This is a genomic window from Corynebacterium stationis, from assembly GCF_001941345.1.
Lineage (GTDB): Bacteria > Actinomycetota > Actinomycetes > Mycobacteriales > Mycobacteriaceae > Corynebacterium > Corynebacterium stationis.
In genome coordinates, this window is the sequence record NZ_CP009251.1 from 1,895,596 (window position 1) to 1,952,552 (window position 56,957).

General features: G+C 55.3%; 55 protein-coding genes and 1 tRNA gene (1 of these 56 running past the window's edge). 26 read left to right on the forward strand and 30 right to left on the reverse strand.

Features of this window, described 5'->3' with window-relative positions:
- The 4 genes from CSTAT_RS08810 to CSTAT_RS08825 all read right to left on the reverse strand — a co-directional run.
- Nucleotides 1-153: the 5' portion of a Bax inhibitor-1/YccA family protein gene (locus CSTAT_RS08810; RefSeq protein WP_066795160.1), read on the reverse strand. 657 nt of this gene lie to the left of the window's left edge; the window shows 153 of its 810 coding nt (coding positions 1-153); its start codon is at nt 151-153; the stop codon falls past the left edge of the window.
- A gap of 247 nt (nt 154-400) precedes the next feature.
- Nucleotides 401-473: transfer RNA gene (locus CSTAT_RS08815), tRNA-Leu, on the reverse strand.
- Nucleotides 474-569: 96 nt separating this feature from the next.
- Nucleotides 570-1,532, reverse strand: a complete 963-nt coding sequence (locus CSTAT_RS08820; RefSeq protein WP_066795199.1) for a Ppx/GppA phosphatase family protein — start codon at nt 1,530-1,532, stop codon at nt 570-572.
- A gap of 17 nt (nt 1,533-1,549) precedes the next feature.
- Complete coding sequence (locus tag CSTAT_RS08825; protein ID WP_075723135.1) at nt 1,550-2,095, reverse strand: DUF501 domain-containing protein; 546 nt, start codon at nt 2,093-2,095, stop codon at nt 1,550-1,552.
- 186 nt (nt 2,096-2,281) lie between these two features.
- Here CSTAT_RS08825 and CSTAT_RS08830 point away from each other — a divergent pair, with 186 nt between their 5' ends.
- Nucleotides 2,282-3,937, forward strand: coding sequence for an HNH endonuclease signature motif containing protein (locus CSTAT_RS08830; RefSeq protein WP_075723136.1), 1,656 nt, complete (start codon nt 2,282-2,284; stop codon nt 3,935-3,937).
- Between the two features lie 201 nt (nt 3,938-4,138).
- Here the strand turns inward: CSTAT_RS08830 and CSTAT_RS08835 are convergent, their stop codons facing one another.
- The 3 genes from CSTAT_RS08835 to CSTAT_RS08845 all read right to left on the reverse strand — a co-directional run bounded on the left by CSTAT_RS08835 (nt 4,139) and on the right by CSTAT_RS08845 (nt 7,376).
- Nucleotides 4,139-4,894: a septum formation initiator family protein gene (locus CSTAT_RS08835; protein WP_075723137.1), complete on the reverse strand. Its 756-nt coding sequence runs from the start codon at nt 4,892-4,894 to the stop codon at nt 4,139-4,141.
- A gap of 219 nt (nt 4,895-5,113) precedes the next feature.
- Nucleotides 5,114-6,391, reverse strand: coding sequence for a phosphopyruvate hydratase (gene eno / locus CSTAT_RS08840; protein ID WP_066795210.1), 1,278 nt, complete (start codon nt 6,389-6,391; stop codon nt 5,114-5,116).
- A gap of 172 nt (nt 6,392-6,563) precedes the next feature.
- On the reverse strand, nt 6,564-7,376 hold the full coding sequence (locus tag CSTAT_RS08845) for a lytic transglycosylase domain-containing protein (protein ID WP_075723138.1): 813 nt from the start codon (nt 7,374-7,376) through the stop codon (nt 6,564-6,566).
- 216 nt (nt 7,377-7,592) lie between these two features.
- Here CSTAT_RS08845 and CSTAT_RS08850 point away from each other — a divergent pair, with 216 nt between their 5' ends.
- Entirely contained in the window at nt 7,593-8,048 is a 456-nt protein-coding gene (locus CSTAT_RS08850) for a hypothetical protein (RefSeq protein WP_075723139.1), read from the forward strand.
- Between the two features lie 9 nt (nt 8,049-8,057).
- Here the strand turns inward: CSTAT_RS08850 and CSTAT_RS08855 are convergent, their stop codons facing one another.
- The 4 genes from CSTAT_RS08855 to CSTAT_RS08875 form a co-directional block, all read right to left on the reverse strand.
- Complete coding sequence (locus CSTAT_RS08855; RefSeq protein ID WP_075723140.1) at nt 8,058-8,711, reverse strand: MazG nucleotide pyrophosphohydrolase domain-containing protein; 654 nt, start codon at nt 8,709-8,711, stop codon at nt 8,058-8,060.
- 15 nt (nt 8,712-8,726) lie between these two features.
- The gene (gene mfd, locus CSTAT_RS08860; protein WP_075723883.1) at nt 8,727-12,398 is read right to left on the reverse strand and encodes a transcription-repair coupling factor; all 3,672 of its coding nucleotides are present in this window, start codon (nt 12,396-12,398) and stop codon (nt 8,727-8,729) included.
- 29 nt (nt 12,399-12,427) lie between these two features.
- Nucleotides 12,428-13,075 (reverse strand): TetR/AcrR family transcriptional regulator, encoded by a 648-nt coding sequence (locus tag CSTAT_RS08865; RefSeq protein WP_066795219.1) that lies wholly within the window; start codon nt 13,073-13,075, stop codon nt 12,428-12,430.
- A gap of 275 nt (nt 13,076-13,350) precedes the next feature.
- The gene (locus tag CSTAT_RS08875) at nt 13,351-14,130 is read right to left on the reverse strand and encodes a trimeric intracellular cation channel family protein (RefSeq protein WP_066795222.1); all 780 of its coding nucleotides are present in this window, start codon (nt 14,128-14,130) and stop codon (nt 13,351-13,353) included.
- Nucleotides 14,131-14,294: 164 nt separating this feature from the next.
- On the opposite strand from CSTAT_RS08875, the gene aztD reads away from it, so the two are divergent.
- The 9 genes from aztD (at nt 14,295) to CSTAT_RS08920 (ending at nt 23,243) form a co-directional block, all read left to right on the forward strand.
- Nucleotides 14,295-15,566, forward strand: a complete 1,272-nt coding sequence (gene aztD / locus CSTAT_RS08880; protein WP_075723141.1) for a zinc metallochaperone AztD — start codon at nt 14,295-14,297, stop codon at nt 15,564-15,566.
- 35 nt (nt 15,567-15,601) lie between these two features.
- A complete protein-coding gene (locus tag CSTAT_RS08885) occupies nt 15,602-16,912 on the forward strand; it encodes an MFS transporter (RefSeq protein WP_075723142.1) in 1,311 nt (436 codons plus the stop codon).
- Between the two features lie 64 nt (nt 16,913-16,976).
- The gene (gene glmU / locus CSTAT_RS08890) at nt 16,977-18,485 is read left to right on the forward strand and encodes a bifunctional UDP-N-acetylglucosamine diphosphorylase/glucosamine-1-phosphate N-acetyltransferase GlmU (RefSeq protein WP_419186519.1); all 1,509 of its coding nucleotides are present in this window, start codon (nt 16,977-16,979) and stop codon (nt 18,483-18,485) included.
- A gap of 139 nt (nt 18,486-18,624) precedes the next feature.
- Complete coding sequence (locus tag CSTAT_RS08895) at nt 18,625-19,599, forward strand: ribose-phosphate diphosphokinase (protein WP_066795235.1); 975 nt, start codon at nt 18,625-18,627, stop codon at nt 19,597-19,599.
- 69 nt (nt 19,600-19,668) lie between these two features.
- Nucleotides 19,669-20,445, forward strand: a complete 777-nt coding sequence (locus CSTAT_RS08900) for a DNA alkylation repair protein (RefSeq protein ID WP_083640784.1) — start codon at nt 19,669-19,671, stop codon at nt 20,443-20,445.
- A 79-nt stretch (nt 20,446-20,524) separates the two neighbouring features.
- Nucleotides 20,525-20,740, forward strand: coding sequence for a hypothetical protein (locus CSTAT_RS08905; RefSeq protein ID WP_066795239.1), 216 nt, complete (start codon nt 20,525-20,527; stop codon nt 20,738-20,740).
- 275 nt (nt 20,741-21,015) lie between these two features.
- On the forward strand, nt 21,016-21,654 hold the full coding sequence (locus CSTAT_RS08910; protein ID WP_075723144.1) for a 50S ribosomal protein L25/general stress protein Ctc: 639 nt from the start codon (nt 21,016-21,018) through the stop codon (nt 21,652-21,654).
- A 113-nt stretch (nt 21,655-21,767) separates the two neighbouring features.
- On the forward strand, nt 21,768-22,301 hold the full coding sequence (gene pth, locus CSTAT_RS08915) for an aminoacyl-tRNA hydrolase (protein WP_075723145.1): 534 nt from the start codon (nt 21,768-21,770) through the stop codon (nt 22,299-22,301).
- Between the two features lie 48 nt (nt 22,302-22,349).
- Nucleotides 22,350-23,243, forward strand: coding sequence for a fumarylacetoacetate hydrolase family protein (locus CSTAT_RS08920; protein WP_075723146.1), 894 nt, complete (start codon nt 22,350-22,352; stop codon nt 23,241-23,243).
- On the opposite strand, the gene CSTAT_RS08925 is transcribed toward CSTAT_RS08920, so the two are convergent.
- The 4 genes from CSTAT_RS08925 to CSTAT_RS08940 form a co-directional block, all read right to left on the reverse strand.
- A complete protein-coding gene (locus CSTAT_RS08925; RefSeq protein WP_075723147.1) occupies nt 23,244-24,125 on the reverse strand; it encodes a hypothetical protein in 882 nt (293 codons plus the stop codon).
- Nucleotides 24,106-24,567, reverse strand: a complete 462-nt coding sequence (locus CSTAT_RS08930; RefSeq protein ID WP_211272998.1) for a hypothetical protein — start codon at nt 24,565-24,567, stop codon at nt 24,106-24,108. The genes CSTAT_RS08925 and CSTAT_RS08930 overlap by 20 nt, the downstream gene beginning before the upstream one ends.
- Before the next feature lie 141 nt (nt 24,568-24,708).
- Nucleotides 24,709-26,160, reverse strand: coding sequence for a glyceraldehyde-3-phosphate dehydrogenase (locus CSTAT_RS08935; protein WP_075723149.1), 1,452 nt, complete (start codon nt 26,158-26,160; stop codon nt 24,709-24,711).
- Nucleotides 26,161-26,244: 84 nt separating this feature from the next.
- The gene (locus CSTAT_RS08940) at nt 26,245-27,255 is read right to left on the reverse strand and encodes a nitronate monooxygenase (RefSeq protein ID WP_075723150.1); all 1,011 of its coding nucleotides are present in this window, start codon (nt 27,253-27,255) and stop codon (nt 26,245-26,247) included.
- A gap of 64 nt (nt 27,256-27,319) precedes the next feature.
- Here CSTAT_RS08940 and pth (CSTAT_RS08945) point away from each other — a divergent pair, with 64 nt between their 5' ends.
- From pth (CSTAT_RS08945) to CSTAT_RS08955, 3 genes are read left to right on the forward strand one after another with little or no spacing between them, the layout of a single operon-like run.
- Nucleotides 27,320-27,976: an aminoacyl-tRNA hydrolase gene (gene pth / locus CSTAT_RS08945; RefSeq protein ID WP_075723151.1), complete on the forward strand. Its 657-nt coding sequence runs from the start codon at nt 27,320-27,322 to the stop codon at nt 27,974-27,976.
- Nucleotides 27,977-28,022: 46 nt separating this feature from the next.
- Entirely contained in the window at nt 28,023-28,847 is an 825-nt protein-coding gene (locus CSTAT_RS08950) for an SDR family NAD(P)-dependent oxidoreductase (protein WP_075723152.1), read from the forward strand.
- 6 nt (nt 28,848-28,853) lie between these two features.
- A complete protein-coding gene (locus CSTAT_RS08955; protein ID WP_075723153.1) occupies nt 28,854-30,485 on the forward strand; it encodes a peptide chain release factor 3 in 1,632 nt (543 codons plus the stop codon).
- Here CSTAT_RS08955 and CSTAT_RS08960 read toward each other — a convergent pair.
- Nucleotides 30,482-30,721 carry a hypothetical protein gene (locus tag CSTAT_RS08960; protein WP_075723154.1) on the reverse strand — a complete coding sequence of 80 codons (240 nt, stop codon included), beginning with the start codon at nt 30,719-30,721 and terminating at the stop codon, nt 30,482-30,484. The genes CSTAT_RS08955 and CSTAT_RS08960 overlap by 4 nt on opposite strands.
- 335 nt (nt 30,722-31,056) lie before the next feature.
- On the opposite strand from CSTAT_RS08960, the gene CSTAT_RS13610 reads away from it, so the two are divergent.
- Nucleotides 31,057-31,224 (forward strand): hypothetical protein, encoded by a 168-nt coding sequence (locus CSTAT_RS13610; RefSeq protein ID WP_169833260.1) that lies wholly within the window; start codon nt 31,057-31,059, stop codon nt 31,222-31,224.
- A gap of 81 nt (nt 31,225-31,305) precedes the next feature.
- Here CSTAT_RS13610 and CSTAT_RS08965 read toward each other — a convergent pair whose 3' ends face one another.
- Complete coding sequence (locus CSTAT_RS08965) at nt 31,306-32,232, reverse strand: patatin-like phospholipase family protein (protein ID WP_075723155.1); 927 nt, start codon at nt 32,230-32,232, stop codon at nt 31,306-31,308.
- Between the two features lie 69 nt (nt 32,233-32,301).
- On the opposite strand from CSTAT_RS08965, the gene CSTAT_RS08970 reads away from it, so the two are divergent.
- Genes CSTAT_RS08970 through CSTAT_RS08980 form a run of 3 tightly spaced genes read left to right on the forward strand, consistent with a single transcriptional unit; the run spans nt 32,302 to nt 33,689 of the window.
- The gene (locus CSTAT_RS08970; RefSeq protein WP_075723156.1) at nt 32,302-32,721 is read left to right on the forward strand and encodes a hypothetical protein; all 420 of its coding nucleotides are present in this window, start codon (nt 32,302-32,304) and stop codon (nt 32,719-32,721) included.
- 15 nt (nt 32,722-32,736) lie between these two features.
- Nucleotides 32,737-33,108: a hypothetical protein gene (locus tag CSTAT_RS08975; protein WP_075723157.1), complete on the forward strand. Its 372-nt coding sequence runs from the start codon at nt 32,737-32,739 to the stop codon at nt 33,106-33,108.
- A gap of 29 nt (nt 33,109-33,137) precedes the next feature.
- Entirely contained in the window at nt 33,138-33,689 is a 552-nt protein-coding gene (locus CSTAT_RS08980; protein WP_075723158.1) for a gamma carbonic anhydrase family protein, read from the forward strand.
- 13 nt (nt 33,690-33,702) lie between these two features.
- Here CSTAT_RS08980 and CSTAT_RS08985 read toward each other — a convergent pair whose 3' ends face one another.
- Nucleotides 33,703-34,359: a hypothetical protein gene (locus CSTAT_RS08985; protein WP_075723159.1), complete on the reverse strand. Its 657-nt coding sequence runs from the start codon at nt 34,357-34,359 to the stop codon at nt 33,703-33,705.
- A 191-nt stretch (nt 34,360-34,550) separates the two neighbouring features.
- Between CSTAT_RS08985 and CSTAT_RS08990 the strand changes: the two genes are divergently transcribed.
- The 5 genes from CSTAT_RS08990 (at nt 34,551) to CSTAT_RS09010 (ending at nt 41,396) form a co-directional block, all read left to right on the forward strand.
- Nucleotides 34,551-36,920 (forward strand): MMPL family transporter, encoded by a 2,370-nt coding sequence (locus CSTAT_RS08990; RefSeq protein WP_075723160.1) that lies wholly within the window; start codon nt 34,551-34,553, stop codon nt 36,918-36,920.
- Nucleotides 36,921-36,971: 51 nt separating this feature from the next.
- A complete protein-coding gene (locus tag CSTAT_RS08995; protein ID WP_075723161.1) occupies nt 36,972-37,577 on the forward strand; it encodes a TetR/AcrR family transcriptional regulator in 606 nt (201 codons plus the stop codon).
- A gap of 122 nt (nt 37,578-37,699) precedes the next feature.
- Complete coding sequence (locus tag CSTAT_RS09000) at nt 37,700-38,941, forward strand: NAD-dependent epimerase/dehydratase family protein (protein ID WP_075723162.1); 1,242 nt, start codon at nt 37,700-37,702, stop codon at nt 38,939-38,941.
- A 5-nt stretch (nt 38,942-38,946) separates the two neighbouring features.
- Nucleotides 38,947-40,071 (forward strand): glycosyltransferase family 4 protein, encoded by a 1,125-nt coding sequence (locus CSTAT_RS09005; RefSeq protein WP_075723163.1) that lies wholly within the window; start codon nt 38,947-38,949, stop codon nt 40,069-40,071.
- Nucleotides 40,072-40,091: 20 nt separating this feature from the next.
- Complete coding sequence (locus CSTAT_RS09010) at nt 40,092-41,396, forward strand: DUF6882 domain-containing protein (RefSeq protein WP_075723164.1); 1,305 nt, start codon at nt 40,092-40,094, stop codon at nt 41,394-41,396.
- Here CSTAT_RS09010 and CSTAT_RS09015 read toward each other — a convergent pair.
- Nucleotides 41,393-42,094 carry a DUF1648 domain-containing protein gene (locus CSTAT_RS09015; protein ID WP_075723165.1) on the reverse strand — a complete coding sequence of 234 codons (702 nt, stop codon included), beginning with the start codon at nt 42,092-42,094 and terminating at the stop codon, nt 41,393-41,395. The genes CSTAT_RS09010 and CSTAT_RS09015 overlap by 4 nt on opposite strands.
- Before the next feature lie 13 nt (nt 42,095-42,107).
- The gene (locus CSTAT_RS09020) at nt 42,108-43,154 is read right to left on the reverse strand and encodes a 3-hydroxyisobutyryl-CoA hydrolase (protein ID WP_075723166.1); all 1,047 of its coding nucleotides are present in this window, start codon (nt 43,152-43,154) and stop codon (nt 42,108-42,110) included.
- A gap of 36 nt (nt 43,155-43,190) precedes the next feature.
- Between CSTAT_RS09020 and CSTAT_RS09025 the strand changes: the two genes are divergently transcribed.
- Nucleotides 43,191-44,027: a Cof-type HAD-IIB family hydrolase gene (locus CSTAT_RS09025; RefSeq protein ID WP_075723167.1), complete on the forward strand. Its 837-nt coding sequence runs from the start codon at nt 43,191-43,193 to the stop codon at nt 44,025-44,027.
- A gap of 92 nt (nt 44,028-44,119) precedes the next feature.
- Here the strand turns inward: CSTAT_RS09025 and CSTAT_RS09030 are convergent, their stop codons facing one another.
- Together CSTAT_RS09030 and CSTAT_RS09035 are read right to left on the reverse strand one after the other, a co-directional pair.
- Entirely contained in the window at nt 44,120-44,443 is a 324-nt protein-coding gene (locus CSTAT_RS09030) for a putative quinol monooxygenase (RefSeq protein WP_066797781.1), read from the reverse strand.
- 191 nt (nt 44,444-44,634) lie between these two features.
- Nucleotides 44,635-44,868, reverse strand: a complete 234-nt coding sequence (locus CSTAT_RS09035; protein WP_156845111.1) for a hypothetical protein — start codon at nt 44,866-44,868, stop codon at nt 44,635-44,637.
- 152 nt (nt 44,869-45,020) lie between these two features.
- Between CSTAT_RS09035 and CSTAT_RS09040 the strand changes: the two genes are divergently transcribed.
- Nucleotides 45,021-45,710 (forward strand): FecCD family ABC transporter permease, encoded by a 690-nt coding sequence (locus CSTAT_RS09040; RefSeq protein WP_473206066.1) that lies wholly within the window; start codon nt 45,021-45,023, stop codon nt 45,708-45,710.
- A 4-nt stretch (nt 45,711-45,714) separates the two neighbouring features.
- Entirely contained in the window at nt 45,715-45,852 is a 138-nt protein-coding gene (locus tag CSTAT_RS13495) for a hypothetical protein (protein ID WP_156845112.1), read from the forward strand.
- Between the two features lie 29 nt (nt 45,853-45,881).
- On the opposite strand, the gene CSTAT_RS09045 is transcribed toward CSTAT_RS13495, so the two are convergent.
- From CSTAT_RS09045 to metG, 8 genes are all read right to left on the reverse strand, one after another.
- Complete coding sequence (locus CSTAT_RS09045) at nt 45,882-46,424, reverse strand: hypothetical protein (protein WP_244892824.1); 543 nt, start codon at nt 46,422-46,424, stop codon at nt 45,882-45,884.
- Between the two features lie 185 nt (nt 46,425-46,609).
- On the reverse strand, nt 46,610-48,493 hold the full coding sequence (locus CSTAT_RS09050; protein ID WP_075723170.1) for an ABC-F family ATP-binding cassette domain-containing protein: 1,884 nt from the start codon (nt 48,491-48,493) through the stop codon (nt 46,610-46,612).
- Nucleotides 48,494-48,523: 30 nt separating this feature from the next.
- Nucleotides 48,524-49,498 carry a 4-(cytidine 5'-diphospho)-2-C-methyl-D-erythritol kinase gene (locus tag CSTAT_RS09055; protein ID WP_066797784.1) on the reverse strand — a complete coding sequence of 325 codons (975 nt, stop codon included), beginning with the start codon at nt 49,496-49,498 and terminating at the stop codon, nt 48,524-48,526.
- Between the two features lie 52 nt (nt 49,499-49,550).
- Nucleotides 49,551-50,444, reverse strand: coding sequence for a 16S rRNA (adenine(1518)-N(6)/adenine(1519)-N(6))-dimethyltransferase RsmA (gene rsmA / locus CSTAT_RS09060; protein WP_066795317.1), 894 nt, complete (start codon nt 50,442-50,444; stop codon nt 49,551-49,553).
- Between the two features lie 33 nt (nt 50,445-50,477).
- The gene (locus tag CSTAT_RS09065; protein ID WP_075723171.1) at nt 50,478-51,644 is read right to left on the reverse strand and encodes a resuscitation-promoting factor; all 1,167 of its coding nucleotides are present in this window, start codon (nt 51,642-51,644) and stop codon (nt 50,478-50,480) included.
- 290 nt (nt 51,645-51,934) lie between these two features.
- Nucleotides 51,935-52,768: a TatD family hydrolase gene (locus tag CSTAT_RS09070; RefSeq protein WP_075723172.1), complete on the reverse strand. Its 834-nt coding sequence runs from the start codon at nt 52,766-52,768 to the stop codon at nt 51,935-51,937.
- An 84-nt stretch (nt 52,769-52,852) separates the two neighbouring features.
- Entirely contained in the window at nt 52,853-54,130 is a 1,278-nt protein-coding gene (locus tag CSTAT_RS09075; protein ID WP_244892825.1) for an MFS transporter, read from the reverse strand.
- 925 nt (nt 54,131-55,055) lie between these two features.
- Entirely contained in the window at nt 55,056-56,900 is a 1,845-nt protein-coding gene (gene metG, locus CSTAT_RS09080; RefSeq protein ID WP_066795330.1) for a methionine--tRNA ligase, read from the reverse strand.
- Nucleotides 56,901-56,957 lie beyond the last annotated feature (57 nt).

Consider the following 56,957-nt stretch of genomic DNA (forward strand, 5'->3'; position numbering starts at 1 on the left):
CTTGGTGACTACGTCATCAACGGTCATTGGTCGGGTCGCTTTTGCCGCCTTACCCGAATACTCGGAGTTATAAGGTTGACCGTAGCCATAGTCAGCCTGTCCACGTGTGCTGTTATTAGACAGCGAATTCATTACCGGGTTGCTAGAGCGCAAGGGAATCCCGATCCTTTCTAGAGAAATTATCTTCTTCCTTATTCATTGAGTTCAACGAACACAGCGCTCAAGAAGTTCCCATGTCACCAAAATTTACGCGCACTTTATTTACGCGCACGGATAGATAAGGGGCCGTTGGCTTTGCCTGGTAGGACGTATGCCCTGGGCGGTGGGCGTATACCCACCGCCTGCATCGACGAGCGAATGCGAAAAAGCCAGGCTAGAAAGTCTCTAACCTGGCCAATTGTGCCCCCAGTCGGACTCGAACCGACACTGGATTGATTTTAAGTCAACTGCCTCTGCCATTGGGCTATGGGGGCGTGCATAAAGCAGCACGTAGGCTACGCGCCGAAAGCACTGCTTTAGTTTATAAAACACTTTGAAGAAAAGGAAACTCGGGGTCCCTTAATGCTGTTTTAAGAGTACATCTCCGCGACAATTGTGGCGGTCAGACCATCCAGAATGTCCTTTTCGCTGATATAGAACGAACGCACAGAGCTGTTGCGCTCAATCATCTGCATGATACCTTCCACGGCTACTGAACCGCCACCGATAACATCAGCGCGGCCTGGGTGAATAACAGGATTTAGCGCACGGGTCTCTGCTGACTCGGCGATGAGCTGCTTGGTCAGGACGCGGAGGGCATCGAAACGCAGCTCCGAACCGTGGATGAGCTCAGCGTCGTAGCTTTCCAAGCCCTGTGCCAAAGCAGACAGCGTGGTAAAGGTGCCTGCGCAACCGACAAAAGTTACAGCCTCACTGATAGGAACAATCTTTTCTACCTCAGACATGCGCTCTGCGACGTAGTCCGAAGCAATCTCCACCTCAGTCTCCGTCGGCGGATCCGAAGGCATCATGCGCTCAGTGATGCGCACGCAGCCCATGCGAGCTGAGTGCGAACCGATAATCTCACCGTCAGCGCTACCCACAATAAATTCTGTCGAACCGCCCCCGAGGTCAATGACGCAATATGGGCTGCGGTCCTTGGAAAGATCCCGCACCGCACCTTGGAAAGACAGCAATGCTTCTTCTTCCCCGGAAATAACTTCTGCGCGCGCGCCGGGCTGGATTTCCCCCAGCAACTCTTCAGTCATTTTGAAGAATTCCTCGGCGTTGCCCACATCGCGAGTCGCCGAAGTAGCAACCATGCGGACACGTGTAACGCCCTCAAATTTCATCTGCTGCACGTACTTTGCAAGAGCGACGCGAGTGCGCTCAATTGCCTCCGGCTGGAATTCGCCATGAGCATCTACGCCTTGCCCAAGGCGAACAATCTCCATTGAACGGTGGACGTCCCGAACGCTGCCACCGGGGCGCACATCGGAGATAAGTAGGCGGATAGAATTTGTGCCACAATCAATGGCTGCTACACGAGTCATTTTAAAAGCTCCCCACCTTAGGCGTTAGAAAAATCAAACTGGTCCAGGTCGATCCCTAGCTCCTTAGTCGTTGGCCAATCCTGTGGGATGGCAGACCCGCGAAGCTTACCATGATCAGCAGCCATGGCCACTGCCTCTGTGCCAAAGCGGAAGTGCTCTGGCCCCTCTGCCAAGGCATAGGCAATCAAGACGTGCAGGCACTTCACACGGTCTGGCATGCCGCCGCCGGAGAAATCAGTGCCAAGATTTTCCATCGCGTTGCGCTCTTTCAAAAAGTGCTCATGCGCATTGCGGTAGTCTGCCTGCAACTGCTCGTCTTCTTCCAGACGAGCTTCCATCCACTTCATAACGTGAGCCACTTCAAGGCGCGAGGCCTCAGCGGTCAGGCGCGGGTCGGTCAAGTAATACAGCGTTGGAAAAGGTGTTCCATCCGGCAATTTTGGAACAGTTTTAATCACTGCCGGCTGGCCATCAGGCGTGCGGTAAGAAATATCAACAACACCGCGGGGTTCACGGCCGAGCTGTTCGGTAACAATGGAGAGATCTGCGTCAGATACGGTCATGCCGTCATTATTCCATGTACTTCAATTGGGAACTAACTAAAAGGTTTTCAATGGACACTTTAGCGTGCATATTCAAAACTTCGACGTTCGAATAACAGTTCGATAACAAGGGTTGCGAAGGCGTGTGGGCGAGCTAAGATAGGTAGCAGAAGTTTAGAACACTTTAAAATGGAGAGGGGGCTAGCCATGAAGAATGCAACAATCGCATCGAACATAAAGGATGCCGTAAATCTTGTGATTGAAGGCGTCGATAAGCTGTGTGCAGCATTTGAACACATCGAAGATGTTGATTTCTACAGGATTCACACGGATTTCGAACGCTTTGAAGAATCACTCCACCGCAAGACTTTGCTCGATGCAGCATTCGCTTTCATGGCTGAGCGAGACGACGCTGGTCGTCTCGTGGGCTCTTCCCGCTCTACTGACTATCTCACTAAGTGTCTCGGACTTACCCACGCGGAAGCTGCCATGCGTCTTACTGCGGGTAATAGTCTTTACGGCAAGATCACCCCGGATCCAGTTCCAGATCCGGAGCCCGTTGAACAAGAGCCAATTGCCGAACCTGATGAAGGCTTAAGCGAAGAGGAAAAAGAGCGGCAACGCCAAGAAGCGGAAGAGGAAGCGCAACGCAAAAAGAAAGAGGCTGAGGACGCAGCTCGACGTGAGCACGAAAAGGCCAAAGAGGAAGCTGAACGCCGCGCTGAGCGTGAACGCAAAGCCCAAGAAGAACGACGCCGAAAGATGGCTGAAGAGGCAGCGAGCGCAGAGATTGCCAAAATTATTGAGCAAGAGCTTCGCAATTTAAACAAGTACGCCCAGCCAGGACCTCAGGAGCTCCGCGCAAAGGCTATGGAAGAGTCAAAGAAGCGGTCCCCTGAAGACTTACGCAAGTGGCTTCGCAAGCGGGTCACCAATGCGAACGCCGCGGGAAACATGCCTAATGGCAAGAAAGACCCTTTTGCTGCCACCCGTAAACGCAATCTCTGGATGAGTGAGCCGGATGCCGACGGAACGGTGCAGTTATCGATCCGCACCGATGCTCTCGGCGCAGCCTTGCTGGCTAAAGTACTCCTTCCTGCACAGCGCCCCGGCGGTCCAGAGCTTCCTCCGGAGGAGGACAACCGTACGTTTGGGCAGCGCCGACACGACCAACTGATGGAAGTATGCTCGCAGTACGTTGAAGGCAAGGACCCGAAGTCTGGACTTGGTTCCATCGTTGTGTCTGCGACACTAGATGACCTTGAAGCCCTCTCCCCCGAATCAGAGTTTATGACTGACACAGGACATAAACTCACCGTCTGGGATTTGGTGAGACTCTCACAAGGAGCCAGCGACTACCTGGCGATTCTCGACCCAGAGGATTTCCAACCGCTAGCACTAGGAAGAACAAAGAGAACTGCATCATTTGCGCAGAAACTCGCACTTTTGGCCGCGGAACTTTGTTGTTCAGCCCCGGGATGCAATAGACCGATGGCAGAAACCGATGTTCACCACCTAGTGGCATGGCAGCATGGAGGAGCAACCGATATCCGGAACCTCACGCTGCTGTGCAGAAGACACCACGTGGATAACAACGATAATCATGACTTCCGCAATGGCATGGGGCACTCGGAACGGGATCCCTATACCGGGCGGGTGGGTAAACGAATGCCCGGCGAAGATGGCCTAATATTCAACGAATCTGCAACAGCGGAAGAATCTGCAGCGGCTCAGTTTAGACGGCGAGCTGCCCAGCGAGGTACCCAAGAAGCAGACGAGGGTCCGCCGCCGACAGCGAGCGAGGCAGAGGGCGCATTGTTCGATATTGATACAAAGCGCGGGCCGGTAAGACGGGCTTCGTAGGTACCTGGTTAGTTAAACGCATTCAAGGCGAGGGAAAGCGGGCTTCCGCTTTCCTGTTTTGCCGATCTTCCTAGCTTGCTGACTCACAGAAGGTTTGTCCCCGGAGTTTTTGCCTTCCGGAGGGCGCCCTTTTTGGCGGCTACTGCTTGGCTGCTGCTGGTCGGGAGCTGCTGTTTGGCACGAATTTGTGGTGGGAAGGGACTATTGGCCGGAAGGGACTTCGCCCGGCGGCATTTCTCCGACTGGGTCCGGAGCGTCTGGTTCTTCTTCAACGACGTTGCCTACCGGTGCGTCACCTTCTTGGTTGCCGTCGCCGGCTGGGGAACCTTCTTCTGGGGAGCCACCGTTGGAGTCATCGCCTTCTGTAGCGCCATCAGTCGAGGTGCCGTCAGCGGGAGCGCCACCGGCAGGAGTTTCTTCTGCCGGGGTTTGTTCACCCGGAGAGTAATTTGTGGCCACTGGGTCTGGGGCTTCGGCAATAGAGTCCCACAGAACTTCGTGCCAGTTGCGGCTTTCGGCTTCGGCTTGTTCGTCGGTGGTCACGCTGTCGCCGGAGGTGATTTCGGGATCCAAGATGCGGAAAGCGACCTCGCCCTCCTCAACAACACCGAGGCGACGCCGTGCCTCTTGTTCAATGTAGGCATCGCTTTTGTACTTATCGATCTCGGTGAGCAGGCGCTCTTTCTCGTCCTGCTTGGCCATGATCGACTCATCCAGGCGGATGATCTCAGTTCGGCCCTGGTAGTAGTTGCGCAGGGGCACGGCGATGACAGCAAGAATAAGCAGCGCGACCAGAACCAAGACGCCGAAGCCGACCAGGTCGAGGCGGTTGCGGGTGCGTCCAGTCCCCGCAGGGCTGGTCTTGGACTTGGAAGTAGCTTTGCGGTCAGCAGCACGCGAAGCCACCGGTACGGTGGTCCGGGATTTCTTGGGTTTCTGCTGTTTCTCGCTAGCCATAGATTTCTCATCCTAGCGCCGCGAAGGCGCGAACTCACGTGGCACGCGTGACAGAAGTGAAATACTCATAAAATTGCCAGGTTAAAAGTCGCGGCGATCCGCCGCAACGATGGTTCGAGTTCGTCGACAAAGCTAATCCCATGAACAAACCCCAGTGCGAAAAATGGCACTGGGGTTTTAAAAACCTAGTGGGCTCGGTGCCCGTAAGGTTTACTTCGTTTACTTCTGGAAGCGAGGAAATGCAGAACGGCCGGCGTAGACGGCGGCATCGGCAAGCTCTTGCTCAATGCGAATGAGCTGGTTGTACTTTGCAACGCGCTCGGAGCGAGCTGGTGCACCGGTCTTGATCTGGCCACAGCCAAGTGCGACTGCCAGGTCAGCGATGGTGGTGTCCTCGGTTTCACCGGAGCGGTGGGACATCATGGTGCGGAAACCGTTGCGGTGCGCCAGGTCGACGGCGTCGAATGTTTCGGACAGGGTGCCGATCTGATTGACCTTGACCAGAAGTGCGTTGGCGGCCTTCTCGTCGATACCACGCTGCAGGCGGGTTGGGTTGGTAGCAAAGAGGTCGTCGCCGACGATCTGTACCTTGTCGCCTACCTCAGCGATAAGCGTGGTGTAGCCTGCCCAGTCATCCTCATCCAGTGGGTCCTCGATAGAGACGATTGGGTACTGCTCGATGAGCTCGGCGTAGACCTTGGTCATTTCCTCAGCGGTGTGCTCGCCGCCCTCGAAGTGGTACTTACCGTCCTTGTAGAACTCGGAGGAAGCAACGTCAAGAGCCAAAGCGATGTCTTCGCCGAGCTTGTAGCCAGACTTTTCAACGGCTTCAACGATGAGGTCAAGTGCTGCCTTGGTGGAGTCTACGGAAGGAGCGAAACCGCCCTCATCACCAAGACCGGTGGACAGGCCCTTGTCCTTGATGACGGACTTGAGGCTGTGGTAGACCTCAGCGCCGACCTGCAATGCTTCCGAGAAGGTTTCCGCGCCGATTGGGGCGATCATAAATTCCTGCACGTCCACGCCGGAGTCAGCGTGCGCGCCGCCGTTGAGGATGTTCATCATTGGAACTGGCAGAATGTGTGCGTTTGGGCCGCCAATGTAGCGGTACAGAGGCAGACCAGCAGACTGCGCAGCAGCCTTGGCCGCAGCGATGGAAACGCCGAGGATGGCATTCGCGCCTAGGCGGGACTTGTTTTCGGTGCCGTCCAGGGCAATCATTGCCTGGTCGATGAGACGCTGGTCATCAGCCTCGAAGCCAACGAGCTCATCAGCGATTTCTTCGTTGACGTTTTCAACTGCCTTGAGCACGCCCTTGCCCTGGTAGCGGTCACCACCGTCGCGCAGCTCGTGTGCCTCGTGGACACCGGTGGAAGCGCCCGAAGGAACACCTGCGGTGCCGTGCGCACCGTCTTCCAGAAAGACTTCTGCCTCTACGGTTGGGTTACCGCGGGAGTCCATGATCTCTCGCGCAAATACGTGCAAAATATCGGCCATATCCGATTTCACTCCTAGTTCCACTAGTTTTCAATATGCGGTGCGCAGCTTACCGTCACGCACGCTACAGCCTACCGGGTTAAGTGGCAGGCCTCATCGCACCTTGCAAGTAATTCTTCCAGAACGGTGCATATAATGACAGATTCGGGGAAAATTTACGGATATTTCGTGGCTAGTTCGCCGGCTGGCCTATGGCATAGGAATTAGCTGCGCGCGCCACACGTGAGACGTAATCGTTGGAATAGTTATAGGAATAAATCGCGTCCAACCAGTCCTGTTCAGCGGAAAGGTCGCGGCCGTGGGAGCACAGGAGGTTGGCGGCCGAGAGTGCAGCATCATCAATTTGCTGCGGGTTGGGGTAATTATCACCGTCGGCGTCGCGGCCGTGGCGCGCCCAGGATTCAGGAATAAATTGCATCGGACCTACGGCGCGGTCAAATTCGGTGTCGTTATCAAATTCGCCGCCGTCGGTGTCGAGGATCTTTGCTGTGTTATTGGTTCCGTCCAGTGGAATACCGATAATCGGCGGGTCGGCGTAGCCATTTTCATCCAGCTTCGAAGGCTTGAAGAAGTTGCCACTGTAGGTACCGTGACGAGTTTCCACCCAGCCAATTCCGGCGAGCGTATTCCATCGCAGATTGCACTCAGGCCAGGATTGCTTGGCGATGAGCTCCGCGTTTCCATAGGCACGCAGAGCCTGGGGGTCGATGCCGGTTTGTTCCGCTAAATCGGCAGCCCAATAGGTCAAACGGTCAGCGGTGCGGCCGGGCGCGTTGACGTCTATTTCCGCTACCTCGGCGGGCGCGGTGGGCGGAACATCTTCTGGCACTGGCTGCAAGGTCCGCGAAGGTGAGACTCCGCGGTTTGAAAAGCTGTCAAAAAGCGCGGTGCCAATCAAGATCACTAAGGCTCCAACGAGGATAACTGCGATCACTACGCCGCAGCCACACCCTCTCACCAGGGTTCGTTGAGTCTTGTCAGTCACCCCGGGAATTCTACCTAGTTGTCGAAGCGGGCCATAATGCCCCACCACACCCTATGACCTTCACAGCGCTCCCTCAGATAGAACCCAGCTGGAAGTTATGACATTTTCATTAACTTTTATCACTTTGATAGATTTCTTTCACAGTGTGGGTTAGGCTCAGTACCGTTATTTGTGGCGCTTCGCCACACCTTTCACTGGTGATTAAAGGGGTTAAAAATGAAAATTCGTCGCATTCTTGCATCGACGGCACTGGCGGGCGTCTTAGGACTTGGCGCGATGACTGGTGCATCTGCTTTGGATCTGGGCAATATCGGTGCCGCTGACAAGGTGGCAACCGGGCTGATCAACAACGCGAAGTGCTCCGATGTTCGCGGCGCGCTCGATACCCTGAACGCCACCAACGGCGGACGCATCTACAACAAGGAAACCACCCGCAATGAGCTGGTGCAGAACCTGCGTCAGGCCAGCGGCACCAAGGGCAACCCCACCGATCTGACCACCCTGGCGGTCACCAAGTACACAGGCCAGGTTGCAGATAAGGCGCTCGAGTGTGGCATCGTCAAGCCAAATCCTGCGACGCCTTTTGGCTCCAGCGAGCTCAACACCGTGCTCAATGATTTTGGCCCACAGCTGTTTGATCTCTCCAGCGAAGCCCTCAAGCCAAAGGCTTAAGACCTAGGCTCATTTACGGGTGTTCTTCTCAGCTTGCGTTAGCGCAGCGTGCGCAAGCTCGGCGCGCTTGCCTTCTTGCCACAGGCGGTCTTGGGTTTCTATGTCGACAACGAACACGGTGCCATCGAATAGATAGGGCGCGCGGCTGCGCAGCTTGTCGATGAAAGCTTGCGCCACGTCGTTGATGCCAAAGGCTCCGCGCCGGCTGGCGATTTCGGCGTGGAATAGGACTTGCAGGAAAACATCGGCAAGCTCTGCTTTCACCGTGGCATCATCTGCGCCGCTAGAAACCGCTTCGGCGAATTCGGCGGCCTCTTCTTTCAGGTATGGAAGCAAGGTCTCATGGGTGTGCGAGCGCTCCCACTCCCCCAGAGAATAGGCGCGGTGCATGACGCGCTGCGCTTGGTAGACGGCATCCTCGCGCGAAGGTACCGCGTAGACCTGCGCGCCGGCGTCGATGCGCTCGCGAACCTCGGGAAGGTCTTCATCAAAGGCGACGTAGAGCTCGTCCGACTCGCTATCCGATGCATCAAGGATTGCGCTGATATTCCACTGCACCTTGACGGGGACCTCGGGGTGGAAAGTGACCGGTCCTGATAATTTGCCCACCCACTCCATCGGAATCAAAGTAGGCCAGCGTTCATCGAGTAATAATACGGTCATGAACTCGCATTCTATCTAGTTGCTTACAGAGATAATATTCTTCCCGCCCTTGGCACCAGACTTGGTGGTCACCGAGGTTTGGCGTTTGCCGCCGGTGACATCCACCTCAGATAGATCGAACATCTGCGACAAGAAATCTGCCATCCACTGCAACAATTCCACATCGCGCAGCTTCGGCGCGGTCACATTCCGACCTGCCTTCGGGAACGATACCTGAATAGCCTTCGCTGCCGCGCGGTAGTTGGAACCTGGGAACAGGCGTTTGAGGCGAACCTGCTTGGAATCCGGCAGGTCGACTGGGTGGATCTTGATCCGGGTGCCCTGCACCGTGATGTCCGTAACGCCTGCGGCGCGGGCCTGGTGGCGCAGCCGCGCAACGGCGAGCAGCCGTGCGACTTCTTCGGGCACTGGACCGTAGCGGTCCTCCATCTCTTCCACTGCCAAGCGCAGGTCCTTTTCGTCCTGGCTGGCAGCGAGCTTGCGGTAGACCTCCAGGCGCAGGCGCTCTGAATTGATGTAGGACTCTGGGATGTGGGCATCGACAGGCAGGTCGATGCGGATTTCCTTCGGCCCATTATCTGTCGCCTTAGGCATCTCGCCGCGCGCGAGGGCCTTGAAGGCATCCACTGCCTCAGAAACCAGACGCACGTAGAGGTCAAAGCCAACGCCCGCGATGTGGCCGGATTGCTGCGCGCCCAGCACGTTGCCGGCACCGCGCATCTCTAAGTCCTTCATCGCCACGGCCATGCCCGCGCCCAAGTCGTTGTTTTGGGCAATCGTAGCCAGGCGGTCGTAGCTGGTCTCGGTCAAGGTCGCGCCCTTGGGGTACAAGAAATAGGCATAGCCGCGCTCGCGCGAGCGGCCGACACGTCCGCGCAGCTGGTGCAGCTGGCTAAGACCCATGTGGTGTGCGTTTTCCACGATGAGTGTGTTCGCATTGGAGATATCCAGGCCGGTTTCGACGATGGTGGTACACACCAGCACGTCATATTCGCGGTCCCAGAATCCCTGCACGGTCTTTTCCAGCAATTCCTCATTCATCTGCCCATGCGCGACCACCACGCGCGCTTCGGGGACGAGGTCGCGTAGTTCGCGAGCCTTCTTTTCAATGTCGGAGACCTTGTTGTGAATGAAGAAGGTTTGGCCGTCGCGCAAAAGTTCACGGCGGATGGCCGCAGCAACCTGCTTGTCTTCATAGGCGCCGACATAGGTCAGCACGGGGTGACGGTCTTCTGGCGGGGTGAGGATGGTGGACATCTCGCGAATTCCCGCCATGGACATCTCGAGGGTGCGCGGAATCGGGGTCGCTGACATAGTCAGCACGTCAACGGATGCTTTCAGCGCCTTGATGTGTTCTTTGTGCTCCACGCCGAAGCGCTGCTCCTCATCGACGACAATCAGCCCAAGGTTTTTCCAGTGCACGCCGGTTTGCAGCAGGCGGTGCGTGCCGATGACCACGTCGACTTCACCGGTTGCAAGCTGCTTGATGATTTCTTTGGAATCCTTGGTAGAGGTAAAGCGTGAAAGCACGCGGATCTCGACGGGGAATCCGCCCATCCGCTCGGCGAAAGTGTCATAGTGCTGCTGCGCCAACAGGGTCGTTGGGACCAAGACTGCGACCTGTTTGCCGTCTTGGACGGCCTTGAAAGCAGCGCGCACGGCGACTTCGGTCTTGCCGTAGCCCACATCGCCGACGATGACGCGGTCCATGGGAACCTGAGATTCCATGTCATGCTTGACCGCATCGATAGCCATCATCTGGTCTTCGGTCTCCACATAAGGGAAGTTATCTTCCATCTCCATTTGCCATGGAGTATCCGGCGGGAATTGGTGCCCTGGGGAGGCTTGGCGTTTGGCGTAGAGTTCCACCAGCTCGCCGGCGATTTCGCGCACCGCAGCGCGCGCCTTCTTCTTGGTGTTCTTCCAGTCCGAGCCACCCATCTTCGATAGGTGTGGGGACTCGCCGCCGGTGTATTTCGACAGCATGTCCAATGAGTCCATGGGCACCCACAGCTGGTCCGCGGGCTGGCCACGCTTAGAGGGCGCGTATTCGAGCACGATGTATTCGCGGCGCGAGGATTCATCACCCGATTGGATGGTGCGTTCCGCCATCTTTAAGAACTTGCCGATGCCGTGGGTTTCGTGCACAACGAAATCGCCCTGCTTCAGAGCCAAAGGATCAACGCGGTTGCGGCGCTTGGCTGGCCGGCGCTTAGCACCTGCGATATCGCCAACGCGGTTACCAGTCAGGTCGGTTTCGGTGACTACAACGAGTGGTAGCGCAGCAGCGTCGGTGTGCTTGCGCACCTTCGGAAAGACGAGGCCCGCATGGCTGAGTGCCTGATAGAGGGTGACTTCTCCCGGCGAAGGTTGCCAGCCCGGGGTTGCAACCTTGGTGGGGATTCCCTTTTCAGCAAAGCGTTCCACCATGCGCTTGATGGCGCCTTGCGCAGGCGCGATGAAAGCAGCGCGCCCACCGGCTTGGGTGTGCGCGAGCAGTTGCGCCATCATCGCATCGATTTCTTTGATGTCTCCGCGCGGGGCCGGACCAGGTTCAAAGTCCAGCGGCAGCGTATCAGCCTCATCGGCGATAAACATCCCCGTCGGCGCAAAAGTCCACTGTGGCAGGCCGGCCTTTTCGCAGGAGGCTTCCAAAGATTCATAAGAGCGGTAGCTCGAAGCTTCGGTGTCCAATCCCTTGGTCGCTAGCGGGCCATCCGCGCCCATCGCCGCGGCTTCCCAACCGGCCGCCATGAATTCGGCGTCGGTGGATTCTAGGTCAGCTATTCGGGTGCGGATTTTCTCCGGCGCAATCAGGACCACGTGGGTACCTGCGGGCATAAAATCAGTGAGAGGCACCATCTTGGCATCGGAAAGCACCGGCAACAGCGCTTCCATGCCCTCAGCCGGAATGCGCTGGCCAACCTTGCTCAACAATTCAACGAGAGCAGGATTGCCAGGATGCTTGGTGGCTAGGACGTCCGCACGCTTGGCGATGTCTTCGGTAATCGGCAGCTCACGCGCCGGGAAAACCTCCACGGAGCCGACTTCAATTTCGGGAATGGTGCGCTGGTCAGCGATGGAGAACTGACGAATATCGGTGACCTCATCGCCCCAAAATTCCACGCGGACCGGATAGTCCAAGGTCGTGGGAAAGATATCAATAATGCCGCCGCGCACCGCGAATTCGCCACGCTTGGCCACCATATCCACGCGTGAATAGGCGCGGAATTCCAAAGCACGCACGATATCTTCGAGCTCATATTCGCCCTCTTCGCGCAAAATAATCGGCTCACGGCCCATAACCTTCTCCAGCAACGGCTGGGAATAACCGCGCGCGGCTGTCACGACCACATCGAGTCGGCCTTGTTCTAGCTGGTGCAGGATTTGTGCACGCTTGCCGATGATATCCGCGCCCGGGCTCAAACGCTCATGCGGCAGGGTCTCCCACGCTGGAAAGTATCCGACCTTCTGCCCCAACATCGCTGCTAGTTCTGCCGTGAGGTCTTCTGCCTCACGCCCGGTAGCGGTGACCACCAGCACCGGTGCGTGATGCGCGAGCGTACCAATCGCCCACGGTCGCGCCTGGTCAATACCGGTGATATGCAGCTTGTCCTGGCCAACGTTATTAGCAAGGCCTTTCAGCTTCGGATCAGAGGCTGCTACCTTGAGCAGTCCGGCGAGCATAGCTGGAGAGTTAGACATGATGATTTCTTCTAAGCTTCCGTTTGATCAGGGGTCGCGGGGGCATCGATAAGCTTTTGCGACCCCAGCTTGGGACTGGTTTCTAGTTTCGAAAGGCCATTCCAGCACAAGTTCACTACGTGGGCCGCCACTACTTCCTTGGCCGGTTGGCGCTCATCCAACCACCACTGCGCGGTCATCGAGACCATGCCGACGAGCGCTTGGGCATAAAGCACCGCGAGGTTTTCATCAAAGCCGCGATGGGTAAAAGCGGTACCCAGGATGTGAGATACCTGGCTCACAGCGGTATTGAGCAAGGTGGAAAAAGCCCGGTCCTGCTTGGAACTGGGATCGCGCACGAGGATCATAAAGCCATCGGTTTCTTCTTCCACGTATGTTAGCAGCGCCAATGCTGCTTGCTCGATGCGCTCGCGCCAACTGCCGGTGGAAATCGATTCGGTGATGCGGCGTTCCAAATCTTGCATTTCGCGGTCGACGACGACTGCATACAAGCCTTCTTTTCCGCCGAAGTGTTCATACACCACGGGTTTGGACACCTTGGCGCGGGCGGCGATATCTTCCACGCTGGTGCCATCGAATCCTTGTTCCGCGAATGCCGAACGCCCAATGGAAATCAGCTGCTCGCGACGCTGCTTACCAGTCATCCTTTGTCGTGCCATGCCTACAGCTTAGCGAAGAAGCCTACTTCCCCCGCAAGGCGGCCTACACCTGCACCAACCCTGCCATCGGGGGATCTTGGCCGGGGCAATTTAGTTCCGCGCGAGCGGTAAGGTACGATATTTTCGTACACGAGCGCACTGCCAATATGCATCGCCCGTGATTCCCCATGGTGTAATCGGCAACACTACGGTTTTTGGTACCGTCATTCTAGGTTCGAGTCCTGGTGGGGAAGCAAAAAGAATGCAGCCACCGTTTATCTTCGGTGGCTGCATTGTTATTTTTCGTCCTCGCCCGCGTCGCTGTCATCTTCGGCCCCGGACTTGTCAGACCTGTCCGCTTTCGCTGCCCTGCCGCGCTTAAAGCCGAGCCTTTCTGCCTTTTTGACCGCGGCCGCCATTTGCGCCGCGGTGTAGTTAAACGGCGCGTAGTCAATTCCGCGCGGCAGCACCCAATGGAACCAATACGCCATCACGGCTAAGGCAGTGCCAAAGAGCGGGGCGATAATCATGCCAAGTCCCACATGCCCGGTTTCGGCGAAGACGACCATCGCTGCGGATGCCACGATCGCCGGCGTAGCGTACAGCGGATTGCCGCCGAAGACCGAAGGGATCTGCCCCGAAGCAACATCGCGGACCATGCCGCCGCCCACTGCGGTGAGCACTCCCATGAAAATGCACGCTATCCACGGCATGCCATAGGCCAGCGCCTTGGCACAGCCAGTGACTGACCAAGCGCCCAGAATGATGGCGTCGCCATGCACTTTGAAAATCTCCCACGCGCGGCCTTTGAGATCTATCAATGCGGCAATCAGCGCGCCGGTGCATGCGAGGATCAGATAAAGCGGGTCGGAAATGGCATAAGCAGGACCATCACTGATGAGCATGTCGCGGATCATGCCGCCGGCGGTGGCGGAAAAGAGCGCGAGAAAAATAAACCCGATGATGTCGAAATTGCGCTGGCGCGCGATGGTGCCGCCGATGATGCCGTTGAGAACGACACCTATCAAATCCAGGCTGCGGTAGAGCGTATCGATGGTCTGGTCCACTGATTCCATGCCCACACACTTTACTCACCCCCGCCCGGCTTGGGTTTTTATTTCAAATAGGGGTAATTCTCCACAACTCTATTGGAAACACTTTTCATTAGACGGGACTTCGGGCTAGCTTCTTATTGCAAACGTTTTTCAAGTACCTGGAAAGGGTTCCCGTGTCCACACGTATGTCCACACGTAGATTTGTTCTTGCTCCCCTTGCGCTCAGCGCCTGCATTGCCTTGGTGGCATGTTCGCAGCCAGCAGAGACTGGCGTTAGTTCTAGCGAAACTAACACCAGCGAAGCTCGCAGCGTTGCTGCCGAAGTCACCAGCCCGCAAGCCCGCCTCGTGGCAACCTACGACGGTGGCATCACGGTCTTAGATGCTGAAACGCTCGAGGAAATCACCGATATCCCTCTTGAAGGCTTCAACCGGCTCAATCCCCTAGGTGACCAGCGCACCCTCGCGGTGAGCACCCCGGAGGGCTTTCGCGTGTTAGATGCGGGAGCATGGACGCAGCCGCACGGAGATCACTCGCACTCCTACACCACCGATCCACAGCTGACCGAGCAGGTCTTTGCCGGGGACAAGCCTGGCCATGTGGTCAACAACGCGGGCCGCACGCTGCTCTTTAGCGATGGCGACGGCATCATTCAGGAACTTGACAACGAGGCACTGACCGCCGGCTCACAGGATGCGGAACTAGAGCTGCCCGACGCTGCGGATGAGACTTTTGAGCTCACCCCGCACCACGGCGTCGCGGTTGCCCTAGATGATGGCGGCATGGTGCACACCGAAGGCACCGAGGATGAGCGCTCCACCATCGTCGCCGTCGATGCCGATGGCGAAGAAACTGCGCGGATTGATACCTGCCCTGGGGTGCATGGAGAAGCCGTCGCGGGCAACGGTGCGATCACTTTCGGATGTGAAGATGGTGTCGTCATCTACCAGGACGGTGAATTCACCAAGGCGACCGCGCCCGATGACTATGGCCGCATGGGCAACCAGGCTGGTTCGGAGCACTCCCCTGTTGTACTGGCCGATTACAAAGTTGATAAGGATGCGGAATTAGAAAGGCCTACCCGCATCGCGCTGATAAATACTGAAAAGAGCACCGACGACGCCATTTCGCTTGTCGATGTCGACGCTTCCTACTCCTTCCGCTCCCTTGGCCGCGGTCCGAATGGTGAAGCACTGGTGCTGGGCACCGATGGCAACTTGCGGATTATCGATCCGGAAACCGCAGAAATCACCAAGTCCATTCCCGTAACCGATGCCTGGGAAGAGCCCACGCAGTGGCAGCAGCCGCGCCCGACCTTATTTATTCAAGGCGAGAAAGCCTTTATCACCGAGCCCGGCGCGCACAGTATCCACGTGGTTGACCTCAGCAGTGGCGAGGTTGAACAATCTATAAACGTTGGTAAAGAGTTCAACGAAATCACTGGTGTCGAAGGCTAAATCTAAGCCTCACGCACCGGCTAAGATACAGTCTCATGACTGATTCTGATTCCCGCAGTACCCCGGGAGATCTCCCGCACGAGTCCCACAATGCCCGCCGCTTTGTTATCGCCAATGGCGTGCAGAATCTCGGGGATCAGTTGGTCGCCGCCAAGACGGTACTGCCGTGGCTGTTCCAAGCCGCCGGCGTACCCGCGGCCCTGACAGCGCTGTTGGTTCCCATCCGTGAGTCCGGCTCCATGCTGCCGCAGGCGGCACTCACGCCGTGGGTTTTAAATTCTCCTTCACGCAAGAAGCTGTGGATCATCGGCGGTATCGTGCAGGCGCTCGCTGCCCTTGGTATCGCCGTGGCGGCAGTAGTCATGGAATCCCTTGCCCTTGGGATCGTCGTTTTGGTCTTGCTGGGTATGTTATCCATCGGCCGGGCGTTGTGCTCCATTACTGGCAAGGATGTTCAGGGACAAACCATTTCCAAAGGAAAGCGCGGTGTTGTCACCGGCCGCGCAACTACACTCGGGGGCGCAGCAACCCTTATTGTCGGCGGGTTGCTGCTTTTTGTCGGCGATGTCGATCTCACCGCCATCGTCATCTTATTATCCATCGGCGCAGCATCGTGGGCTGTGGCGTCCGTGGTCTTTACCGGCATCGTCGAGCCAAGTGAGCGTCAGTCGGTTGAGCGTCAGCAAGCTGAGCGCCAGTCGAGCAAAGAGCACTCCGCAAAGTCTGATTCGCGTGAGCGCGTGCAGTGGTGGAGCGATACCTGGGCGCTATTTTTCAAAGACACCCAATTCCGTGACTTCGTCATCGTTCGCTCGCTGATGCTGGTATCCGCACTATCGACTTCCTTCATCGTCGCTTTATCGCACTCGGTAGGCAATGATTCTTTAAGCGGCCTGGCTGGCTTCGTCCTGGCCTCGGGTTTGGCATCGCTGCTCGGCGGGGTCGTCTCTGGCCGGCTTTCTGATATTTCCTCACGCCGGGTGATGTCAATTGGCGCCGCTATCGCCTCTGCCCTGCTGGTTCTCATCGTCGCATCCGCGCAATTTTTACCGCAGCAAATCAGCTTCTACTTGTTACCGATAGGCTTTTTCGCCATCAACCTCCTACACACCGGCATCCGTGTCGCACGAAAGACCTATGTCGTGGACATGGCCGAAGGCGATCAGCGCACCTTGTATGTCGCCTCAGCTAATACGCTAATGGGCGTTGTCTTATTGCTGGTCGGAGGCGTATCCGCGGTCATTGCGGTCTTTGGAAACCAAGCCGCCCTGCTCTTTTTAGCCGCCGTTGGCTTCATCGGCACCTGGCGCGCCGGGAAGCTACCGGAGGTATCGCGGAACACATAGCGTTATGATTGGCGATGGATATACACAGATATAAACAAGCCTGACGTACAGGAGTATGAACCTAGTGCAAACTCACCCCTCCAGCGCAGTTGTTGTTCTTGCAGCTGGCGCCGGCACCCGCATGAAATCGGCGACACAAAAGACCCTGCATGCAATCGGCGGCAGGTCTATGCTGCACCACTCGCTGCAGGCGGCAGCGGATCTCAACCCAGAGCACATCGTTGCCGTTGTTGGTCACCAGCGCGACCAGGTCGGCCCCGCGGTTGAGGCCATCGCCAGCGACTTGCAGCGCGAGGTCGTCCAGGCGATCCAAGCTGAACAAAATGGCACCGGCCATGCTGTTGGCTGCGGACTAGCAGCGATCGAAGATTTTGAAGGCACAGTCATTGTCACCAACGCGGATGTGCCTTTGTTGCGCGCGGAGACCATCGACAAGCTGCGAACTGCACACGTGGATAACGGCAACGATGTCACGGTCTTGAGCATTAAGCTGTCTGACCCGACTGGCTACGGCCGCATTGTGCGCAATGACGCGGATGAAGTTACCGCGATTGTTGAGCACAAAGATGCAAGCGATGCCCAGCGTGACATTGATGAGGTCAACTCTGGCGTCTTTGCATTCGACAGCCAAGTGCTGCGCGACGGTCTGGGCAAATTAGATTCCAATAACTCTCAAGGCGAGCTCTACATCACCGATGTCGTAGAAATTGCGCGCGCTGCTGGCCACCGCGTTGGTGCTTTCGTGGCCGAGGATGCCAACGAGCTCCAAGGTGTTAATGACCGCGTGCAGCTAGCTGCTGCTGGTGCGGAGCTTAACGCCCGCATGATTGAGCAGGCAATGCGCAACGGTGCGACCATCATCGACCCAGCCAGCACTTGGATTGGTGTGGATGTGACCATTGGTCGCGATGTTTTGATCCACCCGGGTACTCAGCTGTGGGGCGCCACCCACATCGACGATGACGCTGTCATCGGCCCAGATACCACCTTGACCGATATGAAGGTAGGGCGCGGCGCGAAGGTTATCCGCACCCACGGGGAAAAGTCCGTCATTGGCCCTGATGCTAACGTCGGCCCGTTTACCTTCATCCGTCCGGGCACGGACTTGGGCGAAGGCGGCAAGCTTGGCGGTTTCGTCGAAGCTAAGAATGCGCAGATTGGCCGCGGTTCTAAGGTTCCGCACCTGACCTATATCGGTGATGCCACCGTGGGTGAGGAATCTAATATTGGTGCGTCCTCGGTATTTGTAAACTATGACGGTGTCAATAAGCACCACACCAACATCGGCAGCCACGTGCGCACCGGTTCGGACACCATGTTTATCGCTCCGGTCAACGTTGGCGATGGCGCATATTCCGGCGCGGGCACCATCATTAAAGATGATGTTCCCCCAGGAGCGCTCGCGGTCTCTGGCGGCAAGCAGCGCAATATTGAAGGGTGGGTGCAGAAGAAGCGCCCAGGTACCCCGGCAGCCGACGCGGCGGACGCCGCTCAAGCCTCATCAGCCAGTGCGCCAGCAGACGGTGCGGATGGCGCAAAACCCGATGATGATTCTGTAAATAGCGACGTTTAGTCTAGATTCAATGGAGTTATCATCATCTTAAATGTTGGATTCCCAAGCTTGCTTCCGGGTAAAGGATTCAACGGTGATGGTCTTCCTTGATTAAAGAAGCGTCACGCATTCCCCACTCAATGAAAGGTCAAAGACCGCTATGACCGGCAAGATTTCTGATAGCCGCAAGAATATGATGCTGTTTTCCGGGCGCGCCCACCCAGAGTTGGGTGAGGCTGTTGCCAAGGAATTAGGCACTGACTTGGTTCCTACCACCGCCCGTGACTTTGCGAATGGCGAAATCTTCATTCGCTTCGAAGAGTCCGTTCGTGGTGCAGATTGCTTTGTTTTGCAGTCCCACACCCAGCCGTTGAACAAGTGGCTCATGGAGCAGCTCATCATGATTGATGCGCTCAAGCGTGGTTCCGCTAAGCGCATCACGGCTATCTTGCCGTTCTACCCATATGCTCGCCAGGACAAGAAGCACCTCGGTCGCGAGCCTATTTCCGCTCGCCTGGTGGCTGACCTGCTGGCTACCGCAGGTGCTGACCGCATTGTGTCGGTGGACTTGCACACCGACCAGATTCAGGGTTTCTTCGACGGCCCTGTCGATCACATGCACGCCATGCCGATTTTGACCGAGTACATCCAGTCCAAGTACTCCATCGACAACATTGTTGTGGTCTCCCCAGATGCAGGCCGCGTCAAGGTTGCAGAAAAGTGGGCACATGAGCTTGGCGATGCCCCACTGGCATTCGTCCACAAGTCTCGCTCCAACACTGAAGCGAATAAGACCGTGTCCAACCGCGTGGTCGGTGATATTGAGGGCAAGGACTGCATCTTGCTCGATGACATGATTGATACCGGCGGCACCATCGCTGGCGCGGTCCGCGTACTGCGCGAAGCTGGCGCACGTTCCGTCGTTATCGCGTGTACCCACGGCGTCTTCTCTGACCCCGCACGCGAGCGCCTGTCTGAGTGCGGTGCTGAGGAAGTTATCACCACCGACACCTTGCCTCAGTCCACCGAGGGCTGGGACAACCTCACCGTGCTGTCGATCGCGCCGCTGTTGGCACGTACGATTCATGAGATCTTCGAAAATGGTTCGGTAACCACCCTCTTCGAGTCCGCGTAGAAAAATCTGAGAGATTTTTCTACAGGACAAGACCAAATAGGACCGGATAGGAAAGCTACTCTGGAGCACATGAAAGATATGGCTCCGAGTAGCTTTTTCGATCCCACAACCTCCCCTAGGACATCACCAGCAGCCGCGGAGGTGGTAGCTGCCCTTGAAGCTAGCGCCGATGCTGAGCGCGCGGTGGGGATGGCTGCGTATATGCGCGATCAGTTTGAGTTCTTTGGGATTGCGGCGACACCGCGCAAGGAGGCGGTCAAAGAAATCATCGCCAAGCGAAGCCTCGACTGGGACTTTGTTTTTGCGCTGTGGGCGCATCCGAAACGGGAGTGCCAGTACGCCGCGGTTGACCACCTGCGCCGGCAGAAGCTGACCATCGCTGACCTTGGTCAGCTACAGGAGTTGGTGGAGACAAAGTCTTGGTGGGATACCGTCGACCATCTAGCAAAATGCGCGGGTACAGCCTTGGTGCCTGGTTCCAGGGGACGCGGCAAGGAGCCTAATTCGCTCAACGATGCCTCATCCGCCCGCGCGCTCATGCTCGAATGGGCAGAAGCTGCGAATATGTGGACACGGCGCATTGCGATTTTATGCCAACTAAGCTTTGGCGAAAAAACTGATACCCAACTGCTGCGCGAGGTCATTGAATCGAATCTTGGTGCGGATACGGCGTACTCTGCAGAATTTTTTATTACCAAAGCGATTGGGTGGGCACTGCGCGATTTTGCGCGGCATGACCCCCAGTGGGTGCTTGATTTTGTCGATGAGCACCACCCAGATAGCGCGCTGCCGCTTAAAAAAACTCTCCAAAAAGGAAGCTTTAAAGTACTTGTAACCGATTCATAATACTTCACGCGATCCCACTAGTTATTCCAAGTAATGACTGAGGAGATGAAGCGCCGCAATAACATCCGTAACCTTGCGTATGATTGACCCGAAGCAGAAATTCACCACGACGCACCGGCGCCAGCTCTCGGAAGAAATCATGGGCTCCAACCTAGCTGGCAGGCACTTAGAAAAGGTCGCTATTTCTGAAGCCGTTGAAGAGCTATCTGCTGATGAAGATCCCGGCTTCGACGCAGAATACTTCATTCCTCCGAAGTCAGTAATTACTGAGCACTCCACACCGAAAGAAAAGTAGCGGCGTATCGCACTTTTTCTCTCACATTAATTTGTGGTAGCGCTAATGCAGCTGGTAAGTTTAAGCCCGTCTCGGCGAGGGCTTTAATCTACCAGCTGCTTGATTTGTATCTGGTGAGCTTAAATCCGTTATCGACGCGATGAGTATGCACTTACCTGCGATGACTCGACCTTGACGCGATTCATTGGCAGGTTTTTTCTTTTCGCAAGAGCTCGCCTTCCCACTGAATTGACTTGAAAAAGATACTTTCGACAATTTTCTTGAAGGAGAAAAACATGGCACAGCGTCCTGTAATTAAAGCTCAAGCACGTAACGAATTCGGCAAGGGTGCCGCACGTCGTCTGCGTCGCGCAAACCTGGTTCCAGGTGTTATCTACGGTTCCAACACCGAGCCAATCCACTTCGCAGCTGACATCTTGGAGCTGCACTCCTTGATCCGTAACTACGGCGCCAACGCTGTTTTGGAGCTCGAGATCGACGGCGATCAGCACCTGACCATGGTTAAGGGCATCGAGCAGAACGTTCTGACCCTGAACATGGATCACCTTGACCTGCTGTCCATTAAGCGCGGCGAGAAGGTTGAAGTTGAAGTTCCATTGACCTTCGTTGGTGAGCCAGCACCTGGTCTGATGTTCATCGCTGATACCGACGTTCTGCTGGTTGAAGCTGACGTTCTGAACATCCCAGAAGAGATCCAAGTTTCCCTCGAAGGCCTGGAAGACGGCACCGTTGTTACCGCTGCAGACGTTGTTCTGCCAGAGGACACCACCTTGGTTGCAGACCCAGAGTCCCCAATCGTTTCCATCTCCGAGCCACAGGTTGACGAAGAGGTTGAGGCAGCTGCTGAGGCTGCTGAAGAAGGCGGCGCTGAGGCTGGCGCTGAGTCCTCCGAGGACGCAGCAACCGAAGAGTAATTCTTCTTAAGCGCTAATCCTACTTGGCCTGTTTAAAGGCCACTGCCCGCTGTGATGAACCAACCGGTTCCCACAGCGGGCTTTGTGTTTTGGTTATGCTTTAATGGTTAATCATGAGCAACGATGCATTATTGGTCGTGGGTTTAGGAAACCCCGGGCCGAAGTATGAACGGACCCGGCACAATATTGGCTTTGAAGCAGCCCAAGAACTAGCGCTTCGCCACGGCGGGAAATTTGCCCCGCATAAGCGCACCAACGCTGATGTCGCCGAGATTAACATCGCCGGGCGTAAGGTGATTGTGGCAAAGCCGCGTACTTACATGAACCTTTCGGGCGGAGTAGTTAAAGCTCTAGCGAATTATTTCAAAATCTCCCCTGCCAACATCGTGGTCATTCATGATGAATTGGACATGGAGCTCGGCGAGGTTCGCCTGCGGCTCGGCGGTGGTGACCACGGGCACAACGGCCTGCGCGATACCACCAAGGCTTTGGGCACAAAAAACTATCACCGACTATCTTGCGGCATCGGTCGCCCACCCGGGCGCATGGCGCCAGCCGCTTATGTGTTGAAACCATTCGCGCGCAAAGAATTAGACGAACTACCAATCATCTGCGCTGACGCTGCCGATTTAATCGAAGAAATCTAGCGGCTAAAGCACAAGGTGCTGCGTTTTCTTTGACTAGAGTGGTTCGGTATGAGACTTGCGACTGTAAAGACTGCTTTTGGAACCACCGCCGTACGCATCGAAGGCGAAGCGACTTCGCTGATGAACTCCACTATGCTCACAGGCATCGAATTAGACTTCGACGATGTTGGAGCGTTGCTGCGCAGCGGCGATTGGGCTAAAGCTGCAGAGCTTTCAGGTGAGCCCATGGTCTTTGCCACCGAAGACTTAGCGCCGGTTGTTCCGCATCCCGAAAAAATCATCTGCGTGGGCTTAAACTACGCCAAGCACATCCGCGAAATGAATCGCGAGTTTCCTGAACATCCCACCTTGTTCATCAAATTCGCCGACGCCCTGACAGGTCCTTACGACGATATTTATATCCCTGAATTTGGCACGCAGAAGCTAGATTATGAAGGGGAGCTAGCGGTAGTCATCGGAAAGCGAGCGCACCGCGTAGCCCAAGCTGAAGCCCTTGACCATGTCGCTGGCTACGCGATTATGAATGACTACACCCTGCGCGATATCCAGCGCCAGACCACGCAATTTCATGCCGGCAAGTCCTTCTACCGCACCGCCGGGTTTGGGCCCTGGCTGACTACTTCCGATGAGTGGTCCCCCGGTAACCATGCGCGCGTACGCACCAGCTTGGACGGTGTTCTCAAACAAGACGATGACACCGATGACCTGATTTTCTCGGTGGCTAAGCTCATTGAATTTTGTTCCTCGCTGTATCCACTCAACCCAGGCGATGTGATTGTCACCGGTACCCCTGAAGGCGTCGGCTTTGCGCGCGGGGAGTTTATTCAAGACGGCCAGACGGTGCGCATTGAAATCGATGGGCTCGGCCATATCGAAAACACCACGCACTACGGCGAGCTAGCTGAAGGTGGTTGCGGACCTAACTGCAGCTGCCACCACTAATTACTGCTCATCAGGCTCAGTGTTCGTTGCCGTTGCCTTCGCGCGCTGCTTCTTCTCCCATGCGCGCTTGGTTTCCTCAGATTTCTTGTAGTTACGCAGCGCCAACAGGCCCACCACGATACCGATAAGAATGGGCACCCACACCTTGCTGTAGTCGAGTAGAAACTCCACCCAGGCAGGAAGCGCCGGCAGGTTGATTTCGATGTCAATATTCGGCGTGGGTAGGTGAATCTGCGGCAAGCTAGGCGTAGGCAGCGCAATTTGTGGAAGAGCCGGCAGCGAGGGCCAATTGATGTCGAAATCCGGCAGCAAAGACAGCAGCCATTTCACAATCCGCGAAAATACCGAGGCCAGAATAATAGCGGCAATCGCCCAGCCGCCTTTGCCTAGACCTGCAAGGATAGGAAATCCCACGCGTTTAATCGTGCTGGATTCCATGGCTTGACGTCGCTTTTCCCCGCGGCTGCCCGCAGGCGGATCAAATATGACTATCTCGCTGCCTTGCCGGAACTGCACTTCGAGTACTTCATCGAAGAAATTCGCTGTGACCTTCACATGAGGTTTTGCGCGGTCGAGGCCGGGATTGTGGCCAGTGAGCTCGCCTTCTTTAACTGAATCTTCCAGAAGGTAGCGTCCGCTGGCAGCAGTATTGACGCGATGTAGGACCTGGCCGTTGAGCAAAATTCGCGCCCGGACTGAAGGGTTGTTAAACAGTGCGCCGAAGCGCTCCTTCAACCCCGATTCAGCCGTGATCGGTCGAATTTCCTCGTCTTCTTTCGGCTCCTCAGGCCAGGTCGGGTCGAGCTCTAAAAATTCTGAGTCATAGCCAACTTCGAGCTCAATGAGACCCAACTTGGGGTGATTAAGCGCCCACTTCTCCATGCTCGACCTCCTTGAACTTATCAACGGCGGAGGCGTCGTCATCGTCAAGCTCTAGCTTGCCTGCACCGCTATGCAGCGTGCCAACACCGGCCAGGGCTGCAAAGCCAAGAGCGTAGAGAAAAAGCCCATCTTGGAAATACAGTGCACGGGTGAGCATGAACGCAACACCGACTGCCACGGGAAACCACCAGGTGGGCTTGGTGATAGCACCAAACCACACGCCAGTGCCCAAAGCCAGCACGAAGAAGATGCCCAGCACGGTCCAACCCGCGGCTGCCTCCGGTACGAAGGTGGCGACAAAGAATGGCGAAATCAGCATGCCTGCAATACACAGGATAAGCGGGATGGGAGCGAACTTGGAATTGCGCCCCGATGCTTCTGAGTCTGACGGCGGTTTGGGGGTTTCTACTTCTTCTGGTGCATCAGGCTCAGGATTACTCATAGCGCTATATTTTACGGCTGAAAGCACTTTTCAACAACGCATCTCAGCGTGGGAATGGGCACAACAATGCCCCAGTCAGAATAAACCGACTGGGGCTTCGAAGATGAGACTTCGAGGGGGCTGGCCCCTAAAGGCTAAAGCTTAGAGCGCGGAAGGCTCCAAACGCTGTGGAAGAACCTGCGGGCGGGCGCCGGCGAGCTCTTCGACAATGCGAATGACCTGGTTGGAGTAGCCGAACTCGTTGTCGTACCAGACATAAAGCACAAGGTGCTTGCCAGAGGCGATGGTGGCAAGTCCATCGACTACACCAGCGTGGGTGGAACCAACGAAGTCGCTGGAGACTACCTCAGGGGAGGCGATGTAGGAGATCTGCTGGCGCAGGTTGGAGTGCAGCGAAACATCGCGCAGGAAGTTGTTGACTTCTTCTACGTCCACGTCCTGGGAAAGCTCCAGGTTCAGCACGGCCATGGAAACATTCGGGGTGGGAACGCGGATGGCGTTGCCGGTCAGCTTGCCTTCGAATTCTGGCAATGCCTTAGACACTGCCTTCGCAGCACCGGTCTCGGTCAGAACCATGTTCAAACCAGCAGCGCGACCACGGCGGTCACCCTTGTGGTAGTTGTCAATCAGGTTCTGGTCATTGGTAAAGGAGTGCGCGGTTTCCACGTGACCGTGGACAACACCGTAGCGGTCATTGATGACCTTGAGAACAGGGGTAATGCCGTTGGTGGTACACGATGCAGCGGAGAGAATCTTGTCTTCTGCAGACATATCCTGGTTGTTGATGCCGTAGACAATGTTCTTCACATCGCCCTTACCCGGTGCGGTAAGCAGCACGTTGGAAATGCCCTTGGACTTGAGGTGCTGGCCCAGGCCCTCACGGTCGCGCCAGACACCGGTGTTGTCCACCAAAACAGCATTGTCAATGCCGTAGGAAGTGTAGTCAATATCTGCTGGATCGTTGGCGTAGATCATCTGGATCTTGGTGCCATTTGCCCAGATTACTTCGTTTTCTTCATCCACTTCGATGGTGCCGTTGAATGCACCATGAACGGAGTCACGGCGCAGCAAGGAGGCACGCTTGTGAATGTCCTCATCGCCCTTCTTACGTACCACGATGGCACGCAGGCGCACGCCGCCGTAGGCAGCTTCGCGCGAAATCAGAATGCGGGCAAGCAGACGGCCGATGCGGCCAAAGCCGTAAAGGACAACATCGCGGGACTCGTTTTGGGTCGCGGTGCCGACGACTTCCTTGAGCTCCTCTTCGAGGTATGCGCGCAGGTCATCAGTCTCAGCCGCGCGGAAACCTTCAGCCAAACGGCCCATGTCGATCGAAGCGGTGCCCAGGTTCATGTCCACGAGCTCGCGCAGGATTGGCAGGGTTTCAGCGGTGCCCAGGTCACGGTTGATCAAGCGGCGTGCGTAGCGGTGGGACTTAATGATGTCGATATCGGTAACACCGACGAGCAGTCGACCAAAAATAGAGGTCACCACATTATTTTTGCGGTGCAACTGGTAAATGAGTGGAATCATTTCCTGAGCGTGCCGTACGCGCTCATTCCAGTTCTCGAATTCAGGTGCGGACTCAGTCACGAAATCATTCCTTTGCGGATTGGGCGCACAGTTGTGCGGCTTTAAAATCGTCGTGGGGGTATCAACCACAAATATTATCAACTATTATTTTTGCTTTTCCCAAAGGCGACGCAAAACACCCGCCACGGTACCCCCGAATATGCGCTGCACCTCAACTCCGACGAGGCAGTAGGCAACATCTTCATCCCCTTCCGCGCGGCGCGCAGCAAAGATTTGATTCAAATATGGGTAGATGGCGGGGCCATTGGGGTGGTTTTGGGTAAAGGTGGTTTTAAGCCCGCGGGCATAGCGACCAGAAAACGCACGGGTGCTTGTCGATGCCTCCCCTGTCCCCGTTTCATTATTCTTCACCTGGTTAATCCGGGCACGGTTAACCGGGCTGGTCCCGGCTTCATCGCTAAGCAAAAACGCGGAACCGCACGATACTGCCACTACATGTGGCCACGTTAAGGCTTCGTGGACCTGGTCTGCGCTGCGCACTCCGCCCGCGGCGATAAGAGGCAATGTGCTTAGCTTCGCGATGGCATCGACAAGCTCTGCCAACGGCCTTTTATCTGGTTCCGCGGTGGGATTCCACACCCCGCGGTGCCCGCCGGCTTCAGGGCCTTGCACGCACAAAGCATCCACGCCTGCGGCGATAGCAGCGCGCGCTTCGTGCTCATTGGTCACCGTGGTCCATGCTTCAATCCCTGCAGCATGAAGCATTTTTACTTCTGCGGCAGTAAATGTGCCAAACATCGACCACACCACTTTGGGTCGCGGCGACATCGTTAAAGCAAGCTGGAGTTTTTCATCCCACCCGTTGCTGTAGTCGGCGGATTTCAGCTCGACTCCCTCAGCTGCAGCTAGTTCGCGTGCAACTGCAACCCCGTGGGAATCTAGCTCTGGCTGCTTGGCAAATAAATTGATGCCAAAGAAATCCGTATTGAGCCCTTCCGCCTGCTCCCGAGCCGCCTGCGCCGAGATTGTGCCCCACGCTAAAGTGCCAAAACTACCCACACTCGCTGCAGCATTGACCACCTCCGGAGTGGTCGGACCGCCGGCCATGGGAGCAGGCAAAATCGGAATGGCTAAAGAATCTATGATGCGGCTCATGCATATCCAGCCTACTCCGCGGGTGTAGGTTCCAGCCGGTATTTGATGTGACAGACTAGTAGGCGTGAATTTTCTTGACCTCTTGAAAAACCTCTTCCGCTCTAGCGCGACGGCACAGCCTGCGCGCGAGAGCGCAATCGACCTGCCATCTGCTGCCGACTGGATTGTTGTCGGTCTTGGCAACCCCGGGCCGAAGTATGCTGCGACCCGACACAACGTGGGCTACATGGCCATCGACGATTTATTGGCCGAAACCGGCGATATCCTGCAACCGGTCAAAGGGCAGAAGTTGCTTGCTGCCAGCGTTGAGATTGCCGGACAAAAAGTCATCCTTGCGCGCTCGACAACTTTTATGAACCTTTCCGGCGAAGGCATCGCCCCCCTAGCGCAGCACTTAGGCGTTTCGTCTGAGCGCATTATTGCAGTGCATGATGAACTGGATTTGCCGGTGAATAAAATCCGGCTCAAACTTGGCGGCAATGAAAATGGGCACAATGGTTTGAAATCCCTCACGGAGCATTTAGGCACCCGGGACTATCTACGCGTACGCATCGGTATTGCACGCCCGCCCAAAGGCGCGTCCATTCCCGATTATGTTTTAGCTCCTGTTGACGCCGGCCCAGGTTTTGATGATGCGATTGCTTTGGCTGCAGATGCGGTGAAAGAAATCATCACCTCGGGGCTGAATAAAGCACAGAATACGATTCACAGCAAAGGTTAAGCAGACTTCCATTTCCCAACCGGCCGAAGTCTTTATTCTCTGACTCATGTCTGAAACTTATGTCATTACTGGCGCCTCCGATGGCGTAGGCGCAGCAGCAGCTCGCCTCTTGCACGCCACCCGCCCTGACGACCGCGTGGTTGTCGTCGGACGTAATCCGGAAAAGACTCGCGCCGTCGGCCGCGAACTCGGCACCGATTACTTCACCGCAGACTTCTCCGAATTAGACCAGGTCCGCGCGCTCGCCGAGGAGCTTTCGCAACTCGGACCGATTCGCGGCCTGGCCAATAATGCCGGCGGGCTTTTTGATACTGCCGTGCGCACCGTCGATGGCTATGAGCGCACCTGGCAGGTCAACGTCGTAGCCCCATTTTTGCTCACGGCTTTGCTCAAAGACCAACTTCGCGGTCCAGAATCCGTGGTGGTTAACACTTCTTCTATCGCAGCGAATCTCTTTGCCCGCTTCGATGCAGATGACCCAAATACTTTTGAAAAGTTCTCCCCTCTGCGCTCTTATGGCAATGCCAAATATGGCGACGTCCTACTCACGCGCTTCTTGCATGCCCACGACTTCAACTCGGTGGCCTTTCACCCTGGTGTGCTGTCCACGAACTTTTCCAAATCTTCGAGCTCGCTGATGGGAAAGTTCTATAATTTCCGTCCGGCTGCCTCCCAGATGGGCACCCCATCCCAGGGCGCTGAACGGCTGGTGCATTTTCTTACCGGCGTGCGTGGTGTGCACTACCAATCGGGCGAGTTTTATCTCAAGCCCTATCAGCCTTCACGCACCCGTTCTCGTGACCAAGAGCGTGAGCTGGCACACGAGGTCTTTAACCAGTTAGGGCTGCAGCTGGATGTATCACTAGACTAAGCAAACATGAGTATTGCTGCTGAGGCTGCGCGCCGCCGTACGTTTGCCGTCATTGCCCACCCGGACGCTGGTAAGTCCACGTTGACTGAGGCATTGGCGCTGCATGCGCACGTTATTAATGAAGCTGGCGCGGTTCACGGCAAGGCAGGGCGTAAGTCTACGGTCTCTGACTGGATGGAGATGGAAAAGGACCGCGGTATTTCAGTGGCCTCTTCTGCTCTGCAGTTTGAGTACGCTCCGGAGGGTCATGAGGGCGAGCCTTATATGATCAACCTGGTTGATACCCCAGGTCACGCGGACTTTTCTGAAGATACCTACCGCGTGCTTACGGCTGTTGATGCCGCAGTCATGCTTATCGATGCCGCCAAGGGCCTCGAGCCTCAGACCCTGAAGTTGTTCCGCGTGTGCAAGGCACGTGGTTTGCCGATTGTCACGGTGATTAACAAGTGGGACCGCGTGGGCCGAGAGCCTTTAGAGCTTGTCGATGAAATCGTTAACGAAATCGAGCTGCAGCCCACCCCGTTGTACTGGCCAGTTGGCATCGCGGGCGATTTCCGCGGTCTGGCGCACATCAACCATGACGGCGAAGCTGATAATTACATCCACTTCATCCGCACCGCCGGTGGTTCCACCATCGCACCAGAAGAGCACTTTAGCCCTGGGGATGCCGCGGCGAAGGAAGAAGAACTCTGGGATACTGCCGTGGAAGAGGCAGAGCTGCTGGCCCTCGATGGTGCCGTGCATGACCAAGAGCTTTTTGAGCAGTGCGTGACTTCCCCATTGATTTTCGCCTCCGCCATGCTGAACTTCGGTGTGCACCAGATTCTAGACACCTTGTGCGAGATTGCACCCGCACCGCGTTCGCGTGATTCCGATGCCAAGGCGATTGAAACCTCCACCACCGCTATTGATGAGGTTCGAGAGGTCACTGATGATTTCGCCGGCGTGGTTTTCAAGGTCCAGGCGGGAATGGACCGTAAGCACCGCGATAACTTGGCATTTATGCGCGTGGTCTCTGGTGAATTTGAGCGTGGCATGCAGGTCAACCACGCCCAGTCTGGCCGCTCATTCTCCACCAAGTACGCGCTGACCGTCTTCGGCCGCAACCGCGATACCGTTGACGTGGCTTACCCCGGTGACATCGTCGGTCTGGTCAACGCTGGCGCTTTGGCACCTGGTGACACCATTTACGCGGGCAAGAAGGTGCAGTTTGCACCCATGCCGCAGTTCGCACCAGAGGTCTTCCGCATCCTGCGTGCAAAGTCTTTGGGCAAGTACAAGGCATTCCGCAAGGGCTTGGAACAGCTGTCTGCCGAAGGTGTTGTGCAGATTCTGCGCAACGACTTGCGTGGCGATGCCGCACCAGTCATGGCCGCTGTTGGTCCGATGCAGTTCGAGGTCATGCAGGCACGCATGGAGCTGGAATACAACGTCGAAACCGTCACCGAGCCGATTCCTTACTCGGTTGCGCGCCGCACCGACTCCGAATCCGCACCTGAGCTGGGACGTCAGCGCGGCGTGGAAATCTTCACGCGCGACGACGGCGAAATCATCGCCCTCTTCGGCGATAAGTGGAAGCTCGCCTTTATTGAAAAAGAGCACCCAGAGCTGACCATCGAAACCCTCGTCGCCGACTAATCAGTCGAAGCTGCTGTCGCTGCTGCCCTTTTCATCTCTACGAAGATCAGCCCCAGCGACAGCACTATGCACGCCACCGCGGTATATCCGTATAGTTCTGCGCGCTCAACTTTGGAAGCGACCAGACTCGCTGCAACAACATCGGTGTAGCTAGCTGATTGCCCCAAAGTATAAACGCCATTAAGCACACCGGCCGCACACGCTAAAGCGATACCAAGCAGCACGATAATCAGCAATTGTCTAGATGATAATTTCTTTCGCGCTTTCATTTCCCCGGCTTCTCCCTGTCTTCTCCCCTGCTCAGGGATAGTTGGCAATGAAGACAACCCTACTTTAAAAATTTTTGGTGATACCGGTGGAAATCCGGACCTCAAACCGCAACATTAAGGAACTTTAATACGGTGTTGACCTGCGACAATAACGAAAATGGCGCTTGAAGCTCTGCCTTTTGTATTCCGGAAATCATATAGTTCCTTTTGTAGCCAAAAGCCCCTAGCTACACTACCGGATTCACTACCCCAACGTTCCTCAAAAAATGGCGAACGTTTCCTACTCAGACAGGAGAGCTTCCATGAATATTCAAGCAATCATCGCGTCGATTCTCGCCGCGAGCACCGGCTTCGCAGGCGGGGTTGCCCCTGCCTCATCCATCCCGAACATCCCGAACATCCCGATCATCTCTGACCTCATCGATGATTGGGACGATCTGTGGGATGGCGATGATGACTGGGACGACTAAACCCGCAACTTCCCGCAACTAAGACCTCTCGGTAAAGCCACGCCTGCTTGTGCACGCGTGGCTTTATTAATTGTGGATGTACTAGTTGCTTTCTAGAAACTTTTTCCAGGCTGGCCACTCGGAATACATTTGTTGCTTGCCGGCTTGGTAATTGGCGCGCAGCTTCATCACGTTGCGCTCGGTAGAAGTAATCTGCATGCCTTCGGGAAAGAAGAGCTGGGCGCGGCCTTCCTGCTCGAGCTCCAGCAGACGTTGCTTGGAGGCATTGTATTTGGCCGGACGCGAAATCATGGCTTCAGCAACGCTAGGGTACTTGCGGAAGAATCCACGCACACCGGCCTTACGTTTAACCTCCGGGCGCACGAATCCTCGCGGTTTAGTACCGACGAAGAGGAATTTCTCAAAGCTGGCCTTTTCGGCTTCTTCGATAACAATGCCGCCGGAATCCCCCATCGCGCCATCCACGAAGGGCACGCCATCGATATGGCGCATCGGCATAATCAACGGCAGCGTGGAGGATGCCCGCACGCGCACCAAAAGGTCTTCTACCTGGTTAATATCATCGCGCGTCCACACGACGGTCTCCCCTGTCAGAGCATTAACGGCAGAGAGATTAAGTGGCGTGGGGTTGCTGGAGAAGGTTTCAAAATCAAAAGGCAGATCTTGATCCGCGGCCTTTTCATAGATGAACTCAGCATTGAAATAACCAGTGCCACGCAACATGGAGCTCAACCCGCCGAAGCTAGGGTTCTTCGCAAAATCCACGAAGCTTTCTACCGCGCGAAAGCTGTCAAGCGATAAGAAATTCACCGCATGCGATGCGCCAGCGGATACCCCGCCAACCCAACCAAACTCCACGCCGTTATCGATCAGCTTCTTCACACACGCCGCGGTATAAGAATTGCGCATCCCGCCGCCTTCAAAAATCAGCGCGGTGTCATGAGCGTTGATTCCTTCACTGGCTAGGTCGTTTAAGGAGGCATCGAAAGGCTGCGGCTGGGACGTCATACCCGCCGAGTCTACCGCTTTTATGCCTCCCTCTAGCCAACAAGTGTGAGCTGTGTTACAAATAAGTATATGGCGCATCATATAATTTCATCTGCTTTCCCCACCCCGCAAGACCCGATAAACCCCACTGACCTTGCCCCAGTCATCGCTGAGAAGATGTCCCGTGATAATTTCTCCATCTTTGATGTGATGACTGGGAAGATGGTTCGCTCCGGCTTTGCTTTTGCCCTGGACGCGGACCCGGTCTACAAAGCTAAGAATTTTGGCGTGGCGGAAGTGTCCATCGCTCTTGGGCTAGGCCGCCGCGATGGCGCGGTACACATGGCGATGTATCCGCGCTTTGATAGCTTTTTCGATTTTCTAAGTGTCGCGGTGACCAAAAGGCGCGAAGAAGCAATCGAAGCAACTTTTGCGTCTGGATTCTCTGTCTACTTCGATGCTACGACGCGGCGCACCACAACCGTGCGGCATAATTTCGCAGATGGATAACTATCCTTATCCAGTATGGGAATAAAAGATCTGTGGGATAAAATCACCGGCAATACGGGCCCGAAGCTCACCAAGGTCTCTGGTGATATTTCTACCCATTCGGTTAAGCATCTAGAGGTCTTTACCGCGGAAGCGATGGTCATCGTCGAGCTGCATGCTACTGACGTTGAAAAGGTCCTAGAGATTGCCAGGTCTTCTACGCCCGGCGCGCTGACAAAAGACACTACAACGGTGATTTTTGTTCCCACCGATCGCAACGTACTGCCGGTCAAAGATCCAAAGAAGGGCTGGATTTTGCCGTTAAGTTGCACCACGGCAGATAAACTCACCAGCACCCCGGGCGATTATGCGATTAATCCGCAAATCGCATTCGCGGTTATTCAATAACCACTCACCAAATAACAAGGAGTCGCGCCATGTCACCATTGATTTTGCCCTTCGAAGGTAAAGTGCCAAGGATTCATGCCAGTGCGTGGATTGCTCCAAATGCCACGATTATTGGGAATGTCGAAATCGGCCCTGATGCCTCAGTGTTCTACAACGTGGTCCTGCGCGGAGATACCAACAAGATCACCATTGGCGCGCGCAGCAATATTCAAGATAATTCGGTCTTTCATTGCGATGCCGATGCGCCGGCAACCCTAGAAGAAGATGTCACCATCGGACACATAGCTTTGGTACATGGGGCTTATGTCGAGGCCGGATCGCTTATCGGCATGCACGCAGCGTTACTGTCGCACTCACGGGTAGGCGCGGGCTCTTTGATTGCTGGCGGCGCTTTGGTTCTCGAAGGCCAAGAGATTCCAGCGGGCAGTTTAGCTGCCGGCGTTCCGGCGAAGGTACGTCGGGAGCTAAGCAAGGAAGAATCTGCTGCTTTCATTCCACACGCCGCGAAATACGTGGACTACTCCAAAAAGCAAGCCGATATTTCCCAAGCGCTGAACTTAGATGACGTGCGCTTTAGCTAAATACTCTGGCTAATTAGAGATTAAGCACGCCCATGACAACCAACACGATGCCGACCAAGTAACCACCAATTTTGGATACTTGGTCTTTATTGTCCTGCGCGCGGGCAAAAAGCTGCCCCGCGGGCGATTGCGGATTGGTGCGCACAAAACCGATGAAGATAGCCACCAGAATAGGCAAAGATAACGCCAGGCTGGCGTAGATAACCAACCCGCCGTAGCGCACCCAGGCATTAAAGCCGCCTGCCACCAAGTGCAAAAGTCCCGCAAAGAAGGGCCCGGAAGTAACTGACTGGGCAAGACCCAGGATAAAGCCGGTGAGAAACGTCAACGGCGTGGGTGTTTGTAGTGGTTTTAGAATCTTGTCCACCAACGCGTTGGATTCGCCAGGGCGTGAGCGCCACGACATCACGATGCCAGCAAGGCCAAGGATTATCAGCAGGATTCCCAACAGCGGAGAATCAAGAAAAGCGTAAACGTACTGCCGCAGGCTATCGAAGATGAACATCGACAGCACGGCAAGCACAAAAACTCCGAACCAGTCACCGGCGATGAGCAGCGGAGTAACGGTCTTGTATTTACCGCGCGGCAGCATCACGCCGAGCGCAACAACAACGCCGATCAGTAAGGCATTAACGGAATCCATCAAAGCGAAGGTGACGGCGTGGAACATGCCGGTTAGTCTACCGACGCGCATGCTTGGCGATGCAATTGCACCACTTCGCTGCACCGAACCAGGTGGAGAATTCCGTCACAGAAAGTGGGGAAAGTGTGCTGCGCACAGCTAATTGCACTCGGCATGCAAACTTGCATACACTGTGCAATGTTTAAAATGTTTCGAAGCTAACTAAAGAAAGCTGGACTATGTCGAAGGTCTTATATCGACTAGGACGCTGGTCATACACCAAAGTATGGCCGTTTCTCGCGTTCTGGATCATCCTGCTAGTTGCCATGGGCGGGCTGGCCACGCAGTTCGCCAAACCGGCCAACCCATCGTTTGCCATGCCGCCGATGGACTCCACCACAACTCAAGAAGAGATGGCGGAGCGTTTTGGTGATGACTCTGACTACATGTCGGATCCATCAGGCACCATTGTCATCCAGGCCCCTGAAGGTAAAACGCTTACAGACCCACAGGTCATGGCAAAAGTTGATGCTTTCGTTGATGAGCTGAAGGACACCGGCGTTTTGGCTGACCAGGACGCCATTGTCAATCCTGTAATGGCGTCGATGGGCATGCAGCAGCAAATGGGTGAGCAGATGGCCGCCCAGGGCATGCCGCAAGAGCAAATCGATGCCAACATCCAGGCGCTGTCTCCTCTGTCAGAAGATGAGCGCACCGGCACCATCAAAGTCACCTTCGACGCCGAGGGTGTTACCGACATCCCTGCCGAAGACCGTGAGGCTATCACCGAGCTCGTCAACAGCTTTGACGAAGGTGACTTCACCGCGAAGTACTCCGGTAATGCTTTCTCCTCCATGAGTGAAGGCCTGGATATGTCCGCGGAGATCATCGGTCTCATCGTCGCTGGAGTCGTCCTGCTCATCACTTTTGGTTCCATGGTCGCAGCAGGAATGCCACTGATTTCTGCTGTTATCGGCGTGGGCGTTGGCCTGCTCGGCGTGCAGCTCGCCACTGTGTTCACGGACTCCGTGGCTGAAATGACCCCAATGCTGGCGTCCATGATTGGTCTGGCCGTGGGCATCGACTACGCGCTGTTTATCGTCGCGCGTTTCCGCAACCAGCTCATTACCAGCTCTGGCCTTAATGACTTAAGCCCGAAGGAATTCGCGGCAGAGCTCAAGAAGATGGATAAGCAAACCCGCGCGCATGCTATGGGCATGGCTACCGGTACTGCTGGTTCCTCCGTCGTCTTCGCTGGTATCACCGTGGTTATCGCGCTCGCAGCGCTGACGATTATCGGAATTCCATTCCTGTCCACCATGGCTATCGCAGCAGCTGCGACCGTGGCCATCGCCGTGCTCGTGGCGCTGACCTTCATCCCCGGCCTGCTGGGGCTTTTAGGCAACAATATCTTCGCAGGTCGCGTGCCAGGACCGAAGGTTCCGGACCCAGAAGATGAAAAGCCTACCGTTGGTTTGCAGTGGGTGCGCCAGATTCGCAAGCACCCCGTCGTTTCCCTGATTGCCGGGGTCCTCATCTTAGGTATCGCTGCTATTCCAGCTGCGCAGATGCGCTTGGCGATGCCTACCGACGGCATGGCTGCCGAAGGCACCAGCCAGCGCGAGTCCTACGACATGATTGACGAAGCCTTCGGCCCTGGCCGCAATGCCCCAATGGTGGCCTTCGTCGACGTCGCCGAGGTCGCAGAGCAAGACCGCATGCCAGCCATCCAAGAAATCCTCACTGATTTCCAGACCACCGACGGCGTGGTCAACGCACAAGTTGTTGCCATGACCGACAACATGGATGCAGCTCAGGTCATGATCACCCCAACCACGGGTGCAACTGATGAAGAAACCACGCAGACTCTTGAAGCGCTGCGTTCGCATCAGGCAGAATTCACCGACAACACCGGTGGTACTTACGGTATTACCGGTATTACGCCAATCTTCGATGACATCTCCGAGCGCCTTAATGACGTTCTGGTCCCATACATCGCGATTGTCTTGGTTCTCGCGTTCATTGTTTTGCTCTTGGTCTTCCGCTCCATCTGGGTACCGCTGATTGCCGCGGGTGGTTTCGCGTTGTCGATGGCTGCTGCTTTCGGCGTGACTGTCGGCATCTTCCAGGAAGGCATGTTCGGCATCATCACTGATACCCAGCCGCTGCTGTCCTTCCTCCCAATCATGTTGATCGGCCTGACTTTCGGTCTCGCGATGGACTACCAAGTCTTCCTAGTTACCCGCATGCGCGAAGGTTTCGTGCACGGCAAGACCGCCGGCAACGCAACCTCCAATGGTTTCAAGCACGGTGCCCGCGTAGTGACCGCGGCAGCCTTGATCATGATTTCGGTGTTCGCCGCCTTCATGCTTATCGATGAACCCTTCATCCGCACCATGGGCTTTGCCCTCGCGGTAGGCGTGGCCTTCGATGCCTTCATCGTCCGCATGCTGATCATCCCGGCAACCATGTTCCTACTCGGCGATAAAGCTTGGTGGCTGCCGAAGTGGCTGGATAAGATTCTGCCGAACATGGATATCGAAGGCACAGCCCTTACCGAGCATGAGGCAGAGCTGCAAAAAGCAGAATCCGAAACCGTCAAGGTTTAATATCAAGTAGAGAAACAACAAGTAGAGAAACAATAGGAAGAGGTGAAGAGCATGGCTAGTTTAAGGGAGTCGAAGAAGCTCGCTACGCGTCGTGCTCTTTCTGAAGCTGCCGCGCGAATCTTATTGCGCGAAGGCTTTGAAGGCCTGACCATCTCTTTGGTAGCCAAAGAATCAGGTGTCTCCGTCCGAACCTTCCATAACTACTTCCCCAGCATCGATGAGGCGCTGTTTCAGTTCTGCCTGGATTCCATCGATAAGTTCTTGCCCGTCGTTGAATCCTATCCGCAAGGAATGACCATTACCGAGATTTTCGAAGACATCGCGGTAAAGGGACTGACGGATAAAGACACTGAGTTCGGATCCATTGCGACGCTCTTTCAAATCCAAGAGCATATGAATGCTCGTAGTCGCTTTATCCCTAACCACGAGGATATTCACGCGGTGCTGCAGAAATTCTTGGGAGCATTCGCCAAGCTTTATCCCAAGCTAAGCCCGGCAGAACTCGGGTTGTATCTGCAAGTCGGCGCCGCCGCAATCGTGTGGACGGCAGAAGAGCTCAAAAGATTGAAAACTTCATCCCCCCATCAATTTGCACGCCGGGAAGACAAAGAAGAGTTCATACGCAAGACATTCACTACTTTGCGGGCTATTGCATAGCTCGCAGTAGCAATATACCCCCGATTTCGACAGGAAAACTGTTGAAATCGGGGGTATGGTCGTTTGAAGGGCACTTTGTAGAATGTGTTGAATCTTATTCGCGAATTTAAATGGAGTTTAAAGTGAAAGTTGCGATTCTCGGTGGCGACGGCTTTTGTGGCTGGCCTGCCTCGTTGTATCTGTCTGATAAAGGACACGATGTCATCATCATCGATAATCTTTCACGACGCGCGATTGATGAAGAACTTGGTGCAGACTCTTTGACCCCCATCGCTGATATCGACACCCGCATCGCGGCGTGGCAAGAAGTCTCTGGGGAGACCATTGGCTTTGCCAATATTGATGTCGCACAAGACTATGACGGCTTATTAGGATTCATCAATACCGAACGCCCAGATGCCATCGTGCATTTCGCAGAACAGCGCGCCGCGCCGTATTCGATGAAGAGCTCTCGCAATAAGCGCTACACGGTGGATAACAACATCAACGCCACCCACAATCTCTTGGCTGCAATCGTGGAATCTGGCCAGGATATCCACGTCGCGCACCTAGGCACCATGGGCGTTTATGGCTATGGCACCGCGGGCATGAAGATTCCTGAAGGTTACTTGGATGTCCAGGTCAACCTGCCAGAAGGTGGCCATGTGGAACAGGAAATCCTCTACCCTTCCAACCCTGGTTCTATCTATCACATGACCAAGGTGTTGGACCAGCATCTTTTTGCCTACTACGCCAAAAATGATGAACTGCGGATTACCGACCTGCACCAGGGAATCATCTGGGGCACGCACACTGAACAGACCATCAAAGATGAGCGCCTCATCAATCGCTTCGACTACGACGGTGACTATGGCACGGTGTTAAACCGCTTCCTCATCCAGGCGGGCATTGGCTATCCGTTGACCGTGCATGGCACGGGTGGTCAAACGCGCGCGTTTATCCACATCCGGGACATGGTGCGTTGCATTGAGCTCGCTTTGGACAACCCGCCTGCCAAGGGTGATCGCGTCAAGATCATCAACCAGATGACAGAGACCCACCGCGTGCGTGATTTGGCTGAGCTTATCGCCGAGATCTCTGACGCCGAGGTCGCTTATGTGCCAAACCCACGTAAGGAATCCGCAGAAAACGAACTGCACGTGCACAATGACACCTTCTTGAAGCTGGGACTCAAGCCCACCACGTTGTCTGAAGGTCTACTGCAAGAAGTCGAAGACGTTGCCCACAAGTACGCCGACCGCGTGGATCGCTCGAAGATCCCAGCACAGTCCTTGTGGACCAAGGCGCAGCAAGCCGGTGTTCCGGAGCAAGAATCGACGCCACAGCTGCAGGGCGCAGAAGCAGGCCTGTCCGAAAGCGCATAGAGTTCGTGCGAATTGCGATAGTTACGGAAGTTTTCCTGCCCAAAATCGATGGCGTGGTTACCCGCCTGATTCGGACGATTGAGCAGCTCGCGGAGATGGAACATGAAGTTGCCATCTTCGCTCCCGGCAACCCGCCGGAGAGTTTCGCCGGTTTTCCGGTGTATAAGCTGCCGTCCTTGTCTTTTTGGGTGTACCCGGAGATCAAATTCGCCGTGCCTCCGGTGATGTTCTGGAAGCAGATGCGGGACTTTGACCCCGATGTTATCCATGCGGTCAATCCAATCTGGTCTGCGGCTCTCGGCGTTTTTGCAGCCAAGCGCGATGCTTACCCGCTGGTGTGCAGCTATCACACCAATGTTCCGGATTATGTCGATGCGCTAGGTATCGGTTGGACCAGAGGCATGGCCACAGGCGCTATCCGCTGGTTGCACAACCAGGCGCAAGTGAACTTGTGCACCTCGGATCCAATGATTGAAAAAGCTTCTGCGATGGGCATCGAAAGGCTAACTTTATGGCCCAAGGCTGTGGACACGGTTGGATATCACCCATCCAAAGCAACCACGCAGGCGCGCAAACTCTTGACCAATGACCACCCGGATTCACCACTGGTGACTTATATTGGCCGCATCTCTAAGGAAAAAGACTTAGAACGGCTCAATAATGTCATGAAGTTGGTGCGTAAGCAGGTACCGGGAACGCGTTTAGGAATCGTTGGCGGCGGTCCCAACCTGCAGAAGTTGCAAGACTCCTTTGATCCGAGCTTTGCCACGTTTACGGGTTATTTATCCGGCGAGGAACTAGCCGCAGCTTTTGCCAGCGGTGACGTTTTTGTCTTCCCCTCTGTCACTGAGACCTTAGGGCTTGTGGCCTTGGAGTCTTTTGCTTCAGCCGTACCTGTGGTGGGTACCAATGCCGGCGGTATCCCCTTTGTCATCGATGATGGCAAAACGGGATATCTCATTGATGCTGATGGCACAGATGCAGATTGGGCCGAAGCCCTCATCAGCTTGTTGCAAAATCCCACCCGGCGCGCGCAGATGGGTGCCGCGGCCCGGCAGGAAGCGGAAAAGTTCTCGTGGCGTGAATCGACCGAAGCTTTGGTTCGCGCGTATGAAAAGGCTGTGGGCTAAAAGCAGTTAAACTCTAAGCCATGGATCTGACGCAGCCGAAGACTCTTGCCGATATTGCCGCCGACGGATTTTTCTCATCCACCGCATATGATGTGTGTTGGACGCAGTTGGAAGAATTAGTCGGCGGCTTTAGCGGTATGGAATCCAACTTCCAGGCTGAAGGTTCCGTAGAGATGAGGCTGTACGGCCAGCGCAATAGCGTGGATATCACCGGCAGGCGCGTTGCGATATTAAAGGATGGCCACTGGCACTGGATGCCCTCGCGTTCTGCTGAATTTCGCGCCAATGGACCGGAGCTTTTACAACTGCAAGGTTTTCCACCTGCCACAGAGATGTTGCTCGGCGCCGCTCGCACGTTAGAGGGCGGAAAACCCATAGTCTTAGCGGATCAAGAAGATGGGTTAAAAGCTGCAGTCGCTCTCGATCTCAACACCGCAACATTGGCGAAATCTACTGTTACGGTGCCGCTTCCGCAAACTCTTGCGCCAGAAGAAGCCCTTATTAAGGGCATCAATGATCCATTCATCGATAAGCTCGACGAAGTCCGCGCGGCGATCGCTTTCGCGCACACCCGCGAGCTCGACATCGAAGAAGTCGACCACGGTCTGCGGTTATCCGGTGCACCATCGGGTGCAATCACCGTGGATTTTTTGGACGAGAAGATTTCCTCCGTCTCTACTTCGGATAGCTCGGGCACGAACGGCCCCGATGACGTGGATTGGCGCTTAGAAGATATCAGTGCCGATGCCTACTTTGCTGCAGCAGAGCACGCGATGTTTTTCTCCGCGCACTTTCCACAGGCAGCCGGTAAAAATGTTCTCATCAATTTAGAATCCGCACACGTGCTTCTCGATGAAAAATCGCGCCTAGAAGCAGACGCCCTCGTAGTGGCAACTGTTCGCGACGGTACTTTCACGTGGGCTTGGGCAGATGAGCAACTAAAACGTTTGCCTGGGCAAGGGCCGGTAGAAGCGGTGCGACAGTTTGGCATCGACAAGCTAATTCCCGCATTAGTGCGCCACAGCATGCCGGCCGCAACTGCGCGTGAGCTAGGACTTGTACAAGCCGCCATGCCGATTCTAAATAAATGGAACCTTGTGACCGCCAAGCTCAATGACGACACCACCGGCGTTGTGCTTATCGATGCCCCCGAATTACACCTTCCGCCGCTTAGCCCCGAAGTAGAACAAGCAGTGCTTGATACTTCCCTACCTGCGCATCTTGACCGCGACCGCGCGCTAAAGGCGTATCGCAACATGCGAAAGACGACGCGCGAAACGCAACTTAACGTACAACGCGACGCCCAACCTGAACGCGTTGATTAACCAAAAATGATGGCGACCGCGACCACGATTATGGGAATGCCTAACAGCGCTCCCATCACAACCCACGATCCTGTTTGCGCCATGTTAAACGTGCTGTTGAGATCGCGGTGCACCATCATGTTCGGGTCTTTCGGGTTGTAGTAGAACATGCCCCACTTCATGTGCTCACTGGTTTTGGGGTCTGGATAGTGTTTGTCCAACCACTTTTGCACCCGCGCCATATCCCACAACAAGAGCGCGACAACAATGATGATGGCCGCAATGAGCAAGCCCACGGAAGAATAAATCTGCGTTATTGACAGATAAATATCGACCACGACTACTGCATTTAGGACAAACATCCACTTGCCCAGCGGGGTGAGCATGGAATTACACGTTGCGCGGCTACGTGCGACCTGCCAGTCTTCGCCGTTGGCATGCTTGGCGTGCTGGTATATCAGTCCGAAACATGCCGCGATAACAAGAGTGAGAATTCCTGTGATGAGCCCGAACATGCCAAACAGGTTGGCCCAAGTCTTGTCACTAAAAGCATCTGCTTCCCCGCGCGCATTCCAGTGCGTTGGGAAAGGATCTGGAATGCTCTCCCAATTCAGATACACCGCCAGCAACGCCAGTACACCGGTCGCAAGGGTTAGCCACACCCATTTCCACGGTGGTTTTTGAAGCGTAGGTGTATCGGGTTCGCGGGAAAATACCATGCTTTAACAGTACCTAGACCTTCAGCGCTGCATGGATTGCATCGAGGTCAACAGCCGCCGTTTCTTCTGGGTTAAAGGCGGCGTCTTTGGTCTTATCTACTAGTACTGCGCGCACGCCTTCGGCAAAATCACCGCGGGAGCGGATATAACGCCCCAAGGATTCTTCACATTGTAGTGCTTTAACGATGTCTTCTTCTTGCGCATGGGATTCAAAAAGCTCGTTGGAAGCGACCACAGAAGTAGGACATGCCGCCGCAAGGTATTTAGCGGTATCTTTCGAAAACTCCTTGTCAGCAGTTTTCAGGGCATCTTGGATTTCTGGCCAGGTGGCGTGGTTAAAGGTGGATTCGATCTCATCGATCACACCAGCTAGCGGCGCCTCACCGTCTGGAATGTAAGAATGCTGCTTCAGGGCAGCATCAACACCGTTCTCGACAATTGCGTCCAAGATGGTTTCTGCATCTTGGACTACGTGGGTTGCAAGACCCGACCACAACATATCTGCGGCATACATACGATAGCCGGTAATTGCCCAGTACTTTGCTAATGCCAGGGAGGCTTGCCCACGCGTGCCCACCATGCGCTGGGCGGCATGAGCGACACCTACATCAGTAAAGTAACCAATGGCCATCTCCGGCATGGAAGCAAAAGCATTCTCAGTTACCACGCGGTGTGAGCCGTGCAAGGAAATGCCGAGTCCCCCGCCCATCACTACGCCATCGATGATGGACACGAGAGGTTTCTTATACGTCGCAAGCTTGCCGTTGAGTGTGTATTCGGCAGCGAAGAAGTCATCGACAAGCTGTGCATCGCCACTTAAAATATTATCCCGCGCAAAACGGACATCGCCGCCTGCGCAGAAAGCCTTCGGGTTGGTGGTGTGCAACACGATCTGGTCGATCGAATCATCATCTTCCCAGTTCTTAACCGCCTTGGCGATGATGTCAATCATCTCCGGATTCAGCGAGTTTAAGGCCTTAGGGCGGTTTAATTCTATAACTCCGGTACGCTGGCGAACCGAGGTAAGTACAGGTGCTGTTGAGTCAACGGATTTAGTCATGCACCCCAGTTTTGCACAAGTTTCGAGGTTTTTCTTATGGTTTTCCCGCGGCTCATTGCTTTAGACATGGACGGGACGTTATTGGACGGCGAGAGTAAAATCCCCGAATCTTTCTGGCCTGTGCTCAAGCGCGCAGAAGAACTCGGTGTCACCATCGCCCCAGCGTCGGGTCGCCAGCTAGCTACTTTGCAGCACCAATTTGGCCCGGAGCTATCTTTCATCGCAGAAAATGGCACCGCTATCGCGCACAAGGGAGAAATCATTCATGTCTCCGTGCTTCCCAATGATGCAGTCTTGCGCATTCTAGATGCACTCCAAGCCGTCACTGTCGACCATGACGTAGTGCTATGTACGCCAACTGTCGGTTATGTATCTGAGGATGCTAACCCCGATACCTTTGTGCAGCTGGAAAAATACTACTACTCGCGTGAAACCGTAAAAGACCTGCGCGCGATGGTCAAAGATTCCGACATCATCAAAGTCGCTGTCTACTGCGCAGCGGGTTCTGAAGAGCACATTGCGCCCGTAGTATTTAAGGCTGTCCCCGACCACAACGTGGCTGTTTCCGGTAAGGAATGGCTTGATGTCATGCCGGCCGGCGCTAATAAGGGCGCGGCGCTGCATCACATGGCTGATACCTTAGGCATTCATATTGCAGAAACCGCTGCTTTTGGTGATTACCTCAATGACTACGAGCTTTTGCAAGAAGCTGGCATCGCGGTAGCCATGGACAATGCCCACCCGCAGCTTAAAGATGTCGCTGATGTCATCGCTCCTTCGAACCTGGACCACGGCGTGATTACCGTGTTGAATGAATGGTTCGACAAGATGGAAAGCACACAACGCGTACACGCAAACCAGCGCGAGTTTTAACCGCGCACTGCTAAAACACCGCGCATGGCCGCAAGATACGCATGAAAAAGCCCGCTTCTACGGAAGCGGGCTTTTTGTAGGACTAGACGAAATTAATCGACCTTAAACTCAGCCATCTTGTCCCACTCAGTCTTGCCATCAATCTTGAAATTGATGATATCTGGGGTTTCTACCAGGTACTGAGGGAACTCTTCGCAAGAGCGCTTGAAGTGATCGCTTTGTACGTGGGCTACGTCTTCGCCATCTTTGTAGGCTTCAACCAACAGGAAGCGCTGGGAATCTTCTGGGTCGCGGTACCACTTGAATTCCAAGCAGCCAGGCTCAGCGTTGCAGGCTTCGGTGTACCAGTTGATCTCATCGAGGAAAGTGTCAGCGTATTCGGGCTTGACATGGAATTTAACGTTAATGAAAATCATGGAGCCCATGATACCGAAAGAATTCTCATGAGAATTCCGAGGAGAGTTTCGAGCAAACTTTAGCGCTTTTCGGGCACAACGCTTTCGAAAATCTGGGTGTCATCATCAAGCTGTTTGTGCGGAGTCAAGGCTGGTGCCTCCGCAGCTTCCTGCTCGGATTCTTCCTTTTTGTTGCGCTTTTGTTTCTGCTCCTACGGCGCAAATCCGGGGCAGACCCAAATGAGTGCGGCGGCGATAACGGCGGCTGCAGCAGCACCGATGACCTTCTGGCCGTCAGGAACTAAGAACAATGCCAATGCGACGACCGTGATGATGACAATCCAGCACCCCAGCATCCAGGCAGTGTGGTTAACCGAATATTCCGCCCACTTTTGCTGCGGGAAACGGCTGCGAGCTTCGTTGCGCACACGCCGCGGAGTTTTCATGCTCGCACCGATGACTGAAAAGAGCACCAGAGCTAGGCCTGAGCCGGCGATAATGAGAGCCCCCCATGGCACCCCCGAAAGCAAGGACTGCTGTAGCGCACGCAAACCCAATGCGTTCAGCGATGCTGGATCCCAGCGGTTCTGCGGGGTAGATAGAAACGAATGCTTTATCTGCCTCTGTCAGATTTTCATTCGCAGCTTTTGCCACCGGTATGTTTACTACCTGGCTGGTCTACCAACTATCGCGCTTGGGCAGCAAAGTTCGGGTAGTTAACCTCATCCTGGTCGGCATTGCAGTTGATGCGATCGCTGGCGCAGTCATTTCCTTCTTCAACTTCTTCGCGCCGACTACCTCCCGCGAACAGATCATTTTCTGGCAGATGGGTACACTCTCTGGCGCTAAGTGGGAACACGTTGGTGTCGTTGGTGTCAACGTCGCTTTTGGCCTCTTATGCGCCTGGCTACTAGTAAAGCAGCTGGATCTCCTCGCTTTAGGTGATAAAGCCGCAACGCACGTGGGCGTTGATGTATCAACACTGCGCACTCTATCGATTGTGCTGGCAACCCTACTGACTGCCGGGGCAGTATCTTATGCCGGTCTCATCGGCTTTGTCGGTCTGGAAATTCCACACATCGTCAGAACGGTTGCTGGTCCATCAAACGCAGTGCTGATTCCTGCATCGGCACTCGGCGGCGCCTTGTTGATCGCCGGGGCCGATATTGGTTCCCGCACCATCATTCCTTTCGCTGATTTACCGATTGGTATTTTCACCGCGCTGGTCGGTGGACCAACATTTTTCATCCTCTTGCGTCGCATGATGAAAAAGGGAGCAGGTGTATAAATCAATGCTTAAAGTAACTGATGTATCCATTGACATCGCCGGAAAACGCATCGTTGACAACGTATCTTTTGCCGAGCGAACAGGTACGGTCACAGGCCTAATTGGCCCCAATGGCGCCGGTCACCCCACCTTTTGGTGTTAGGGTAACCGGCGCTTTTTATGCGGGGTCTTTTAGTTCAGGAAGAATTCCGCAATGTAGACGTACTTGCCATCGGTTGCGGTCGCGACGCCAAAGCCGGTTGGCTCGTTGTGTGGGTTGCCCTTGCGGTCCAACCAGTTGGTGCGGTCGCGTGCTTCCTTCTCAGTCAGCTTGAAGATAGCACCGGTGCCCTTGTCTTTGTTTGCGGTTCCGTGGCCGACGCCGTCTTCAAAGGAGACCTTTCCAGCAGCGGCCTCATTTGCCCACTGCTGTGCAGTGGACTGCGCAGAGTTGCTCTTGGTGTGGCCAGCTTCTTCCAAGTGCGCAACGGTTTCATAACGCAGGGTCTCAGCTGCACCAGCAAGCGATGGCAGCTTAATGCCAAGCTTGTGGGCAGTGTCTTTAACTTCTTGCGGCAAGCTGGAAATAAACTTCGCTGCAGCCGAATCAATCTGGCTCTGCGCCTGGGAAGATAGCTTTTCAGCTGGGTTTTCCTGGGCGTTAGCGGCGGTGGTACCGCCGAGGGTCAAAGCGCCAGCGAGCGCAATTGCAGTAAGACGTCGAGAAATGCTCATGGCCACCACCATGCCATATCTACCCCACCCCATGCCTAGTCTGAGAATGGAATTTCCGGCAACTTTATCGCATTGTGATTAAATTGCCAGCCGCATCCCAGCCTCACGGCTTTTGTCTGAGAACTCACGCAGCCGCGGCGAGTTGCGCAATTTCCCTGGGTTGCGCAGCGATAGCGAGCAACCCCCTAGGACTCGAGAGTTTCGCCGAGCTCCATCCATTCCATCTCTAAGCTTTCGCGTTCGGCTTCTAGCTCCTTGAGTTCGCTATCTAGACGCGTGAGAGCTTCGGTGTCCATCTGCTGCGCTGCCGCGGCCATATCGGCGTTAATCTTGGCAATTTGCGGGTCCAGCTTGCCCATCTTGCGCTCAAGCGCATTCATCTTCTTGGTGATCTCGCGCTGTTCTTGATTAGACAGTCGTGACTGCGGAGCTGCTGCCGGGGTAGAACTCGCAGCCGCCCCTGCAGCACCAGTGGAGGCAGAATCCACGCTGGAGGCCTCGCTAGGCGATGCCTCAGAGGTATTTGCAACGTCACCGAGGTTGAGCGCGCCTGTGGGATTGGCGGCTTCGTGCTCCGCGCGAATCTTGAGATACTCTTCAATGCCGCCGGGCAGGTTGGTTAATTTGCCGTCGCCGAAAAGCGCATAGGTGTCATCGGCGATGCGCTCGATTAAATAGCGGTCGTGGGAGATAACCACGAGTGTGCCAGGCCAGGAATCAAGCAGGGACTCTAGCTCCTGCAGGGTGTCGATATCGAGGTCGTTGGTGGGCTCGTCGAGCAGTAGCACGTTAGGTTCCGCCATCAGCACGCGGGTCAGCTGCAGGCGGCGGCGCTCACCACCGGAGAGATCACCAATCGGAGTGCGCTGGCGCTTAGGGCTAAAGCCCAGCCTTTCAGCTAGCTGTGAGGCCGACATTTCTTTCTTGCCCATGTGCACATAGGTCGCGACGTCTTCAATCGCATCCAGCAGGCGACGGTTGGGGTCTAGGTCGTCTAATTCCTGACGCAGCCATCCCAAGCGCACGGTTTGACCTTCGATGCGGCGGCCTTCAGCAAGCTTGTTCTCCCCCGCCAAGGTACGTAGCAAGGTGGTCTTGCCGGAGCCATTCACACCAACCAAACCGATGCGTTGGCCAGGTGCCAGGCGCCAGGTGAGGTTTTCTACTAACTCGCGGCCATCAGGCGTGGTGATGGTGGCATCTTCTAATTCAATGACCACACGGCCTTGGCGCTGTTTGGAAAAGGCCATCAGCTCCACGGTGTCGCGTGGGGCCGGAACATCAGCGATTAAGGCTTCGGCCGCTTCAATGCGATAGCGTGGCTTCGACGTACGCGCAGGTGCGCCACGGCGCAGCCAGGCTAGCTCTTTACGCGCAAGGTTTTGCCGGCGCTGCTCCATCGCATCAGCTTGGCGTGCGCGCTCAGCACGTGCGAAAGTCCAGTCGTTATAGCCACCGTCATAAGAATCCACTTGACCGTCGTGGACTTCCCACGTCAAGGTAGCAATGGTGTCTAAGAACCAGCGGTCATGGGTAACCACGATGACGGCCACTTTGCGGGCAAGCAGGTGGCTGGCCAGCCACTGCACGCCTTCTACATCCAGGTGGTTAGTCGGCTCATCCAAGACCACTAGGTCCACATCTTGGACCAAGGCCGCAGCGAGGTTAACGCGGCGACGCTCCCCACCAGAGAGTTGCCCCACGACCGTATCAAGGCCAAGTTCGACAATGCCTAGCCCGCCGAGCACGTCACGGACTTTGGCATTCGATGCCCATTCGTAAGTCTCAAGCCCCAGCGGCTTAATAACGGCATCGGCAATGGTGATGGATTCATCCAGGTCAAAGCGCTGGGTGACCACGGCCATGCGCAGGCCAGAGTTATGGGAGACGCGTCCGGAGTCAGGTTCTTCAATGCCGGTAAGTACTTCCAGCAAGGTGGTTTTACCACCGCCGTTGACACCGACGATGCCGATGCGGTCGCCGGTTTGTACGCCGCGGGAGACATTATCCAGAAGGGTCTTTAGACCGAAGGATTTAGTGACTGTTTCTAAATTGATGAGGTTTGCCATAGTTAGTCATCAATTCTAGCCCCATTGCCCCTAGTAGATCCGAACCCCGGGTGCTGGTGAGCTTGCGACGTAGCCGCGCGTCTTGGGAATTTCGAGGGTGACTTGGCTGCGTACATCTTCGGCTTGGGCTGCGTCTTCGCATAAAAAGGCAATCGTCGGACCCGATCCGGAGACAATGCCGGTTAATGCGCCGGCTTCCATTCCCACTTCCATGGTCTTGCGCAAGTCGGGGCGCAGGGATAAAGCAGCTGGCTGCAGGTCGTTTTTTAAAACCTTGGCCAGGCGGTGCACATCGCCGGAGACTAGGGCTTGGGCCGTGTCAGTAACATCCAGGGTCGGCGTTAAAGAGCCATCGCCAGCGCTTGCCGATGCCTCCCTCATCTCATCAAGTTTTTTAAAGACGGCTGGCGTTGACAGTCCCTGTGCAGAAGCAATGAAGCACCAGTGGTACTCCCCACGCGTGAGCATCGGTGATAAAACCTCGCCGCGGCCTTTGCCTAAAGCGGTACCGCCCATCATGGTAAAAGGGACATCGGAGCCCAAATCAGCGGCAATTTCTTGCAGGATATCGGCGCTAGCGATTTCCAACTCAAAGAAAGTTGCATACAGTTTCTGCGCAAGCATCAACGCCGCAGCAGCATCCGCAGAGCCGCCGGCCATTCCCCCGGCGGCAGGGATTTGCTTATGGACTTCTACATCCAGGGCTGGATAGCTCAGCGGGATGTGCAGCGCTAGCCTATCGAGGGCCTTCCACACCAAGTTGCTTTCGTCGGTGGGAACACCGGCGGCGGTGGGACCTGTAATTTTCAATGGTCCTGCGACAGGTGATTTTCCGCGGTCAAGAACATTATCGCGGATACGCAAGGTAATTTCATCGTAGATATTTACGGATTGGAAGACCGTGGACAGCTCGTGAAAGCCATCGTCGCGCACGGGCCCGACACCAAGGTGCAGATTTACTTTTGCATAGGCGCGCGCTTTCCACTCGCGCTGCAAGTTCGGCATGCGCTCTGGCACGCGGCAATAAGGATCATTCGGATCGTTGGAACCAGTCAGATCACTCATGTGTGGCTCCTTCGTTATCTTCCTCAGCCTCGTGGTCGCGCGAACTGTCCAAGCTCGCCTCGACAGTTGCGAGTCGCACAAAGTCATCAATGCTGAGCTTTTCGCCGCGCTGCGTCGGCTCAATATTTGCCGCACGAAGTGCTTGCTCTGCAGCCTGTCCCGAGCCATAAAAGCCAGAAAGTGCAGCGCGCAGGGTCTTGCGGCGTTGGGCGAAGGCGGCATCGATAAGCGGCCAAAGCTTCGCTGGGCGCTCGCGCGGTGGATATAAATCGATACGTACTAGGCCGGATTCGATATTGGGTGCTGGCCAAAAGACATGCTTGCCGATGTTCCCGGCCTTGCGCACGTTGCCATAAAAGGAGGCCTTTACGCTGGGCACGCCATAAACCTTGGAGCCTGGATCCGCGGCGAGGCGATCTGCAACTTCTAGCTGCACCATGACCAGCACGCGCTTCAGCGTTGGATAAAGCTCCAATAGGTGCAATAGCACCGGCACCGCAACGTTATAGGGCAGGTTCGCAACCAGTGCGGTGGGCTCGCCTAATTCTTCTGCATCGATACGCAGAGCGTCTTTGTGAAGCAAAGTGAGCTTATCCGCGTGCTCTGGCGCGCGCCATGCAACAGTGGAAGGCAGCTCGCCAGCGAGGCGCGGATCGATTTCGACCGCGGTGACATGCTGAACTTCGTCTAGAAGCCCTAGGGTTAAAGACCCGAGGCCAGGGCCGACCTCGACCACGTGGTCATCGGCAGATAAATCCGCCGCGGCAACAATGCGGCGGATGGTGTTGGGGTCATGCAAAAAATTCTGACCCCACTTTTTGGTGGGGCTGACATCTAGCTTTTCCGCTAGGTCGCGAATTTCAACGGGCCCTAATAACTTTGACATGCCCTCTAATTTATCGCAGATACGGTTTTAGTATTAGCGCAGACCCATCGAAGCGGTACATGCTGGCCATGCGCCCCAGCCCTGAGCTGCCTGGACCTTTTCTGCAATAGCGATCTGCTGCTCGCGGGATGCCTGATAAGCCTGTGGTGCATACTCTCCACCACCGTAGGCCTGCCAGGTCTGCGCGTTAAACTGCAGACCGCCGGAGTAGCCGTTGCCGGTGTTGATGTGCCAGTCGCCGGTGGCCTCACACTGCGCAAGTTCATCCCACACGGATCCGCCAGCAACTGCTGGTGCGCTGGCACCGGAAGACTCAGGTGCTGCTTCCTTCGTACCGCGGGCAATCGTCGCTGGACGTGGCTTGGTCAGGATGTTTTCGGAGATGACATCCTTGGACTCTTCCTTGCCGTTGACAAGAACCTTCTTAATGGTGCGCTCGCGCTCACCTGGCATGCCTTCTTCGACGACGCGCTCTTCGCCCTTTTCCAAGTTTTCATCATCAACGTAGTTTGGTTCAGCGTCAAAGTCTTCGGTCAGATCGAATTCTTGTACTTCTACGCGGTCCACGACGATCTTGGTGCCTGGGGTGAGCTTTTCCTCTACCCCGGGGGAAACGCGGTCATCAGAGTCAACCTTGATGCCGCGCTCTTTTAATACATCCCCGACGGTCTTGGCCGCGATGGAAGTGTAGGTAACTTTGCCACCGTCTTTAATGGAGACGATCTTTGGACTCACGACCTCCAATTCCATCCCATCTGTAATCTTGTCGCCTGCTGTGGCTTCCTCATCGCCAGCCAAAACGGCTGCGCCGGGTGCTACACCGTCCATGGTGCTCAGCAGGTCATCTACCGTCAACGCGGTAGACTTCATGGTCTTTTCTTCACCGTCTACCGTAACAGCCACAGGCTTTGCGGTACGCACCGTGATGGATTCACCACTATTTAAATCTTCGCTCGGCGCTGGATAGATGAGGTCATCATCAGCGTATTCAACGCCAGCTGCAGCAAGCGCGCCTTCGACATCAGAGGAGAAGGTTGCAAGTTCAATACGCTCACCGTTTAAGTCCACGGTGACATCTTTTTGCGCGTTGACAGCAACAACGCCGCCAACTGCAAGGGTGCCCAGCATGCCGCCTGTTGCCAGGCGCAGTGGTAGCGAACGCGTGTTATTGATTCGCTTGATGTGGTGCGTGGTAGACATGGAACCTTCTAGAGCTTCTTGGGGGTATTGAAATTTGCAACTTTCCCGACGGCTGTTTTGACTCAGTCAATTACAACCATCAGGACAACAATGAGTAACGATACGATAACACTGCGTGACTTTCTAAATATTCACGACAGGCCGCACAACTTATCGAACTTCATTCACACCCATCACAACCAACACGCATTACCTGCGCGGACTCCGGCCGTGAAGTTTCTCACATCTCCCCGCGAGACCTAGGGCGCGGACGCGCCTATGCCGCAGAACGCATAACAGGCTGTGCCGCTTTATGCGTTGTGCGGGCTTAAAACCCGGTCAAAGTTGGCCCGGACCTGTTCTACCAGCTCTTCTACCGATTGATTGCGCACTTCAGCTACAACGCGGTAGGTATGTCCAATCAGCGATGGCTCATTGCGTGAGCCTCGAAATGGCTCTGGAGTCATATAAGGAGCATCGGTTTCAATCAGAATCTGCTCAGCTGGCGCTAATGCTACAGCTTGACGTAGTTCTTCATTGCGCTTGAAAGTGACATTGCCCGCAAAGGATAAAATGTAGCCGCGATTGAGCGCTTCCTTGGCCACATTGAGCGGCGAAGAAAAACAATGCAGCATGATATTGGGCGCCTGCGCGCACTCCCCCAGCACCCGCATCAGGTCTGTATCAGCCTCGCGGTTGTGAATCATCAGCGTCTTATTTAGTTCGGCGGCTAAGTCAGCGTGCCATCGTAAAGCTAGTTCTTGAACCTCCATGCTTGCGGTGTCTTCTGGCGCATGTTGCGTCCAGTAGTCATCCAGCCCAGTCTCCCCCACAGCCACGCAGCGCGGATCGGCTGCCATCGCTTTCAGCCGCGACTTCGCCTCATCATCTAAGGTGTGCGCCTTGGTGGGATGGATAGCGCATGCGGCGAAAATGCGATCATGGCCTTGTGCTGCCTGTAGAGCAAGCTCAGCCTCATCAATACCATCGCCTACAGTGCACACGCGTTCAACCCCGGCTGCCACAAAACGATCGAGCAGCGATGAAATCTCATCCTTGCACGAGGTCAGGTGGGTATGTGCATCAATCATTCCGCTCAACCCCTCTGCCGGAACTGGAGTTGGACGTGGCTTCTTCTTCGACATGCCCCTAGTATAAAAGCCACCCCGCAGGGTGGCTTATCCGGGGAGAACTCCCGTGAGAAAAATTTGCGCTCTAGCTAGAGATTTTTACTGCTGACGCGCAAGCTCATCATCAATAAAGACATTGCGCGCTGCGCGAACGCCAAAGATGATGAGCGCCAAGCTCATGACAGTAACCAGAATCAGCGCCGCATCCCAGGTGCCAGTCGCCGAGTATAAAAAGCCCATGAGCAATGGGACAATACCGGCGATGATGTAGCCGCCTGGCTGGACAAAGCCAGAAAGGCGCGCGGTGACCAGTGGGGAGCGGGTCCGTGCGGTGAGCAGTGCCAGTGCAAGTGGGAAGCACATGCCGCCAACTCCCAGCATCGATGCCCACACCAGTGGCGCGGCAGTGGGCGCGAACATGACACCAAGCCAACCACCAGCAGTGACAACACCCAGAATGACCGGCAAGGAAACCACGCTGTTAAGACGTGAGAGCAGCCACGGCATAAGCACGCCACCGATAACGTTAAAGCCGCCGAGCACCGCTAGTGCGATACTCGAGATTGCTTCACTGACTCCGGATTCGACCAAAATAGCTGGCAACCAACCCATCTGGGCATAAGCACCGGAGGATTGAATACCGAAAAATAGCATCATCGCAATCGCCGTGGGCGACTTGATGAGTGAGCCTCCTGGGTCTGAAACAGGCTGTGCCGGCAGGGTTTTAGCCGGTTTCTTCTCTGCATTTTCGAGCTCTTCTACCAGCGCCTCCGGATCCGACATGACACCAGCGGACGGCACATCCTTTTTGGTCCTGCTCAGCACGATTGCCCAAACCACAACCTGCACTACGACAGGAACGACCCAGACTCCCAAGCTCCAGCGCCATGCTGAAGAACCACTAAAGAGCAACGCCGATAGTGGACCAACCGCACCAGATGCACCCAGAACTGCGGTGTAGATCATCATCAACCGCACTTGGTGGGTCCCCTGGCTGTGCTCTTTAACCCATGCGGGCAGCAGAATATTTGCTACCGCGATCCCGGCAATGAGCAAAACGGTGAGCAAGAGAAATGGCCAGTAGCTATTGACAAAGGGACGAATTGCCAAACCCACCAGCAAAGCAACGCTGCCGGCCACCAAAGTGGGCGAAAGCCCTAAACGGCGCGCAATCGGGACCGCCGACCAGCCCATAATGGCGAAACAAAATCCCGGAAGTGAGGTCAAAATACCCGCTGTGGAATTGCTAACCCCGAAGGAGTCAGCCACTTGCCCAATTACCGGCGCTAAGGATGAAATTCCTGCGCGCAGGTTTATCGCGGTAAACGCCACGGCAATAACCGCTAGCCCGAATCCCACCGTGAGCTTCTTAGCCACGCAGTCCACCACCTTCATTAAATATTTGTTGTTGCGCCATAAAGAAGCATTGCTCGACGCAGCCCGGCCCAGTTCGTCCTCAGACTTACTGTGCCTAAGCGGCATCTCACAATGCGAAGGAGAAAAATTAGAGCGCACACAGCGCAAGAGACATAAAAGATTAAAGGAACGCTGCTTTAAAAAAGCGTTCACGTATACGCTACGCCACCCACTCGAAAACTGACACAACGCCTAACCCACAGCAGAACCTAAGACCGTGTTAATTGCTCAAGGGACGCGTTTATCCCCCAATAAAGTGCGGCTTACATTGCAGCTTTGAATATCTGCGATTAGCAACATTCGAACTTCTGCGGGTCCGCGAAAATCGCGTCTAGCGCATTACAAACCAAACTCGATGGTCCCCAGATTCTTCCACCCCATCGGCAGTTTTCGCGTCCCCGGCTTTTGGTGGCCCCAGATCCATGGAGGGAAGCCGGAGGCCGCTTGTAGGTTGTTAAAAGATTGTAGGTTAGGGATTGCAAACGCCACTATCAGCAGTACAGTGTCGATCTCTGTGCCTTGGGACCGGCTGGCTGCGAAACCGATGCCAGCGCCAAGTCAGGCCTTATCGAGCCAACCGAAGCCTCAGCGTTGAAATCTGTAGTCGATTGAATCCATGTCAATGCGCTGGTATCCCTACGGGTATCCACAACATTGCTCATGTATTAAGCCGTTGCTGACGTGGCTCCCGAGGATACGCCGCGCCCATGCAAAAACTCTCGCCGCAACCATCGCTTTCTTTGCCAGTCACGACTCGTCAATTAGGATCCGGACGGCTCTTGTCATCGATGGCGGCTGCCAAATCGGCTAATCTTATTTCCTTCAAGATCAATAAGGCGCCAAGCAGAAACAGTCTGCTTGGCGCCTTAGCAGTCCAAAAAGGAACTTAAGCCTCGTCACGTGGGATAACCGGTGCCCACTCCGGGCCGGTAACACCGAGTTCCGGATCCAGCTTCGCAATCAGTGGCTTGGGCTTTTCGAGCTTTGTGCCAGGAACGACATCAACGCGCGCCCACGTTGCCTGCTGCGCGTCGTAGTCACCTGTGATGATGGGGTAAGAATGACCTTCCTCTGGCAGGTTGGTGCCCGTCAAATCCACAGGCATGTCGTCTTGGACCTCGTGGATTTGTGGCTTCGCTGCCCACACACCGGTGCGGCCGAGAGTCTCATGGACCTTCTGCGCAGTGTGCGGCAGGAATGGGGTGAGCATGACGTTGCAGTCAGACACTACCTGCAACGCAGTCCACAGCACGGTAGCTAGACGCTCACGCTGAGTTTCATCCTTCGCCAACTTCCATGGCTCTTGGTCTGCGATATAAGCGTTGGTCTCACCAACCACGTGCATTGCCGCGGTGATCGCAGCCTTGAACTTGGATGCTTCCAAGTATTCTGCAGCGGTAGCAAGGGTTTCCTCAGCCAAGGTAAGTATCTTGGTGTCAGCCTCAGTCAGAGTTGCTGGGACTGGGACTTCACCGAAGTTCTTATTCGCCATGGAGACTGTGCGGTTGACCAGGTTGCCCCAGCCATTGGCCAGCTCATTGTTGATGCGGCGAACGAATTCATCCCAGGTGAAGTCGGTGTCATTGTTTTCTGGGCCAGCAACAGCGATGAAGTAACGCAGTGCATCTGGGCCGAATTCCTTGAGGAAATCCTTGACGTAGATAACAACGCCCTTGGACGAGGAGAACTTTGAGCCGGACATCGTCAAAAATTCCGAAGAGACGATCTCGGTGGGAAGGTTCAGCTCACCGTACTTGTGTAGCTCGCCCCCCTTAGAGCCCCTGCCGGCATAGCCGAGCAGTTCTGCTGGCCAGATCTGTGAGTGGAAGGTGATGTTGTCTTTACCCATGAAGTAGTAATGACGGGTTTCTGGATTTTGCCAGTAATCCTTCCACGCATCTGGGTTGCCACTGCGGTATGCCCACTCGATGGAAGAAGACAGGTAGCCAATAACCGCGTCGAACCAGACGTAGAGCTTCTTCGCATCATTTTCTGCCCAGCCCTCGATTGGGATAGGAATACCCCAGTCAATATCACGGGTCATCGCGCGTGGGCGCATATCTTTAATGAGATTGAGCGAGAACTTTAAGGTGTTGGGACGCCAGTCTTCGCGGGTGTGTAGCCATTCGGTCAACACATCAGCCAACGCTGGCAGATCCAGTAGGAAATGCTCAGTTTCTACGAACTCTGGAGTTTCGCCGTTAATCTTGGAAACTGGGTTGATCAAGTCAATTGGGTCGAGCTGGTTACCGCAGTTATCGCACTGGTCGCCGCGGGCGCCGTCAGCGTGGCAAATCGGGCATTCGCCCTCGATGTAGCGGTCCGGCAGTGTGCGGCCTGTCGAGGGCGAGATAGCACCCTGCATGGTTTCTTTAATCATGTAGCCGTTGTCGTACAGGCCCTTAAAAAGCTCTTGGGTAACGGCGTAGTGATTGCGCGTTGTGGTGCGGGTAAACATGTCGTAGGACAAGCCCAAACCAGCTAGGTCTTCGACGATTTGGCGATTATAGCGGTCCGCCAGCTCGCGCACGCTCACGTTTTCCTTATCAGCCTGGACCAGCAGTGGGGTGCCGTGCTCGTCCGTGCCGGAGACCATGAGTACGTTGCGTCCGCGCATTCGCTGAAAGCGTGCGAACACGTCTGAAGGAACGCCGAACCCCGCCACGTGTCCGATGTGGCGGGGTCCATTGGCATACGGCCAGGCAACGTTAACTACGAGAGACTCAGTCATGGTCTCTACTTTATCCAACGAGCCAACGTCTGTGAATTTAGCCCTAGCCCTGAGTAG

Excerpts from the sequence above, each read along its gene's own strand:
- CSTAT_RS08820 (WP_066795199.1), bottom strand. The coding sequence starts at position 1,532 with ATGACTCGTGTAGCAGCCATTGATTGTGGCACAAATTCTATCCGCCTA.
- CSTAT_RS08825 (WP_075723135.1), bottom strand. The coding sequence starts at position 2,095 with ATGACCGTATCTGACGCAGATCTCTCCATTGTTACCGAACAGCTCGGC.
- CSTAT_RS08830 (WP_075723136.1), top strand. The coding sequence starts at position 2,282 with ATGAAGAATGCAACAATCGCATCGAACATAAAGGATGCCGTAAATCTT.
- CSTAT_RS08835 (WP_075723137.1), bottom strand. The coding sequence starts at position 4,894 with ATGGCTAGCGAGAAACAGCAGAAACCCAAGAAATCCCGGACCACCGTA.
- eno (WP_066795210.1), bottom strand. The coding sequence starts at position 6,391 with ATGGCCGATATTTTGCACGTATTTGCGCGAGAGATCATGGACTCCCGC.
- CSTAT_RS08850 (WP_075723139.1), top strand. The coding sequence starts at position 7,593 with ATGAAAATTCGTCGCATTCTTGCATCGACGGCACTGGCGGGCGTCTTA.
- CSTAT_RS08855 (WP_075723140.1), bottom strand. The coding sequence starts at position 8,711 with ATGACCGTATTATTACTCGATGAACGCTGGCCTACTTTGATTCCGATG.
- mfd (WP_075723883.1), bottom strand. The coding sequence starts at position 12,398 with ATGCTCGCCGGACTGCTCAAGGTAGCAGCCTCTGATCCGAAGCTGAAA.
- CSTAT_RS08865 (WP_066795219.1), bottom strand. The coding sequence starts at position 13,075 with ATGGCACGACAAAGGATGACTGGTAAGCAGCGTCGCGAGCAGCTGATT.
- CSTAT_RS08875 (WP_066795222.1), bottom strand. The coding sequence starts at position 14,130 with ATGGAATCAGTGGACCAGACCATCGATACGCTCTACCGCAGCCTGGAT.
- aztD (WP_075723141.1), top strand. The coding sequence starts at position 14,295 with ATGTCCACACGTAGATTTGTTCTTGCTCCCCTTGCGCTCAGCGCCTGC.
- CSTAT_RS08885 (WP_075723142.1), top strand. The coding sequence starts at position 15,602 with ATGACTGATTCTGATTCCCGCAGTACCCCGGGAGATCTCCCGCACGAG.
- CSTAT_RS08895 (WP_066795235.1), top strand. The coding sequence starts at position 18,625 with ATGACCGGCAAGATTTCTGATAGCCGCAAGAATATGATGCTGTTTTCC.
- CSTAT_RS08900 (WP_083640784.1), top strand. The coding sequence starts at position 19,669 with ATGAAAGATATGGCTCCGAGTAGCTTTTTCGATCCCACAACCTCCCCT.
- CSTAT_RS08905 (WP_066795239.1), top strand. The coding sequence starts at position 20,525 with ATGATTGACCCGAAGCAGAAATTCACCACGACGCACCGGCGCCAGCTC.
- CSTAT_RS08910 (WP_075723144.1), top strand. The coding sequence starts at position 21,016 with ATGGCACAGCGTCCTGTAATTAAAGCTCAAGCACGTAACGAATTCGGC.
- pth (WP_075723145.1), top strand. The coding sequence starts at position 21,768 with ATGAGCAACGATGCATTATTGGTCGTGGGTTTAGGAAACCCCGGGCCG.
- CSTAT_RS08920 (WP_075723146.1), top strand. The coding sequence starts at position 22,350 with ATGAGACTTGCGACTGTAAAGACTGCTTTTGGAACCACCGCCGTACGC.
- CSTAT_RS08925 (WP_075723147.1), bottom strand. The coding sequence starts at position 24,125 with ATGGAGAAGTGGGCGCTTAATCACCCCAAGTTGGGTCTCATTGAGCTC.
- CSTAT_RS08930 (WP_211272998.1), bottom strand. The coding sequence starts at position 24,567 with ATGAGTAATCCTGAGCCTGATGCACCAGAAGAAGTAGAAACCCCCAAA.
- CSTAT_RS08940 (WP_075723150.1), bottom strand. The coding sequence starts at position 27,255 with ATGAGCCGCATCATAGATTCTTTAGCCATTCCGATTTTGCCTGCTCCC.
- CSTAT_RS08950 (WP_075723152.1), top strand. The coding sequence starts at position 28,023 with ATGTCTGAAACTTATGTCATTACTGGCGCCTCCGATGGCGTAGGCGCA.
- CSTAT_RS08955 (WP_075723153.1), top strand. The coding sequence starts at position 28,854 with ATGAGTATTGCTGCTGAGGCTGCGCGCCGCCGTACGTTTGCCGTCATT.
- CSTAT_RS13610 (WP_169833260.1), top strand. The coding sequence starts at position 31,057 with ATGAATATTCAAGCAATCATCGCGTCGATTCTCGCCGCGAGCACCGGC.
- CSTAT_RS08965 (WP_075723155.1), bottom strand. The coding sequence starts at position 32,232 with ATGACGTCCCAGCCGCAGCCTTTCGATGCCTCCTTAAACGACCTAGCC.
- CSTAT_RS08970 (WP_075723156.1), top strand. The coding sequence starts at position 32,302 with ATGGCGCATCATATAATTTCATCTGCTTTCCCCACCCCGCAAGACCCG.
- CSTAT_RS08975 (WP_075723157.1), top strand. The coding sequence starts at position 32,737 with ATGGGAATAAAAGATCTGTGGGATAAAATCACCGGCAATACGGGCCCG.
- CSTAT_RS08980 (WP_075723158.1), top strand. The coding sequence starts at position 33,138 with ATGTCACCATTGATTTTGCCCTTCGAAGGTAAAGTGCCAAGGATTCAT.
- CSTAT_RS08985 (WP_075723159.1), bottom strand. The coding sequence starts at position 34,359 with ATGTTCCACGCCGTCACCTTCGCTTTGATGGATTCCGTTAATGCCTTA.
- CSTAT_RS08990 (WP_075723160.1), top strand. The coding sequence starts at position 34,551 with ATGTCGAAGGTCTTATATCGACTAGGACGCTGGTCATACACCAAAGTA.
- CSTAT_RS08995 (WP_075723161.1), top strand. The coding sequence starts at position 36,972 with ATGGCTAGTTTAAGGGAGTCGAAGAAGCTCGCTACGCGTCGTGCTCTT.
- CSTAT_RS09010 (WP_075723164.1), top strand. The coding sequence starts at position 40,092 with ATGGATCTGACGCAGCCGAAGACTCTTGCCGATATTGCCGCCGACGGA.
- CSTAT_RS09015 (WP_075723165.1), bottom strand. The coding sequence starts at position 42,094 with ATGGTATTTTCCCGCGAACCCGATACACCTACGCTTCAAAAACCACCG.
- CSTAT_RS09020 (WP_075723166.1), bottom strand. The coding sequence starts at position 43,154 with ATGACTAAATCCGTTGACTCAACAGCACCTGTACTTACCTCGGTTCGC.
- CSTAT_RS09025 (WP_075723167.1), top strand. The coding sequence starts at position 43,191 with ATGGTTTTCCCGCGGCTCATTGCTTTAGACATGGACGGGACGTTATTG.
- CSTAT_RS09030 (WP_066797781.1), bottom strand. The coding sequence starts at position 44,443 with ATGATTTTCATTAACGTTAAATTCCATGTCAAGCCCGAATACGCTGAC.
- CSTAT_RS09035 (WP_156845111.1), bottom strand. The coding sequence starts at position 44,868 with ATGAAAACTCCGCGGCGTGTGCGCAACGAAGCTCGCAGCCGTTTCCCG.
- CSTAT_RS13495 (WP_156845112.1), top strand. The coding sequence starts at position 45,715 with ATGCTTAAAGTAACTGATGTATCCATTGACATCGCCGGAAAACGCATC.
- CSTAT_RS09045 (WP_244892824.1), bottom strand. The coding sequence starts at position 46,424 with ATGAGCATTTCTCGACGTCTTACTGCAATTGCGCTCGCTGGCGCTTTG.
- CSTAT_RS09050 (WP_075723170.1), bottom strand. The coding sequence starts at position 48,493 with ATGGCAAACCTCATCAATTTAGAAACAGTCACTAAATCCTTCGGTCTA.
- CSTAT_RS09055 (WP_066797784.1), bottom strand. The coding sequence starts at position 49,498 with ATGCCGAACTTGCAGCGCGAGTGGAAAGCGCGCGCCTATGCAAAAGTA.
- rsmA (WP_066795317.1), bottom strand. The coding sequence starts at position 50,444 with ATGTCAAAGTTATTAGGGCCCGTTGAAATTCGCGACCTAGCGGAAAAG.
- CSTAT_RS09065 (WP_075723171.1), bottom strand. The coding sequence starts at position 51,644 with ATGTCTACCACGCACCACATCAAGCGAATCAATAACACGCGTTCGCTA.
- CSTAT_RS09070 (WP_075723172.1), bottom strand. The coding sequence starts at position 52,768 with ATGTCGAAGAAGAAGCCACGTCCAACTCCAGTTCCGGCAGAGGGGTTG.
- metG (WP_066795330.1), bottom strand. The coding sequence starts at position 56,900 with ATGACTGAGTCTCTCGTAGTTAACGTTGCCTGGCCGTATGCCAATGGA.